A 57,671-nucleotide genomic window follows, 5' to 3' on the forward strand; every position below is an offset into this window, starting at 1 on the left:
CGACAGCAACAAATCTTTACTGTGCGAAAGCCCAGCGACAGCAACAAATCTTTACTGTGCGAAAGCCCAGCGACAGCAACAAATCTTTACTGTGCGAAAGCCCAGCGACAGCACCAAATGTTTTTGTACCAAAAATGAAACATTAGGTACAGAATACATTCATCTCTATAGGTGGCGAGATGAATGCGATTTTTTCCCTATTTAGGTGTACAAAAGACCGACTGATTCAAGTTAAAGCCCCTAGCCAATAGCAAGCTCAAAAAAATCGTGATGCATTTTCTCAGGGGCGTAATTGATTTCCACTACTTAGTATAAGGAAATTTTCGCATGTATGCTACTTTTTCTTAGCTCTCAGCTTGGATGAGCTATAGCGGTGGGTGCGCATGACACTTTCTGCAAACTGGATAGTAGGAATCATTTCCACCAATTTGAATTTGATCACCTGTATACACAGGCTTTCCACTTTCATCAACACGTAAATTCATCGTTGCTTTTTTATGGCAGAACCAGCAAATGGTTTTCATTTCTTCAATTTTATCTGCATATGTAAGCATGTACTGACTTCCTTCAAATAACTCATTTTGAAAATCATTTTTCAAACCAAAGCCCATAACAGGGATGCCTAGTTTATCCACAATATTTGCTAACTGTAAAACATGTGCCCTTTTTAAAAATTGTACTTCATCAACAAGTACACAGTATGGCTTTACTGTATTATTTTCCACGAGCTCAAATATATTTGTATCATCATAAACAGGTATAGCTTCTTGACGTAAGCCCACTCTACTGGAAACAAAGCCTACTTCATCACGTGTATCTAAGCCTGATGTAAATATCATGACAGGTTTTTGTTGTTCTTCATAGTTATGCGCAACTTTCAAAATTTCGATGGATTTCCCACTATTCATTGCGCCATGCTTAAAATATAGCTGTGCCATGTTGTCTTCTCCCTTTCTTCTAGTCAATCTGGATTCTTGAAAAGACTGCATCAACGTGTTCATCATATACTGAAAAAAATACCTGCCAAGCACATGCTTGGCAGGTATTAAACTAACATTAGTTTTTAAGACCGTATTTTTTGTTGAAACGATCCACGCGACCATCAGCAGACGCGAATTTTTGACGGCCAGTATAGAATGGGTGACATTCGTTGCAGAACTCGACAACGATGTTTTCTTTTACTGAACCAGTTTTGAAAGTATTCCCACAAGAGCAAGTTACTGTTGCTTCTTTGTAGTTTGGATGAATTCCTTGTTTCATATTCGTTTTCTCCTCTCGCCCTGAACCATCTGGAACAGAGTATTATCGAACTGTACCTTACATAGCCCGAATATGAGTGAAACTATCAGCTATATATGTACACGTTGCATACTTTTGAAGTATAGCATATTATTTAAAAATATTTCAAGTAAAAAAATTACCTTTATTTAATTATCCTCTTACTTCACGATAATCATTATCCACTAAACCTATTTTTTTATTACGTTCTTTAAAACGAATATTGTGAGATGAAACATACGCGACTTTAGGTGCATCTGGTTCTAAATACAGCTTTGCGCTATTTAATGCTAATATACCATCTGTAAATGCACCCGCTATATATCGAACCTTACTAGGATGATCTACAAAATCGCCTGCTCCATAAATACCTTCAATGTTCGTTTCACGTTTTTCATTGACAATCGCAACGCCATCTTCAATGTTTAATCCCCATTTTTCAAGTGCACCATAATCGCATTTTAAGCCATGATTCACAATGATTGCATCTAATTCAATACGTTCAATTTTGCCAGTATCTTTATTTTCTATCGAAACAGATTGAATTAATTCACCATCTCCATGTAGCTGAACTACCTCATATGGTGTTTTTAAACATACTGAGGAATCACGCATTTTTAAGACACTTTTTTCATGGCCGCCAAATTCATCACGTCGATGAACAACTGTTACACTGGCAGCAATCGGTTCTAATTCATTTGCCCAATCCACAGCAGAATTACCGCCGCCAGAAATTAAAACATGCTTATCGCGGAATATCTCTAATTCCTGCACAGTATAATGTAAATTCGTTACTTCATATTTATCAGCACCCTCTATTTCAAGCTTTTGCATGGAAAGGACACCATATCCAACAGCTAAAATAACTGTTTTCGAATAATGCTTTTCACCTGTCGATGAAGTCAAAATAAATGTACCATTACTTTGTCTTTCTAAATGCTCGACTTTCTGATTGAACACAATTGTTGGATCAAATGTTTTCGCCTGTTCTATTAATTGCTCAATTAGCTGGCCACCTAAAATTGGCGGTACGCCTCCGACATCCCATATCATTTTCTCAGGATAGATTAACATACGCCCCCCAAGCTGAGAGCTATATTCAATAATCTTCGTCTTTAAATCCCGCATTCCACTATAAAAAGCCGTATAGAGCCCTGCTGGACCACCACCAACAATCGTCACATCATACAGTTCTTCCTTCATTTCTCTATAATCCTCCATTCCAATTTACTCTTATTTTTATCTAGTTAACTAGCTTCTATATATTTATTGTTTTAATCGAGCTAATAAGTATAAGAAGTATGGTGCGCCTAAAACAGCAACAACTATCCCTGCTGGTATTTCAGAAGGTTCAAGTAAGGAACGACCAATCGTGTCTGCCATTAGTACAAGTAGACCGCCAACTAATGCTGAAGCAGGAAGTAAAAATTGATGTTTTGCTCCTACAAGTTGCCGTGCTAAATGTGGAGCAATTAACCCAACAAAGCCAATTCCTCCACTGACCGAAACGCTTGCACCTGCTAAACCGACAGATGCTGCTAATAGCCAGCGACGTTCTTTTTCAATTGAAGCACCTAAACCAACAGCGGTTAATTCACCTAAATTCAAGATATTTAATACACGTGATTTTGTATAAACAAAAGGAAGCAATACAACGAGCCAAGGCAATAATGATAAAACAAATTTCCAATTCGAGCCCCAAATACTACCTGCAAGCCAAGTTGCTACAAATTGATAATTTTCAGGTGAAAGGCGAAGCGTCAGTACAATCATTGCTGAACTAATACCTGCTGCTACAGCAATCCCTGTAAGAAGTAAGCGCATCGGTGTGATTCCCTCATGACGTTTATAAGAAAGTGCATAGATAAGAATGGCTGTCATACCTGAACCAAAAAAGGCTAAAACAGGGAGTAGATAAACAGGAGCTGCTGCTGTTGCTGGGAAGAAAGAAATAAATAACATCACGGCAAGTCCAGCACCAGCATTGATACCGAGAATACCAGGGTCCGCCAAAGCATTCCTTGAAATTCCTTGTAAAATCGCTCCTGAGATTGCTAAACCCATTCCCACTAACACAGCAATGACAATACGTGGAAGCCTAAATTCAAATAAAATAAGCTGCTGCTGCGCGTCACCCTGACCAAATAGAGTACGTAGAACCTCCATAGGTGTTAATTTAATGACCCCTGTATTCATACTGATAATAAAAGTAATAATAATTAATATCGTTAAGATGCTTAATACGAAAAGATTTTTTTTCCTTGTCTTTTGTTGACTAGCGGTTAAATAACTATTTTGACTCATAATTCTTTTCCTCCTTTACGTGCTAAGTATAGGAAGAATGGTACGCCAATAAAGGCAATTAATGCTCCAATAGGCGACTCATATGGAGGATTAATGATACGAGCAATAAAATCAGCCAGCACAACAAGTAGTGCACCGTACACTACTGAACAGGAAATAATCCAACGATAATCATGTCCTACTATGTATCTTGTTAAATGCGGAACAATTAGTCCTACAAAGCCAACTGCACCGACAACAGAAACAGCCGCACCTGCTAAAACAAGCACGATAATCATACCCCATACTTTAATGACTCCTGTTCGCTGTCCCAAGCCGATTGCAATTTCCTCTCCTAAACTTAATAACGTAATTGAACGTGACAGAATAAGTGCACCAATCATAGCTACAAGTATCCAAGGACCCATGATCTGTAGATGACTCCACTTAGTCCCCGAAACACCACCTGCATACCAAAAGGCTAAATCTTGTCCAATACGAAAATAAAGAGCAATCCCTTCACCTAATGCTCCTAAAAGTGCACTTACAGCTGCCCCTGCAAGTACTAGTCTCATTGGTGTTAAGCCACCTTTAGCAATGGAACCGATTCCGTAAACAATAGCTACCCCTAATCCGGCACCTAAAAATGACCACATAATGATATACATATATGATAAGCCTGGAAAAAATGCAAAGCAGACTGCAAGCATAAATGCTGCACCAGCGTTTAATCCTAACAAGCCTGAATCTGCTAATGGATTGCGTGTCATTCCTTGCATAATAGCACCAGAAACTGCAAAACACGCACCTACTAATGCTGCACCTAATACTCGTGGCAAACGTATTTCATGAATAATTTGATGTTCAGTTAAATCAGATGAAAAATTAAAAACTGCCTTCCATACAGTACTTAGCGAAATATCTGCCGCTCCAAAAGATATTGATAAAGCTATTGCAAATACTAGTCCAACAAGACCTAAAACAAGCGCCACTACAGCACGTATTGGATGAGAACGTTTTTGCAGCGCCTCTAATTTTTCGAGTCCTTCTACTCCTTCAGCTGACGTAGCCATGTGTTTCCTCCTTAAAGATAAATCATCCTACTATTTCTTCCTGCTGGAATTATTCTAAAAACTGAACACTACTCCTCTCTTCCATATAGTTGGTAAGATAGACAAATAGGATGCCCGCTAAAAGGACAAGTAGCCATTTCTGCATCTATACTAAACACCTTTTGTAGATTTTCTTTAGTCATAACCTCATCAGGGCTTCCATTTACAATTAATTGTCCACTTCTCATCGCTATCATAAAGTGAGAAAAACGGGACGCATGGTTTAAATCATGTAATACCATCACAATGGTACGCCCCTCTTCTCTATTGAGCTTTTGTAATAGCAGCAGAATATCTAGTTGATGTGCTAAATCCAAATAGGTAGTTGGCTCATCCAATACAAGGATATCGGTCCCTTGTGCCAATGCCATGGCAATCCAAACACGTTGACGCTGTCCTCCAGACAAGGCTTCAATTGGACGATCACTGAATTCACGTAAACCTGTAACATCTATTGCCCAATGAATATATTCATAATCCTCTTTGCGTAGAGTACCAAAACCTGTTTGATGCGGGAAACGACCATAGGATACTAATTCAAAAACAGTTAATCCTCCTGGTGCTGTTGCTGTTTGAGGCAAAATTGCCATCCTTTTCGCAACTTCCTTAGTTTTTAACTGATGAATTGCCTTCCCATCCAAATAAACTGCGCCGTTTTGCGTTCTGAGCATACGTGCTACAGCCTTTAATAAGGTAGATTTCCCACATCCATTTGGGCCTATAATTGTTGAAATTTGCCCTTTTGGAATTTCTACACTTAAATCATCTACGATTAAAGTAGAAGAATAACCAATAGCAACGTGTTCTATTTCAAGGACTGCCATATAACATTTTCTCTCCTTTAGGTATTAAGTTTTAAACATACTGTTTTTTCAAGATTAAACGTGAATATTGAAGAAATGATAAATAAGTCATTTCTTCAATATGAATCCTATATTTGTAGACCGAATTGTGCTGTATACAGTCCATAATATGCTTTTTTGCTATCCATCAATTCATCATGTGTGCCTTCCTCAATAATGCCCTTCTTCGAAACAACGACGATACGGTCAGCATCCTTAATGGTCGCTAAACGATGGGCAATCACTAGGGTTGTACGTCCAACTGAAAGCTCATTTAATGCTTGTTGAATCGCTTGCTCAGTTTCTGTATCCAAGGCTGATGTTGCCTCATCTAAAATCAATATTTTAGGATTTTTTAGGAAGATTCGTGCTATTGATAATCTTTGCTTCTGTCCACCTGATAATTTCACACCACGTTCACCTATCAATGTATCCATTCCTTCTGGTAAAGCTTTGATAACATCTTCTAGTTGTGCTCGTCGTGCTGCATACCATATATCTTCTTCACTTGCATTTAAATCACCATAAGCAATGTTCTCTCTTATTGTGCCATCAAATAAAAATACATCCTGCTGGACAATCCCAATGTGAGAGCGGAGAGAGTGAAGCTTGAAATCCCTTATATCTATTCCATCAACTTTAATAGATCCTTCACTCACCTCGTAAAAACGTGGTAGTAGACTACAGATTGTTGATTTCCCAGCGCCTGATGGACCAACAAGTGCAACCGTTTCGCCAGGATGAACCTTTAAATTAATTTGGTTTAAAGCTCGCTTGTCCTCGGTATAGCCAAAAGATACATTGTTAAATGTAATTTCTCCTTCAATGTCCTTAATTGCCTTTGCTTGTGGACTATCAGCAATTTCAGGGTCTGTTTCAAGGAAATCAACATAGCGCTTAAAGCCTGCCATGCCTTTTGGATAGCTTTCAATAAACATATTAATTTTATTAATAGGACCTAATAGAATATTAGATAACAATATAAATGCGATAAATTCACCATTTGTTAAATTGCCATTTAACACAAAATACGCACCTATGAATAACGTAAACAATGATAAAACCTTCGTTAAAATTCCTGAGATTGCTTCATTCCAGGCCATTACTTTATACGAAAATAGCTTCGTCATACGGAATCTTTCATTATTCACCTTAAAGCGATTGATTTCATGTTCTTCATTTGTGAAGGCTTGTACAACTCGAATACCACTAACATTATTTTCAACCCGTGCATTAAAGTCAGCAATATCTCCAAACATTTGGCGAAATGCCTTTGACATAAGCTTTCCAAAAACAATTGTTAGGATTAAAATAATTGGCACAAGCAGGAATATAAGAATAGTGAAGGTTGGGTCTATATAAAACATAACCCCGAACGTCCCAATAATTGTCATGAAAGCAATGAAAATATCTTCTGGTCCGTGATGGGCTAGCTCTCCGATATCCATTAAATCATTAGTTAGACGAGAAACGAGATGCCCTGTTTTGTTATTATCAAAATATCGGAATGATAGCTTCTGTACATGGCTGAAAGCTTCCCTACGCATGTCCGTTTCAATATTAATGCCTAGCATATGTCCCCAATAAGAGACAATAAAGTGCAGAATAGAATTTAAAATATAGAGCCCAAACAGCAATGAACTTGCCATAATAATCCACTTTAATTCTCCATCCGGAAGAATATCATCGATTACCTTGTTTAGCACAATTGGAAAAGCTAATTCTATGAGCGCCACCAAAATTGCGCAGGAAAAGTCCAGTATAAATAATCCCTTGTATGGTTTGTAATAAGAAAAGAAACGCTGTAATAACATGGATGCATCCTCCTATTTTTAATGTCCGCAAGCTCTAAAGGATCATTAAGTAATAATAATTGTAACTCAAATGATAATGATTATCAATTTCATTTATTATAAAATCTAGTAAATAAGCTACCTGATTACAACAGGTAGCTCACCTCCCTAATTATTTGTCATCAAATCATTCCGCATAAATGATATATATAATTTCTAACAATCAGTGATAGATCTGTAACCCTAATGATTATTCAGCTAGTGTAAACTCTATAATTTTGTCAGCTATGTCTTCAGCTTGATGTAATCCAGAAAGTGGATCAGAGGCAAAATAATACTCTGGCGCTAACTGAATTGTTTGCTTCTTCTTTACAACATCTAAATTGGTCCAAGTTGATGGAAACTCTCCTTCTTTATTGAAGAAATTTATTACAAAAACATAATCTCCAACGTAGTCTCCTGCGACTTCATAAGAGATTTCATAACGTCCACGACTGGGATCTTTAGTATCGAAAAGATTTTGTACCTTTTCCTGAGGTTTTACTCCAAGAATTTGATATAATGCCCTTCCGCCTGACACACTATTATTTCCCACAACTGTGGCTTTCTTTGCGAATAAATCAAATATAGTAAACGTGGATTCTTCTGATACAACAGCATTTATTTTCTCTTGTGCCTTAGCTATCCGACCCTCGAAATCTTTGATAAAGGCATCAGCTTGTTGCTGTCTTCCTAAATATTCACCCATTGCCTTAATTTCATCAGCGGCTGTTTTATGGGCTGTCTCAGAAAATACTATAGTTGGTGAAATTTTTTCATATTTTCCTACATATTCTGGATTCCACGTAACGATTAAATCAGGTTTTAATTCAACCATCTTTTCAATTGACACATTACTATCTGCTCCAATATTTAAAATATCTTCATCTTTGTAATATGGTTTCAAAAATGCTGCATAATCTAAGTTTGCTGTTACAGCTCCTACTGGCACAGCATCTAACGCTAGAATTTGACCAAGGTACCAGTCTGTAACGATACGTTCTGCCTTCACTGGTATAACTACCTCACGTCCACTATCATCGATGACTGTTCTTGTAATCGCTTCTTTTGTTGTAAGTCCACTGGTCTGGTGTTTACTATCCTCACCACTTGCCGCCGAAAATAAAACGAATAATTTAAGCAAAAAAGGCAGCTTTAGTTGTTGAATCCTATTTGTTATCATTACTTCATTTTTGAACCGATTTGCTTGCGCTAGCTGATTCTCATTGTATTGAAAACTATTCTCAATTGTAATGGTGATTTCGGACATATAGGATGGATAATTCAGCCTATAGCTACTTGGAGCCATATTTGTCACCTTTTTAAAAGCTCGACTAAAATAATATTCATCCTCAAATCCTAATGAAATAGCGATTTCTTTAATACTAAATTGATTAGTAAGAAGGTATTTTTTTGCTTGTTCTATTCTTAATTTCTGTAAATAAACTTGTGGACCAACTTCATAACGAGCCTTAAAAATTCGTAATAAATGTCGTGTACTAATATCCAGTAAATCAGCTAGCTTTTGAATTGATAATGGTTCCTCAATATGTTGCTCAATATATCGACGAGCTGCTTCTGCTTTATCAATTTCGTGTGGCTTCCCATGTCCCTCCACAAGTTCTTGAAAAACACGATAAATGAGCCAATAAAAGGATGCCTTTACTGATAAATGCTCTTGAATAGAACCCGACTGCCATTTGATATACATATCTTGCAATACAGTTTGAATAGCAATAGGATTTGCTGGTATACAGGAAAAAATCGTTTGGAATGGTTGATATTGCATTTGTAAATGCTGCATAAATGTATCTGAGTAAACAATATCCCCTCTGTAGGGGATGAGATAATAACTCAATTTATCTGCTGAGATATGTAGGGATTGAGATTTTCCAATATGAAAAATAGTAAAGCGCTGTACAAAATAAGGTTGATCATCAATCATTATTTCTGCAGCACCCTCAGTAATTATTAATAATGTGCTATATTTCAATACTTTTGTCATTTGTACAGGAGTATTCTGTACATAGTCAATTTGCTTTAACTTGATATATGCATTTTGCCATAGAAGCAAATAGGCCTCATAATTCATATCGTTCTCCTCAAATTTAGAATTATATGCTATCATTATATTGATAACGATTATCAATTTCAATAAATATATAATACATAAAAAATACACATTTCTCATTATCTGTTTGAAAAAAAAAAATCACCATCAACTATTTCTAGTTAATGATGATTTATATTTAATATTAACGGTATAACTAACAATCTATGAAGGATGCCCAACAGGTTGCAGTTTTTCTTTAAAGTAACCCTTTACCTTTAGTAGCCTTTTTCATATCTTCATTTAATTTTTCAAAGAATTCTTCATTTGATTTGGTTGTTCGTAATTTCTTTAAGAAGCGCTCCGCAAAATCAGGTGCGTCTGAAAATGTTTTACGAATTGCCCATAGCTTTTCAAGTTGCTCAGGCGCAAGAAGAAGCTCTTCTTTTCGAGTTCCTGAACGACGTATATCTAGCGCAGGGAAAATGCGTCGCTCTGCTAATTGACGATCTAAATGAAGCTCTAAATTACCTGTCCCTTTAAATTCCTCGTAGATTACCTCATCCATTCGAGATCCAGTATCCACTAAAGCTGTTGCTAAAATTGTTAAGCTACCGCCTTCTTCAATGTTACGTGCAGAACCAAAGAAGCGCTTTGGTCTATGAAAGGCAGCAGGATCAATCCCCCCTGATAACGTACGACCACTAGGCGGAATGACTAAGTTAAAGGCACGTGCTAAACGAGTAATGGAGTCCATTAAAATAATAACATCACGCTTATGTTCAACTAAACGACGTGCTCGTTCTAATACTATTTCAGCTACTTTCACATGATTTTCTGGAACCTCATCAAAAGTAGAGCTTACGACATCTGCATTCACAGAACGTTCAATATCTGTCACTTCCTCAGGACGTTCATCAATAAGTAATACAATTAACTCTGCCTCTGGATGATTGGTTGTAATGGCATTGGCTATTTCTTTTAATAATGATGTTTTCCCTGCTTTTGGTGGTGCTACGATTAATCCACGCTGACCAAAACCTACAGGTGCCACTAAATCCATAATACGTGTCGATAAATTACGTTGTGTTGTCTCAAGCTTAATTTGTCGATTAGGATATAATGGTGTGAGTGCAGGGAAATGTACACGTTCTTTCGCTACTTCAGGATCTTCACCGTTCACCGCATCCACTTGTAATAGCCCGTAATAGCGTTCATTTTCTTTAGGAGGACGTACCTTCCCCGACACCTTGTCCCCATTACGTAGGTCAAAGCGACGAATTTGGGATGCCGAAATATAAATATCCTCTTTACTTGGAGAGTAGTTAATTGGTCGAAGGAAGCCAAAGCCTTCTTGCGAAACAATTTCAAGTACGCCTTCCATAAAGAAGTAGCCCTCTTGCTCTGAACGCGTTTTCAAAATAGCAAATATCAATTCTTTTTTCGTTAGCTTGCTATAATATGAAATTTTGTATTGGCGTGCAAGGGCGTAAAGCTCTTTTAACGTCATGTTTTCTAATTGAGCGATTGTCAATGCAGACATATGCACAACTCCAGTCTTTTTCAAAATATAATACTTTAATGGGGTTATCATGGAAGTTATTTTTACGAAAGGCTTTGTTATAAAGTTAAATCCATAGCTATCAGAGTCTTTTACTAAAATCAAAACTACGGATATTACTTCAAGTGATAGACACTAAAGTATAACATAGCCTTATGAAACTAAGGGATGGTTTAAATTTAGAAGAAGGTACCTAGCGCAAAAGATGCACTAGGTATATTTTAGAAGATAATTTTATTTATAGCTAGGTTTTTTATCAAGTGCGTGACGACCTTCTACAAAACGCACAGTTCCCGATTTAGCTCGCATAACAACTGAATGCGTTAAAGCGTAGGCCCCTTTATATTGAACACCCTTTAACAGCTCACAATCTGTTACTGCTGTTGCCGCAAAAATAGCATCGTCGCCTTTAACTAGGTCATCTAAGTATAACACTTTATCTACGTCAACACCCATTTGTTTGCAACGCTCTAGCTGCTCCTCGTCCTCTGGTACTAGCTTCGCTTGGAAGTCTCCACCTAGACATTTTAAAGCAACAGCCGAAATAACGCCCTCAGGGGCACCGCCTGTACCAAACATGATATCAATACCTGTTTCATCAAAAGCAGTATTAATTGCAGCGCCAACATCACCATCTTGAATAAATTTAATACGTGCACCTGCTTCTCGAATCTCGTCTACTATTGCTTGGTGGCGAGGTCGATCTAAAAGCGTAGCTACTACGTCTGAAATATCTTTATTTTTAGCTTTAGCTACTTGTAATAAATTATAAGTAACAGAAGCGTTAATATCGACTTTACCAGCTGCTTCTGGTCCTACAGCAATTTTCTCCATATACATATCAGGTGCATTTAACAAATTACCTTTATCAGCAATGGCTAGTACTGTCATGGCACCATTTGTACCTTTAGCCACAATATTTGTACCTTCTAATGGGTCAACCGCAATATCTACTTGAGGACCTCCATTACGTAAGCCAAGTTCCTCACCAATATAAAGCATTGGTGCTTCGTCCATTTCGCCTTCACCTATTACTACTGTAGCATGCATTGGAATTGTATCGAACATGGCGCGCATCGCAGTTGTTGCTGCATCATCTGCCTCAATTTTCAAACCGCGTCCCATCCATTTGCCGGATGCTATTGCTGCTGCCTCAGTTACTCGTACTACTTCCATCGATAAACTACGTTCCATGATTGTTTTGCCTCCCGTTATCGGCATAAATCTATCGCCGAAACATTCAAATTATCTCTATTGTAACATATTTGGTTCAAAACTTTTAGCTCTCATTAGTCCTTTGCCTCTGCTACGCGTGCTATTATCGTTTCACGTCGAATATCAGCGCCTAAATCACGTAATTTTTCAATAAGTGAGCTATAACCACGTTCAATATGATAGATTTCTTGAATTTCCGTCTCACCTTCAGCTAAAAGACCCGCTAATACAAGCGCAGCACCTGCACGAAGATCTGTGGCAGTTACAGTTGATCCATGTAGTTTACTAGGACCTGTAATAATAGCTGTATTGCCCTCAACACGAGCATTAGCATTCATACGTCGAAGTTCATCGATATGCTTAAATCGAGCTGTATAGATAGTATCTGTCACCTTTGAGGACCCGAATGCCTGAGACATTAAAACTGCAAGCGGCTGCTGAATATCTGTTGGGAATCCAGGATACACCAATGTTTTTACATCAACTGCCTGTAATGTATTGAGGTCAGTTTTCGGCACATAAATACTTTCCTCTCCGATGTCAATCTTGATACCCATCTCACGTAGCTTGGCAATAATTGCCTCTAAATGCAACGGGATTACATTATCGATGGTAATGCCCTCACCAACAGCAGCTGCCATAATCATGAAAGTAGCCGCTTCAATTCGATCTGGAATAATTGTATGTTCCGTACCATGAAGTTCCTCAACACCATCAATCCGAATAACACTTGTACCTGCACCTTTAATATTGGCGCCCATATTCGTTAGCAGTGTCGCCACATCAATAATTTCAGGTTCTTTTGCTGCATTTTCAATAACTGTACGCCCTTTTGCAAGGACAGCAGCCAGCATAATATTTATCGTTGCGCCAACACTTGCAACATCTAGATAAATTTTTGCGCCGATTAATTCATCTGCGCGTAAATAGATAGCTCCATGCTCATTTGTAATCCTTGCTCCTAATGCCTCAAAGCCTTTTATATGTTGGTCTATAGGTCGTGGTCCTAAGAAGCAACCACCAGGTAAACCAATGACAGCTTTTTTAAAGCGTCCAAGCATTGCTCCCATTAAGTAATAAGAAGCACGAAGCTTTTTTACATTGCCATTTGGTAATGGAAGGGCAATCATATCAGTTGGATCAATGGTCATTTTACCATCCTCAAATGTAACTTCCCCACCAATTTCCTCTAATAACGCCTTCAATGTCCATGCATCTGAAATTTCTGGTATCCCTCCAATTGTCACTGGAGAGTTCGCCAAAATTGATGCTGGAATTAAGGCGACTGCACTATTTTTTGCACCACTAACTTTAATTGTACCTTTTAGACGATTTTCGCCTGTAATTTTATAAACATCCATTTTGCGTTCTCCCTCATGATTGGAAAGTAATTTTTGCGATTGGCTCACTCTATAATCTTATTATTCGCCTTTTCTCTTATTCCAATCCGCTAAAAATCCTTCAATTCCTTTTTCCGTTAATGGATGGTGAAAAAGTTGCTTTAATACTTTATAAGGAGTAGTGGAAATATGTGCACCTGCAAGTGCTGCTGCTGTTACATGCTGAGGATGGCGAACAGATGCAGCAATAATTTGTGTTTCGATATTATGAATAGTGAAAATATCGGCAATTGTTTCGATTAGTTCTACACCATTTTGTCCAATATCATCAAGGCGACCGATGAATGGTGATACATATGTAGCACCTGCACGAGCAGCCATTAATGCTTGATTTGCACTAAAAATTAATGTTACGTTCGTTTTAATACCTTTGTCAGCAAAATAGCGACATGCTTCTAATCCAGCGGGCGTCATTGGAAGCTTAACTGTAATATTTGGTGCAATAGCAGCCAACTCTAAGCCTTCTCTGATCATTCCTTCTGCATCTAGTGCAATGACCTCCCCACTTACCGAGCCGTCTACAAGCTCTGCAATTTCACGAAGTCGATCATGGAAAGAAACATTCTCTTCTTTAGCCACTAATGATGGATTTGTTGTAACACCAGATAAAATCCCCCATGCATGTGCTTCTTTAATCTCTTCAAAGTTTGCTGTATCGATGAAAAATTTCATAATTATTTCCTCCTGATCACTGTTTAGGCTCGACCCAAAAATGTAGTAATTTCTAAAGCTTATTTTGTCATAGTGAGCCATCTAATTGAATTTTTACCAAAAAATCATGATTTCAAAAACAAGAGAAGGTCGATAGTTGCATCAACACTTCTCTTATATTATGTGTATTCATCTATGTTTTTGTAACATATTAGATGCAAAAATTATGCTTTTTGTGCACTACCAAATTCACGAATTTTCCCAATAACAGTTGCTTTAATAGCTTCACGAGCTGGACCAAGGAATTTACGAGGATCATAAACAACTTTATCATTATCAAGAATTTCGCGGATTATTTTTGTTGCAGCAATTTGATTTTCAGTATTAACGTTAATTTTTGCTGTACCTAATGAAATGGAGCGTTGAATATCTTTTGTAGGGATACCTGTACCACCATGTAAAACTAATGGAAGGTCAGCTAGTTTTGAGATTTCTTCCATTTCCTTGAAGCCTAAGTTTGGTTCACCTTTGTAAGGACCATGTACGGAGCCAAGTGCTGGTGCTAGACAATCAATATCTGTTAACTCAACCATTTTACGGCATTCCTCTGGATCAGCATACATGATTCCACCGATGACACCATCCTCATCACCACCAACTGTTCCAAGTTCGGCTTCAACAGAAACACCTTTTGAATGTGCATATTCAACCACTTTCGAAGTAATCTCAATATTTTCTTCAAATGGATGATGTGAAGCATCGATCATAACGGAAGTAAATCCAGCATCAATAGCTTCCTTACACTTTTCAAAGCTTGAACCATGATCAAGATGAATGGCTACTGGAACAGTTGTACCATAAGATTCCATTAATCCCTTTACCATGTGTACAACGGAGATAAATCCACCCATATATTTACCTGCGCCTTCAGAAACGCCTAGAATAACTGGAGATTTTTCTTCTTCTGCTGCTTGTAAAATTGCTTGAGTCCACTCAAGGTTGTTAATGTTGAATTGACCAACCGCATAACCTTCTGCTTTTGCTTTAATTAACATCTCTTTCATAGATACTAATGCCATACTAAAAATCCTCCTCTTAGGACTATTCTTTCTACATAAATATGCTATTTAATCATAGCAAAAATAACAGCCCCTGAAAAGCAGGGGCTGTTATTTTCTACGCGATAGCGCAGTGCAACGTAGCGGCAGCGTCTGTTTTCTGCACGAAAGTGGAGTGCAACGTAGCAGCAGTGCCTCCGCAGTGTAGTGCAACGTAACGAAGGTTCTCTCCCCTGAAAAGCAGGGGCTGTTATTTTCTACGCGAAAGCGCAGTGCAACGTAGCGGCAGTGTTTGTTTTCTGCACGAAAGCGGAGTGCAACGTAGCAGCAGTGCCTCCGCAGTGTAGTGCAACGTAACGAAGGGGCTCTCCCCTGTAAAGCAGGGGCTGTTATTTTCTACGCGAAAGTGCAGTGCTACGTAACGAAGGGGCTCTCCCTGTAAAGCAGGAGCTTTTATTTTCTACGCGATAGCACAGTGCATAGACAGCGTTTGTTTTCTACACGAAAGCGTAGTGCAATACAAAAATGGCTACTTTAATCTTCTCTATACAAGCTATCTTTACAGAGATAGTTGATAATTAAATATTTTAGGAAGTAATGAGAATAAGAAATGCAATATTACTACTAAAAACAGGCCGTGTTAACCACTGCCTGTTTCTAAGACTTTAAAACTTTATTTACCTCGTCACGCACTTCAAAAATATCAAAAGGTTTTGTGAAATATCGAATAGCTCCTAAATCTAATGCTTCCTGAACGACATCCAGTTCACCATAGGCAGTCATCATAAATACAGGAAGTTGTGGCCATTTCTCTTTTAAACACTTTAATATTTCTATACCATCCATCCCTGGTATTTTCATGTCTAATAGGACACAATCCATTTCCTCTTCTGCATATTTTAGTGCCTCCACGCCATTAGCAGCCAAATATGTAACATAACCTTCCTTTTTCAATACTTCATTCAAAAGCAAACGAATTCCTTGTTGATCATCGACAATTAGTAATCGTTTCACATTTCATTCCGCCCTTTTTGAGTTATTATTCTTGCACAAAAACTTCCCTTAGTATGTATTATTCTCCTTTATTATCTTAATACCTTCTAGTATTATAAATTATCTGCTTTTGATTTATGGGCTCTTCAAACATATAATATTGATTGAGGTGGGATTATGTCAAAAATTCTAACAACACAACTAAGTGGATTATTACAAAGAATAATACAAAGTGAAGAGGACGCTATTGAAGAAACAGCTCGATTACTTGCACAAGCGGGGATCGGAGAAGGCAATGTCTATTTCGCTTGCTTTGGCGAGATGCAAGTGGTTGAACTAAATGCATGCCACGCTGTAGAACGTTTTACCAAGCTAGTACCTTGGACAAAGGATACTGTGCTTACAGAAGCTGATCGAGTATGTATTTTTACCCGTAGTGCAGAAGATAAGGACGCTATTGCTTTAGCACAACAGCTAAATGATTATTTTATTCCATTCGCAGCTGTTGCTTGTGAAGTAGCAGACTCTCAAAATTCATTGGCAGAATTAGCCTATACGTATATTTCAACACGTGTACGAGGTGGTTTATTACCAAATGATTTAGGTGAGCGTATCGTAATTCCACATGCTATGGCTGCCCTTTTTATCTATGAAGCAATAAAAATAGCTTATGATGAAATGCTTAATCTGGATGACGAAGAATTATAAAGAAGTAGTTATAAAATAGCCTTCAAAAAAAGAGTTGCCTCAGCATTTGAGACAACTCTTTTTGCGTTATTTAAAAGTTGCACCGATAAAATCTCGGAACAATGGTTGTGGACGATTTGGACGTGAAACAAGTTCAGGATGGAATTGACAAGCTACAAAGAAATTATGATCTGGTAACTCAATTATTTCCACTAACTTACCATCAGGACTTGTACCTGAGAAGACAAGACCTGCCGCTTCCATAGCTTCACGATACTCATTGTTAAATTCATAGCGGTGACGATGACGTTCATAAACAAGCTCTTTCCCATATGCATTCTTTGCTTTTGAGCCATCTTTTAACTTACATGGATATAAGCCTAAACGTAATGTACCACCAATATCAACATTATCATTTTGTTCTGGTAAGAAATCAATAATAGGATAATCTGTTTTTGCATCAAGCTCTGTAGAATGTGCACCCTTTAAGCCAAGTACGTTACGAGCAAATTCCACTGTTGCCAGTTGCATACCTAAGCAAATACCTAAAAACGGAATATTATTTTCTCGAGCATATTGTGTCGCTAAAATTTTACCTTCTACACCACGATCACCAAAGCCACCAGGCACTAAAATAGCGTCCGCTCCGTTTAATAGTGAAGCAACATTGTCAGCATCTACATGCTCAGCATTAATCCAGTCAATATCAATATCTGAATTAAATGCGTAGCCAGCGTGTTTTAATGCTTCTACAACAGAAATGTAAGCATCTTGTAGTTCAACATATTTACCTACTAATGCTACTTTACGTTTATTTGGTAAGCTTTTCACTTTCGTTACAAGCTCACGCCATTCCTCCATATCTGCCTCTGGTGCCTCGATGCCAAAATGGTCAAGAACGATATCATCGAAATCTTGCGCATGAAGATTCAATGGTACTTCATATAAATGTTCAGCATCACGAGATTCAATAATTTCATGTGGCTGTACATCACAGAATAAAGCCAATTTCTCTTTCATATCTTGAGGTACCTCTTGCTCTGTGCGCACAACGATAATGTTTGGTTGAATACCTAAAGAACGTAATTCTTTTACAGAATGTTGAGTTGGCTTTGTTTTTAGCTCACCTGCTGCTTTAATATAAGGAATAAGCGTACAATGTACATACAAGACATTGTTATGACCTAGGTTCGTTTTCATTTGGCGAATTGCCTCAAGGAATGGCAATGATTCGATATCCCCTACTGTTCCACCTACCTCTGTAATAACTACATCGGCATTTGTTTCGCGTCCAGCACGTTGAATACGATCTTTGATTTCATTTGTTATATGAGGAATTACTTGTACTGTACCACCATTGTAATCTCCGCGGCGTTCTTTTTGTAAAACAGACTGATAAACACGACCTGACGTTACAGTAGAATGTTTGCCAAGGTTAATATCAATGAATCGTTCATAGTGACCTAAGTCAAGGTCAGCCTCTGCGCCATCATCTGTTACGAAAACCTCACCATGTTGATAAGGACTCATTGTACCTGGGTCAATATTGATATAAGGGTCAAATTTTTGAATGGTTACTTCTAACCCACGATTTTTTAATAAACGACCTAAAGATGCCGCTACAATCCCTTTTCCAAGCGATGACACAACCCCACCTGTTACAAAAATATACTTTGTCATGAAAAAATTCCTCCTTATGATGTTCTAAAAATTGCAAGTAAGAAAAGTGCATATACGCCGTGTTAACAACTAAGTATCTTAGCGTAAATGTCTCGGTTAAGAAATACTTATACCTAAAAATAAGAAAAGCCGAGAATGCCTACAAAAAAGTGTAGTCAATTCGAAGCTTAATCGTTTCTATCTCTTTTCTACTTTCCTTTTAAAAATTAATTGCTAACATTTATTCAGTCACCGATTACTATACATCATGAAGTATTTGAAACATTTATATTCATGTCAGTAGTAATTTGGGAGTGTTTAACTGAATCAATTTCGCCTTGGCGTAATTGCGTCCGGCTTTTGAATTGTGCCGCACAATTCATTCCTTTGAAAATCCGTGACATCTGCCAGAGGCTTTGGGCCAACATGATGTTGGTCACTCAGGCGTTTTCACAGGAAGTGAAGTTCTTAGCCTGAGTTCCTCTATTTCAGTAGGTGTTTGGACACCCACTGAAAAGGAACCAATACCGCATTCATCTCACCACATGTAGAGGTGGGAGTCTTCTGTATCTGCCGCTATGCTTTCGATACAAAAATATTTGCTGAATGAAGATAAAGTTAACAACAAAAAAACGCTCCTCCTGCATAGGTTTGCAGGGGGAGCGTATTACATACACGGTCTTTCTCCTTTTTTAAGGAGCCCAAGTAAAAGATTAAACGTAACCGAGATAGAAGTCAAGAATTATTACCAAGGGCATAAAAGATAGAAAAATTAAATTTCTTCCTCTTCTTCGTCGAATTCCTCATCGTCATCTTCTTCGATAAAGTCCTCATCGATTTCTTCATCGATGTCCTCTATATCTTCATCGTCAAAATCAATGTCTTCTTTCGCTTCGTCTTCCTCAACATCGTCTTCCTCAACAAATTCCTCATAATCTTCATCAAAGTCAATGTCTTCTTCTTCTAAATCTAAATCTTCATCTAGATCTTCATCATCAAGGGTAGCTTTAGATTTTTTCTTATGAGTTTTCACAGAAGGAGCCGTTTCTTCCTCAATTTGCTCAACTTTAAACCATTCTCGTAGACCCCAACCTGTCTCTTGATTGTATAAGAAGCGACCATCTACATTCAGATCTGTGTAAAATTGTAGTAGGCGTGCTTTAATTTCTTCATTACTATAGCCTACAAGCTCCTGAATGATTGTTAGTAAGTCATTAAAAGACACTGAGGCACGTTTTTCATTTAAAATTACATAAGCTAAATTAATTAACGATTCTTCCGCTAATTGTTCCTTTGTCATTTCACGAAAATTCAATTCGTGCACTTCCTTTCTCTCATCACAATGGACGTTTTTATTGCTTTATTTTCGGAGCGCAGCAAAAAAAGACCGCACAAAAGTAACTTTCCATATCATAAGCATAATACCCATTATATACAAAGTTTTATCCTCTTTGCTAGCTTCAATTACTGTTTTTTATACCACGTATTTTTTTTATACCAAGGTAAAACAAATATACAGATAGAATTAGTAAAGGAACAGCGCCAATTTGCTTATTATACAGGAAAATAACTCCTAACACTAAAGCTAAAATAATGATGTAGTGAAAAGCTGATTTCATCCTCTACTGCGCCTCCCCTTTTTTTACAGTTCTATTATAACGAAAATAAAAAAAAGTGCCTAATCCTAAGACTAGACACCTAAAACTACAAAAGCATTTTGTATTAATATAGAATAAATGCTAATAAGTAAGAAGATATGCACATTTACAAATTACATATTACGGCGATATTGTCCGCCTACCTCATATAAAGCCTTCGTAATTTGTCCTAAACTTGCTACTTTTACTGTTTCCATTAGCTCTGCAAAAATATTACCGTTGTTAACAGCCACTTCCTGTAAGCGTGTAATTGCTGCTTCTGATTCACTTTCGTGCTGCTTCCAGAATCCCTGTAAATTATGGATTTGCGTCTCTTTTTCATCTTTCGACGCACGAGCAATCTCCATATTATCTATATCCGCATCAGAAGGTGGATTCGGATTCAAATATGTGTTAACACCGATAATCGGTAGCTCACCAGAATGTTTCAACATTTCATAGTACATGGATTCCTCTTGAATTTTACCACGTTGATATTGTGTTTCCATTGCACCTAGCACGCCACCACGATCATTTATGCGATCAAACTCTTCTAGAACAGCTTCTTCTACAAGATCTGTTAGCTCTTCCACGATAAATGCCCCTTGTAATGGGTTTTCATTTTTCGCTAAACCATGTTCTTTTGTAATAATCATCTGAATAGCCATCGCACGACGAACTGACTCTTCCGTAGGCGTTGTGATGGCCTCATCATAGGCATTTGTATGCAATGAATTACAGTTATCCTGTAATGCCATTAGTGCCTGTAACGTTGTACGAATATCATTAAAATCAATCTCCTGTGCATGCAAGCTACGTCCAGATGTTTGAATATGGTACTTTAATTTTTGTGCACGTTCATTAGCGTTATACTTATCACGCATTATAACTGCCCAAATGCGACGAGCAACACGTCCAATAACCGTGTACTCTGGATCAAGTCCATTCGAGAAGAAGAATGATAGGTTTGGTGCAAAATCATTAATATTCATACCACGACTTAAATAATACTCTACATACGTAAAGCCATTTGCCAATGTAAAGGCCAATTGCGAAATTGGATTTGCGCCAGCTTCAGCAATATGATATCCAGAAATTGATACTGAATAATAATTACGAACTTTATGGTCAATAAAGTATTGTTGAATATCTCCCATCATACGTAAGGCAAACTCTGTTGAGAAAATACATGTATTTTGCCCTTGATCTTCTTTTAAAATATCCGCTTGAACGGTTCCACGCACAACCTGTAATGTTTGCTCTCGTGTCTCTGTAAATTCTTCAACTGTCAAAGGTCGACTAAGTTCTTTCTCACGTAGTTTCACTTGTTGATCAATAGCCGTATTCATAAACATCGCTAAAATAATTGGTGCAGGACCATTAATTGTCATGGATACTGATGTTGACGGAGCACATAAATCAAAGCCCGCATAAAGCTTTTTCATATCCTCTAACGTACATATAGAGACACCTGATTCTCCAACCTTCCCATAAATATCTGGTCGATAATCTGGATCCTCACCATAGAGTGTTACTGAGTCAAATGCTGTAGATAAACGTTTTGCATCATCATCCTTCGATAGATAATGGAATCGTCTATTTGTTCGTTCTGGTGTTCCCTCACCCGCGAATTGTCGCTTCGGATCTTCCCCTTCACGTTTAAATTGGAATACCCCTGCTGTATATGGGAATTCCCCAGGTACATTTTCTTTATAAACCCAGCGTAGAATTTCACCATAGTCCTCAAATTTCGGCAAGGCAACCTTTGGAATTTTTGTTCCAGAAAGACTCGTCGTTTTTAATATTGTTCGAATTTCCTTATCTCGAACCTTCGTGACAAATTCATCTCCTGCATATGCTTCCTTTAGAGCCTGCCAATTATCTAAAATCCGTTTGGATTCTGCTGTTAATTCGTCTCTGACACCTTCTGCTAAAGAAGTGAGAGATGCGACAAGTGCATCATCAGGAGCCTTTTCTTTCACAGCAGCAATTGCACCCTCTAGCTGGAATAGCTGACGTGCAAACGCTACCTGCTGCTCTGATTTTTTATGATAGCCACGCACTGTATCTGTAATTTCTCTTAAATAATAGCGACGGTCATTCGGAATAATGACATCCTGCTTTTGCGTTTTCGCAAATTGCTCATACCCTGTTTCCCAATTGTAGCCTGTCTTTTCATTAATAATGTTAACAAGTGCAGCAAATAAAGCATTCGTACCTTTATCATTGAATTGGCTAGCAATCGTACCATAAACTGGCATTGTATCTAGTGATTCATGCCAAAGCTCTCGAGAACGTTGATATTGCTTCTGTACCTGACGTAGCGCATCCTCAGAGCCCTTACGTTCAAATTTATTGATAGCGATAACATCCGCAAAATCAATCATATCAATTTTCTCAAGCTGTGTTGGAGCACCAAACTCGCTTGTCATCACATACATGGATAGGTCCGTATATTTTGTAATTTCAGCATCCCCTTGACCGATACCGCTTGTTTCTACAATGATTAAATCATAGCCAGCTACACGAGCGACATCTAGCACATCTCCAATTGAAGCGGAAAGCTCCGTACGAGATCCACGAGTTGCTAAACTACGCATATATACTCGATTGTTAAAGATCGCATTCATACGTATTCGGTCACCTAGCAATGCGCCACCTGTTTTTTGCTTAGTTGGATCGACTGAAAGAATTGCTACACGTTTATCTGGGAATTCTTTTAAAAATCGACGAATTAACTCATCTGTCAGGGACGATTTCCCAGCACCACCAGTACCAGTAATACCTAAAACAGGTGTCCCTTTCGTGCGCTTACGAGCCTCTTCTATCATTTTTTTCGTTTCATCATCATCATTCGACTCAGCGGCAGTGATCAAATTCGCTAAAATCTCTGGTGTCTCTGTCGTTAACATTTCTAACTTTTCTAGATAGCTACCTGTTGCTGTAGGGAAATCAGTACCTTTAATTTGTTCATTGATCATCCCTTGCAAACCTAAAACACGTCCATCCTCTGGCGAGAAAATACCTGAAATCCCATAAGCATGTAGCTCCTTAATTTCACGCGGCAAAATAACACCGCCGCCACCACCATAAATTTTAATATGTGGGGCACCTTTTTCACGCAGTAAATCATACATATATTTAAAGTATTCCATATGGCCGCCTTGATAAGACGAGATGGCAACACCTTGCGCATCTTCTTGAATCGCAGCATTGACGACTTCTTCTACAGAGCGATTATGTCCTAAATGAATAACCTCTACCCCGCTAGATTGCAAAATACGTCGCATAATGTTGACCGAAGCATCATGCCCATCAAATAGACTCGATGCTGTAACAAAACGTACGTGATTTTTTGGACGATATACTTCTACCTTTGTCATATGAAACCCCTACTTTCTCCCCTTAATCAAATACACCTTTGTATTATGGGCACTCCTAGCCTGGAGCTGCCCTTTTGCAGTTCATAAAAAAGTCGGTAATTGCAATGTCGCTCTATGCAATTACCGACAACCCCTTAACAGAACCCCTTTATACCTGAAATAAACAATGTGATTTGCATGTCAATAAATTCATCAATCGAATGCTGACGATGCAGCGCCCATTTTCGGAACGCCCAGCTTTGCCCTGAGACAACTAAATTATTGGCTGCCAAATGGATTTGCTTATCGGTCATTGTTATTTCACCTGATTGAACACATCGCTTTAGTAATCGCTCAAACGTGGCAACCATCTCAAACTCCTTACTAAATACATAGCGCTGTGCTTCTTTTGATAATGATTTTGTTTCCTGATACATGATTGTCAGCTCATCAACCATGTGATCAATTTGCAAGAAATATTCTCGGATCATCTCTTTTAATTCTTCTATCGTCCCTGCTTTTATCTCATAACTTGAAAGTCGCTCCATAGCGTGATGATAAATACTATCACATACTAGGTAAAGAACATCCTCTTTAGTTCGGATATACTCATATAAAGTACCGATACTAAAGCCAGCAGCTTTTGCGATTTCTCTCGTCGTGGCACGATGAAAACCTTTTTCTTTAAATAATTTAATGGCTCCTTGTATCATTTGTTCCCGACGAATGGCGATGAGATTTTCATCTTTAACTGTTGACTGTACCTGGGGCCTTTTCTCTTTTTCTGTCATGTATTATTTTGTTAGCATACGCGAGATAACAAGACGTTGAATCTCTTGCGTGCCTTCATAGATTTGTGTAATTTTAGCATCACGCATAAAGCGCTCAACTGGGTAATCTTTCGTATAACCATATCCGCCAAAAATTTGAACAGCCTCAGTCGTTACACTCATCGCCGTATCGCCAGCCATTAATTTCGCCATTGCAGATGCTTTACCATATGGTAGACTATTTGATTCTAACCAAGCCGCTTGGTATGTAAGCAGTCGAGATGCTTCGATTTGAGTAGCCATATCTGCTAGTTTGAAAGACACACCTTGATTGGCTGTTATCGGTTTACCAAATTGCACACGCTCTTTTGCATACTCAACCGCTGCATCCAATGCTCCTTGTGCAATCCCTACAGCCTGAGCTGCAATACCGTTACGTCCACCATCAAGTGTTGTCATTGCCACTTTAAAGCCTTCTCCCTCAGCCCCAAGCAAATTTTCTTTTGGAACACGACAGTTATCAAAAATAATTTCAGTTGTCGGAGATGAACGAATCCCTAATTTTTTCTCCTTTTTCCCTACTGAGAAGCCTTCAAATCCAGCCTCAACGATAAAAGCGGATGTGCTATTCTTAGCTTCAGGATCTGTGACAGCAAATACAACATATGTATCTGCTACTCCACCATTTGTAATGAAAATTTTCGAGCCGTTTAATATATAATCATCACCATCACGTTTTGCATAGGTTTTCATGCCACCAGCATCTGAACCTGACCCTGGCTCTGTTAAGCCATATGCCCCAATATGTTTACCTTCAGCCATTGGACGAAGATACTTTTGCTTTTGTTCTTCATTACCAAATTTATAAATTGGCCAGCCTGCCAGTGACGTATGGGCTGATAACGTTACCCCTGTTGAAGCACAGACACGTGATAATTCTTCTACAGCAATAACATACGCAAGATAATCGAAGCCTGCCCCACCATATTCCTCCGGCCATGGAATACCAGTTAAACCAAGCTCCGCCATTTTATCAAAAATTGCGCGATCAAACTCTTCGTTCTCGTCACGCTCCGCTGCTGTTGGTGCCACTTCATTAATAGCAAAATCACGAATCATTTCGCGTAATTGTTCATGCTCTTCTGTTAATTGAAAGTTCATTGTCCATTTCCCCTTTTTAGTTAGACTCTATTATTGCTAAACTATTGATTTCTAAGTGGTTACGCTTCTTTGATGATTGCTCTTTGACTTTGTGCATTCTAGTAGCGATTGGAATCTCGGCACGACATGGGTTATTAGCTTATTGGGCTGAGCAGTTTCCTTGGCTGCCCGAGCAGTTTTCGGGTTCATCTGAGCAATTTCTTTGGCTACCCGAGCGGTTCTCTGCCTCAGCCGAGCATTTCCTATGGCTACCCGAGCGTTTCCATGCCTTACCCGAGCAATTTCCTTGGCTACCTGAGTGGTTCTCCTCCCAACCTGAGCGGTTCCCCACATCACCTGAGCCAAATATCAACTTTGCAACATAAAATAGGACTTTATTTCAGTAAATGTTTACTAATAACTAACCGTTGAATTTCACTTGTACCTTCATAGATTTCTGTTACCTTTGCATCCCGGAAATAACGCTCTACTGGATAATCTTCCGTGTAGCCATAGCCACCAAAAATTTGGACAGCCTCTATTGCGGTTTGGACAGCTGTGCGTGAGGCAAATAGTTTCGCCATCGACGCTTCTGCTCCACACGGTAAACCCTTCGAACGCAAATCAGCAGCTCGATAGACTAATAATTTTGCTGATTCTACAGTTGTGGCCATATCCGCTAGCTTAAAGCCAACTCCTTGCTGTGCAACAATCGGTTTACCAAATTGAACACGCTCTTTTGCATATGCCGTAGCTGCCTCAAGAGCTGCTTCCGCAATCCCTAAAGCCTGTGCTGCAATTCCAATTCTTCCAACATCTAAGTTAGCCATTGCAATTTTAAAGCCTTCTCCCTCTTTCCCAAGTAGGTTTTCGGCTGGTACACGGCAATTATCGAATGTGAGCTGAACTGTACGTGAGCCATGTAAGCCCATTTTCTGTTCATCTTTACCGATAATTAAGCCTGGCGTTCCCTTCTCAACTATAAACGCAGAAATGCCGCGTGTTTTTTCAGCAGGGTTCGTCGATGCGAATACAATATACACATCAGCCTCTCCACCATTTGTTATAAATACTTTGGAGCCGTTAATGACATACTCATCGCCATCTTGCACTGCCTTTGATTGTAACGAGCCAGCGTCTGAGCCAGCACTTGGTTCTGTTAAACAGAATGCTCCTAAATATTCACCTGCTGCAAGCTTTGGAACATAGCGTTTCTTTTGCTCTTCATTTCCAAAATAAATAATTGGATTGGTGCCTACTGAAGTATGAACGGATAAAATAACGCCCATTACTGCACTCACCTTCGATAGTTCGTTAATAGCAATTATGTACGATGTAAAATCCATCGCTGCCCCGCCCAACTCTTCTGGCGTTGTGATTCCCATTAATCCAAGTTCACCCATTTGTGCAAGAAGCTCACGTGGAAACTCTCCTGCTTCCATGCGCTCTACCCATGGTTCAATTTTTTCCTGTGCAAAATCTCGAACCATATCTCGCATCATTATTTGTTCATCTGTAAACTGTAAATGCATCTATATTGTCACCCCTCTAAGTTGTCCCGCAACATTACATTTTCTTGAAATGGTCCCATCCCCATAGGATTATTCATAAACGTAAAAGCCTCTTCCTGATTTCTTTCCTAGCCAGCCCGCTGCCACATATTTACGAAGCAGTGGACAAGGTCTATACTTACTATCACCTAAGCCCTCATGTAAAATCTCCATGATGTAGAGACATGTATCAAGGCCAATAAAGTCTGCCAGCGTTAATGGTCCCATCGGATGATTCATACCAAGCTTCATCACATCATCGATTGCTTCCTTAGTTGCTACACCCTCATACAATGCATAAATTGCTTCGTTAATCATAGGGAGTAAAATACGATTTGAAATAAAGCCTGGGAAATCATTTACTTCCACTGGTGTTTTGGATACTTTTACTGTCATGTCTTCCACTGCTTTATAGACTTCATCACTCGTTGCTAATCCTCTAATGATTTCCACTAGCTTCATAACAGGAACAGGATTCATAAAATGCATCCCAATTACTTGCTCTGGACGATTAGTAACAGCTGCGATTTCTGTAATTGGAAGTGAAGATGTATTCGTAGCTAAAATAGCATGTGCTGGTGCAATTTGATCAATTTGCTTAAAAATAGATTGCTTCACTTCCATATTTTCTACAGCAGCCTCGATGATAATATCTACATCACTAGCATCCTGTAAATCTAGTGACATCACGATACGACCTAATATAGCCGCTTTCTCTTCTTCTGTTTTACGACCTTTTTCTACATCGCGTGATAAATTTTTCGTAATAACTCCTAGACCACGTTCGAAAAACTCTTGCTTCATATCATTCAATTTGACCTCATAGCCTGCCTGTGCACAAACTTGTGCAATGCCAGAGCCCATTTGTCCTGCACCAATGACCATTACCTTTTGGATACCCATCATTCATGTCCCCCTGTTTTCGGTACTTCAATCATAATTGCATCTCCTTGCCCACCACCTGAACAAATCGCTGCAATTCCGATGCCACCGCCACGACGCTTTAATTCCTGCGCAAGCGTTAAAATAATACGTGCTCCAGATGCACCTATTGGATGACCTAGCGCTACTGCTCCACCATTCACATTGACCTTTTCAGCATCTAAATCCGCTAGCTGTTTGCTAACTAACGCTACTGCAGCAAAGGCCTCATTGATTTCAATTAAATCAATGTCCGTTAATGATTTCCCTGTATTTTCCAGCAATTTATTAATCACCAGACCAGGTGTTTGCGGGAAGTTCGCTGGCTCAATGGCAAGTTCTTCATGACCAATGATTATTGCTAGTGGCTCTCTGCCTTCACGTGCTGCACGTTCTTCGCTCATGACTACTAGTGCACATGCACCATCATTTACCCCAGGTGCGTTACCCGCTGTAATAGTTCCATCCTTATCAAAGGCTGGTCTAAGCTTCGCAAGTACCTCCAAGGACGTACCCGCTCTTGGTGCCTCATCTGTATCAACTAGAAGTGGCTCTCCCTTACGTTGTGGGATTTCTACAGGCACAATTTCTTCAGCAAAATAACCTTTTTCAATTGCTGACAGTGCGCGCTCATGACTGCGAACAGACCAATCATCCTGCTCCTCACGGCTTAATGAAAACTCTTTGGCTGTTGAATTGCCGTAGCTTCCCATATGCGGTCTTGCCTTATCGAAAGCACATGTTAAACCATCATATAACATTCCATCCACCATTGTTGAATCACCCATACGTAACCCTGTTCGACCATTTTGTAGATAGTACGGTGCATTGGACATTGATTCCATACCACCAGCGATAATCACTTCTTCATCCCCTAAACGAATAAGCTGATCTGCTAGTGTGACAGCACGCATTCCTGAAGCACAAACTTTGTTAATCGTTTCTGTTTTTACAGCTTTCGGTAAGTCTGCTTTAATCGCAGCCTGTCTAGAAGGAATTTGGCCCTGTCCCCCTTGTAAAACGGAGCCTAAAATCACTTCATTCACAGCATCTGGTGAAATATTCGCTCTCTCTAGTGCGCCCCTTATGGCAATAGCACCTAAATCACTTGCACTTAATGCTGAAAGTGAACCTCCAAACTTCCCAAATGCCGTCCTTGCTCCTGCTAAAATAACAGCTCTATTCAAGTAAAACACCCCTTTTGTTTTACGTACTCTATGAATTATCAGAGCACCGTTGTTGACTGAACGCTCGCTCGGTTTTTCTCTATGAAAAATGGGAGTTTAAAGCCTCACTCCCATTTCCATTTAATCTTATTCTACAAAACAATTATTTATTGTGCAATTTATATTTTTCAGATAACTAAAATATTTCTACAATAGCCATCATTTCTCTGCGTTAATTTCTACATTCTTGTCTTGTTCGACATTGTCTACAGAAGCCACTACCTCTTCAAGCATCTCATCTGCAGCTTCTTCAGCAGGGTTTTCAACAGCTTTTCCTTTTTCACCAAAGACAGACCGCTCTAATAGTTCTGCAACGTCGAATGTTCCAATTGTATCCTCAACCTCTTTTGCCTTTGTACCATCTTCTAGCATCGTTAAGCAGTATGGACAGCCTGATGAAATAACAGATGCATTCGTTGCTAAAGCCTGCTCTGTACGTGCAACATTAATACGGTTACCAACATGTTCTTCCATCCACATTAAGCCACCACCCGCACCACAGCACATAGCCGTTTCGCGATTACGTTCCATTTCTACAAGCTTCACGCCTGGAATACCTCGTAGTATCTCACGCGGTGCATCATAAACATCGTTATAACGACCTAAGTAACAAGAATCATGGAAGACAATTGTTTCATGAACTTCATAATTCAACGCAAGTCGATTTTCCTCAATCAGCTGATTTAACAGCTCTGTGTGATGATATACTTCACCCTTCCAGCCAAAGTCTTGATATTCGTTTTTGAAGATATTGTAAGCATGAGGATCGATTGTCACAATTTTCTTCACATCGTTTTTCTCAAACTCATCAATATTCGCTGTCGCAAGCTCTTGGAATAAAAATTCATTTCCTAAACGACGAGGTGTATCTCCTGAATTTTTCTCTTTATTTCCTAAAATCGCAAATTTCACGCCTGCCTCATTTAATAGGCGACAGAAGGCTAAGGCAATTTTTTGTGAGCGGTTATCAAATGCCCCCATTGAGCCTACCCATAATAAATATTCCATTTCCTCGCCAGATTTTTTCAGCTCTTTGACTGTTGGAATGTGGATTGTTGGATCAAGGTCACGCCAATTTTCTTTTTCTTTACGGTTTAAGCCCCAAGGATTTCCTTGACGCTCGATATTTGTCATCGCACGTTGTGCATCTGGATTTACTTTCCCTTCTGTCATTGTTAAATAACGACGAAGGTCAATAATTTTATCGACATGTTCATTCATAACTGGACATTGATCCTCACAGTTACGACAAGTCGTACATGCCCATATCTCTTCTTCCGTAATCACTTCACCGATTAAAGATGGACTATAAATATCTTCAATTACCGCACCCTCGGCACCAGACGCCATTGCTAACTGATTTCCTTTGGTATTAGCAAAGAATTGATAAGGTACCCACGGCTTTTGCTTTGTCACCACTGCACCTGTAAATGTTAAATGGTCACGAAGCTTCACGATTAAATCCATCGGTGATAGCATTTTACCTGTTCCTGTTGCAGGACACATATTTGTACAGCGCCCACATTCTACACAGGAATATAAATCTAGCATTTGCTTTTGCGTAAAGTCCTGAATGCGTCCAACCCCAATAGATGGCATCTCATCTTCACTGTCAGCATTTTCTCCAGCTTCCTCTAATGCTTCAAAGTCGATCGGTGTTAGCGTTCCTACACGATCTAGACGATTCATATAAACATTAAGTGGACTAACAATTAAGTGGAAGTGCTTGGATTGCGGTACATACACTAGGAATGTTAATAAAATTAATAAGTGTGCCCACCACATCACATAGAATATAGCTGCAGCTGCTGTTTCTGGTAGGAAACTAAAAATAGCAGCAATACTAGAAGCAACTGGTTCTGTATATGTTAATTCCTCACCATGCCAAATTAACCCCATACCATTAGCGATTAATGTTGATATCATTAAGCCGCCAATGAAAATTAATACAAGACCGTTTTTCCAGCCTCGTTTTAGACGTACTAGCTTTTCTACATAACGACGATAAAACGCCCAGACAACTGCTACTAAAATCATTAAGACCACAAGCTCTTGGAAGAACGTAAAGACACCATAGAAAATGCCCAGCGGCAAATGTGATTCAGGTACTAATCCCTTCCAAATTAAATCAATGGCTCCTAGCTGCACCATTAAAAATCCATAGAAGAACATTACGTGAATTAATCCACTCTTTGGATCTTTCAGAAGTTTATTTTGGCCAAATACATTGACCATAATATAACGAATTCGTTCTTTTACACTTTCATCAAACTCAACCTTTTTCCCCAATTGCACAAACTTATAGCGTGTTTTTAACAGATAGAAAAACAATCCTACTGCATAAAGCACAACCACGACTGTTAAAACAATGTTTGCAATTAATAATGGACTCATGGTTGGTCCCCCCTTTAGTTTGTCGTAATTTTCTCTCTTTGTGGTAAATTTGCTAGCTCATACTTAAATGTACGTCATTCCATCATTATATTCCTATTCTAATAAATGAGTGAGCATTCAGTCAACATAAAACGGAAATATTTCTGATAATTTTATATTCTTACACTTTCCAAGAAAAAAAGCCACCCTGAATTTTTTCAAAGTAGCCATTTTTCATTTTCTTTACAATAATTTTACCTTAGTTTTTAAATACATTACCGCTTCGAATATACTCAATATCAGAAACCTTCAGTCTAAAATTCACAACTCGTGCAGCAGCAAATAAATAATCAGATAGTCGGTTTAAATACTTTTGGACAATTGTCGGTACATCCTGAATCTCCTTCATGAGGGTTACCATTTGGCGTTCTGCTCGACGTGCAACTGTACGGGCAATGTGTAAGGTTGCAGCGGCTGGAGCACCCCCAGGTAAAATAAAACGCTGTAAAGGCGGTGCTTCATCTGATAAAGCATCTATTCGAGATTCCAGGACTTCAATCGGTTGCTCCGTAAGCTTATAATGACGCTCCTTCATAACATTTGCAAGGTCCCCTCCTGCATCAAAAAGCTCATGCTGAATTGCTTCTAAGTCAATAAGAATATCCTTAAAAAGCTCACGATCCAATTCACTCACGGCCTTGCCAATAAATGAATTTAATTCATCAATAGCCCCGTAAGTTTCCACTCGTAAGCTATCCTTGTCAACACGTCCACCAATAAGACTTGTTTTGCCTGTATCCCCTGTTTTCGTGTAAAGCTTCATCTCTCTCATCTCCTATCATCCAGTTTTATAATTTTTAATGGCTTGCACAGTTGTCGCAAAAACACCTTTACCAATGATTTTCCCTACCTCTGTAATCGGTCCACCATATAGCATTTCTTCACCTTTTTGTGTAGCAGCAATCAACAAACTATCTGTAGCAGTCCCTGTTGCAATGGTTCCACTAAGCTCATCGCGAATATCTTCTGACTGAAGTGCCTTGGTTTTTGCCTCATTCGCAGTCATCATTGCTTGGAAAAAAGCTTCCTCCGATAGACTTCCATTGATAATAACCCATGTATTTATAGTACCAATATATGGTTCAATCTGTCGTTCATGTGCCCGAGAAACATCCACAGCATTGCCCACACCAGCAGTAACGGCAACGAGCACACTGCCAAAGGATGCCGTATATTCATTAATCGCTACTAGCCTTGATGGAACAGCTGTTAACATAACAACCGTACTCGTTGAAGAAAAATTCTCCCTTTGTAAAAATGATGCGACCTCTCGCTTTACATCACTTATGACATACTCCCCTGGAACTGAGCGATTTAAAAGACAATCATACCAGCCAATCCCTGGGTTATGAACAGCAGAGGAAACAGTTTTTAAAGGAAAATCAGATTTTAACTGAATATAATGTTCAGTAACCGTAAAATTTTCTCTGCTAATATGTGCACGTTGCAGATGTTCAACCGATGCTGGCATCATTGTTATTTGCGGTTTTGGAATTTCAGGGTGCGCATAGGTCGCTACCCTCGCCTGATAGACATCTTCAATTTGAGAAGCCATCAATACTTCATGGGGTACCCCGAATGCACGCATCTGCCCCGATTCCATTAATAATAATTCGTCGCAATAAAGAGAAGCTAAGTTCATATCATGTAACACCATAATAACGGTTAATCCGCATTCTACCGCTTCTTTCCGTACCATATCTAATATTTGTCGCTGATGTGCAATATCTAAATGATTGGTTGGTTCATCTAGCAATAATATTTCTGCTGTCTGCGCTAAAGCTTGGGCTACAAAAACTCGTTGCTGCTCACCACCCGATAAAAATTCCATGGATGTCTGCTCATAGCGTGTCACACCTGTTTGTGCCATTGCATGTTGTACTGCTTGTTCATCTTTATCCGACCAGCTGGAAAAGAACCCTGATTGATGTGGATATCTTCCAAGTGATACAGCCTCTCGTACACTGTTTGAGAAAGCATTCGCATGTAATTGTGGAAGAACGGCCATTTTTTTTGCCAAAGCACGAGCATTGTAAGAACTAATATTTTTGCCATCTACTTTTATAGTACCTGCCTTAGCTGGTAATATGCCGCTAATTACTTTTAACAGTGTAGATTTCCCACTACCATTTGGACCTAAAATCCCTAATATTTTTCCCTTTTCCACTGAAAAACTGATATCTTTGACGATTGGTACGTCATCATAGCCACCTGATAGATGTTCAACGACAATCATGCCCGTACCCCCTTGCTTCTTCGCTGCTTATAAAAAATATAGGAAAAGACAGGTGCCCCAATAAATGCAGTAATCACACCAATCGGCAGCTCTCTCGGCATAATAATTATTCTTGCAATTAAGTCACAAATAATAAGCAATGTCGCACCATTTAAAAAGGATAATGGTAATAAATGACGGTGGTCTGAGCCCCAAATCATTCTTGTCATATGGGGTACGACTAATCCAACGAAACCAATCGTTCCTGAAACAGCTACTGCTGCTCCTGTCAGCATGGATCCACCTACTAAAATTAAATACTTACTACGTTTCACATTAACACCTAAGTGCTTTGCACGTTCCTCCCCATATAACAGCACATTTAATTCCCTTCTTTGGGTCCAAAGCATCAATGAACCTACAATCACAAATGGGATAATCATTTGCACAAAAGGCCAGCCCCTCATCGATACAGAACCAAGTAGCCATCCTATCACTTGCCTCAACTCCTCGCCAGATAAGGCAATCATCAAGGAAATAAGTGAGCCTAAAAATGAGCTAAAGATGACCCCAGTTAAAATTAGCGTTTCCATTTTCAATGAACGATCTACTATTCTTGCAAAGCTCATGACTGCTATCATCGTTAATACTGCTCCAAGCATACTGAAGGTTGGCAATGCATAAAGGCCAACTACTGGAATTGAAATACCAAAAAATATTGTCATTACAGCACCAACTGATGCACCTGAAGAAACACCTAACGTATAAGGATCTGCTAAAGGGTTTTTTAACAAGCCCTGAAAAGCAGCCCCTGCAATGGCAAGTGATGCGCCCACAAGCCCTGCTAGGAGAACTCGTGGTAGGCGTATTTTCCAAAAAATATTGGCAGCCGTTTCATCAGCTGCTTTATTCCACAATACTTCTAGCGGAATATGAACGGAGCCTATTGTTACACCACACCAGATGCTAATGATAAGAAGTGTAACGGCGGTTACATAGGCTACGACTATTTTACTCACTCAAATGCCTCAGGGTAGATAGCTTTCGCTAATTCTTCAAGTCCCTCTCCTAAACGAGGTCCTTGACGACTTGTTGTATTCTCATCTACCTGAACAATGGCTTTATTTTTCACAGCAGTAATTGTGTCAAAACCAGCACGCTGTGGAATTTTTGTTAAAATATCTGGTACATAATGATATTTCACCACGATGACATCTGGATTTTTTGCAATAATTTGTTCGGAACTGATTTCATACCAGCCTGCTGTATCTGCCGCAACATTTTCGGCATGAATCATATTTAACATTTCATTCATAAATGTATCTTTACCAGCTGTAAATATATGTGGTTCATCAGATGTTTCTACAAAAACTTTCTTTGGCTTTACATCCTCAAGTTTTGCAAGAACCTCGTCTACTTTTACCTTCATATCTTTAATGATTTTTTCGGCCTCAGGTAATTTCCCAGTTGCACGACCTAGTTGTTCAATTGTTGTGTAAGTTTCGTTAAAGTCCTTCGCATCTGTTACCACAAAAACCTTTAAACCGGCAGACTCAAGCTGTTCAATAGCTCCCGCTGAAAGTGTCATACTCGATTTGTGAGCAAACACAATATCTGGCTTTAAGGCAATAATTTGCTCATTATTATATTCCATGCCGCCAACTTTTTGCTTTTCAGCTGCCTCTGCAGGATAATCATCATTATCGGTAACACCAATTATTTCATTGTTTAAGCCAAGAGCAAATAAAATCTCTGTGTTACTTGGAATAAGAGAAACTATTTTCTCAGGTGGTGCTTCCAGCGTAATATCCTTGCCAACAGCATCCGTTATCGTCATTGGGAATGTTGCTTTGTCTACCTGTGATGTTTCTTGTTGCTCAGAAGATGTCGGCTTTTCATTTTTTGCCCCTTCCCCACAGGCAGCAAGCAAGCCAATTGCCAAAAATGCGGACAATCCTAATTTCCAAAATTTCTTCATGTAAATCCTCCTAGTTTATCGATGCATATATTGTAACAACTTGTTTTGCTGATGGATTAGTAACCGACGAATTTTGTAAGTTTATCGCACTTTTTTTCAAATTTATCGCTATCTCCTATACAAAACAAATACCCCTCATCCAAAGTGAGGGGTAATAATGCACAAATATACGCAAAATCCACCACCCTATCCTCGTAGGTTGAAATGTGTTTCTATAAAGGCAGGTCTCCTGGCTCGTGCTCCATACGTTTCTTCAAGCCTTCCCGAAAGAAATTTCAGTGGCGTACATTGAAAAAACTAGCACATACAGTGGCGGGACCGCATCGGAATTTCACCGATTTCCCTTTTCACTTTACATAAGTAAAGAACCTTTATAATATTCAGTTGATTTTATTATACATGAAAACAAAAGAAGTCGCCTACCAATCTAGACGACTTCCCCTTTATTATTTATTAAATGATATCTGTAAAATACTGGACTGTTTTCATTGGTGCACCTAGTTCTCTTAATGCCCAAGTATGCTCTAAAAATATATCTGCCAGCTTTTCATATTTACCACCGAATTTGTGTGCCCATTCAACTGCTACAACACTTTCATACATATGCGCCATTTTTTCTGCTACTGCTTTTGCTTCGAATGTTTTTGTTGCTTCATCCAAAGAGCTAAATGAATGCAATGTCGATTTCAAATGAACTAATTGTTCCACTACTAATTGGACTAGAGTACTATCAGCCAACTTAGCTAAGCGTTCCTCCATAACACGTACAAACAACTCATGTGCTTGGAATTTATCTACTAAACGAATCAGCTCTAATGCCAATATATTAGCAGTTCCTTCCCACACCGTAAGCACCTGTGCATCTCTTAGTAAGCGAGGTGTCACAAAGTCTTCAATATAGCCATTTCCGCCATGTAATTCAATCACTTCACTCGCATATTTCACCGCTTGCTCAGCTGTTTCCTTTTTCATAATAGCAATATTTAAACGGTTCATGATCATATCCTCATGACTGCCCTGACCACTTGTCACTTTATCATATAGCTGAATAAGATCAAAAACTGTTGCTACTTCTACATGAAGCTTTGACGCTAATTTTCCTAGTGTGTCCTGAATCATTGGGTATTGCGTTAAAGGCTTACCAAAGGCATAACGATTTGTTACATAATGCTTTGCCTCTAAAAAGCCGCGTCGCGTAATACCTATAGAAGCCACGGCATTACATATCCTTGATAGATTAAGTGCCTCTAGCATATAATAAATTCCTTTATTCGGCTCACCTACAATATAGGCAAGTGCACCTTCAAATTCTACTTCACCAGAGGGTACTGCCTTCACACCGAGCTTATCCTTTAAACGGCGAATATGAAGGTTATTCACAGTACCATCCTCCGCTCGCCAAGGAACTGCAAATAATGTTAGCCCTTTAGAGCCAGCAGAAGCCCCCTCGAGTCGAGCCAATACCATCGCTACACCGCACATTCCTACATTGGATGCAAAATATTTCTCACCATATAAACGGAATTGCTCGTCTTCCTGTCTTGCCTCTACAACATTTGCCCCAACATCTGAGCCACCTTGTCGTTCTGTTAAAAAGGTTGCTCCCTCATAGAGCTCAGTATCGCCTGTTGCACAAACATGTGGTAAAAAGCGTTCCCTCACCTCATCATTCGCATAATGATCGAGTAAATAAGCTGTAGCCATTGTTAATGTAACAGGACAATAAAAGCCAGGCTCAGCATGGGATAATAAATACCCTTGGGCAAAGCTATAAACATAGTTCCCCTTTCTTCCTAGCTGTGGAATATTCTTGTGCACGTAGCCCACAATCCCGGTATTGTACGTCTCTTCAATCGTTTTTTTATAACCATCATTGACCCAAATCTCTGAAACCTCTTCACCATAGGCATTATAACGCTGTAATCGAGGCTCACCCTCTCTATCCGTATGCTTCGCTCTTCTATCAATATCTCCAGCACAAAGCTCTCCAAAATCTGTTAGCTCGCGCGTGGCATATTCTGCAAATTCTTTATCAAGCATCATTTCTAAAATACTATGGAGCGTATCATTATCTTTAAAAAAATTCGTTGTTTTCACTTCTTCCTGCTGTAACACTTTCATCATTATCTCACCTCTTGTCCCTTCAAGGATTGCTTTAATATTTTGCCCGATGCATTTCGAGGAAGCGCTTCCACTTGCTCGAAAATCCGTGGAATTTTAAATTTAGCAAGATGCTGTTCTAAATAATGTTGAAGAGCCTTGTCATCAATTTCCGTTTTGGCAGCATAAACAGCCTTTACTGTTTCACCCCACTGTGGATGGGGTACACCGATAACAGCCACCTCAAAAATCCCCTCAAAGTTTACAATACAATCTTCAATTTCCTTTGGATAAATATTGACACCACCGGAAATGATTACATCCTTCTTGCGATCAACAATCCATATATACCCATCTTCATCCACACGAGCTAAATCACCTGTTTTTAACCAACCGTTTATAAATGCTGCCTTGGTCGCAATATCGTCCTTATAGTAACCTCGCATATTGCCTTCTCCAAATAGCACAATTTCACCTACCTCACCAGCACTTACATCCTCTCCATCATCGTTAATAATACGCAGCTCCGTTCCAAGAGGTGCACGCTGACCAATACTTCCTGCCTTTGTCTTATGTTCCTCACCAAACAATAATGATCCGCTTGGACCAGCCTCTGTTAATCCATAAACACATGTTAAATGATCTGTACGGAAAGCTTTTTGTATAAAACCAATTTCATTCTGTGATAATGGTGCGCCACCATATACCCACCACTTCATGGAGGATAAATCAGCAGTTTGCAATCTCGGCATTTGAGCTGTTAATAAATAGGCAACTGGCGCGCCAAAAAAATGCGTTGTCTTCTCCTGCTCAATTGAATCCAAGAACAAATCAGGTGTAAATGTAGAGGTTAATACATGTGTCGAGCCAACAAGCATTCCCGCCATTAAAAATAAATGCAAAGGAGCTGAATGCGTTAACGGCATCATTAGAAGGATGCGGCTTTCGGGCTTTACCTCCATCTCGACAGCAATCATTTGTGCTACGGTTAAAATATTACGATAGCTAAATAACACGCCTTTTGGTTTTCCTGTTGTCCCTGAAGTATATAAAATTGTCGAAGCGTCATCCTCATTGAGCTGACAATCAATTGTTTGTGAGCTGGCACTTTGAATTATTGTCTCAAAGCTTAACCAATTAGCTTTCTCTTGACCCGTTTTAATTTTCAATGTAATGGCAGAAATATTTTCAACTGCTTTAAAAATAGCTTCATGTACAAGAATTGCTGTAGCCTCCGCATGCTGTGCCACATACTCTACCTCTTCTAAAGTAAACTTTGCATTGACTGGAACAACAATTGCACCAATCCGTTGAATCGCAAAATAGCTAACAACAAACTCTACAACATTTGGCATAAAGATGATGACCTTATCTCCTTGCTGTATACCCCTCTCAAGCAGAGCATGACTAAGTCTTGTCGCTTGCTCATCTAAATCGCGATAGGTCACACGTCGACCATGACAAATCACTGCTTCAGTTGTTGGATACTTTCGGGCATTCCGTGCTAATAAATTTGAACTATTCATCGTGCATCTCTCCCTTTAAAATCGCTAATTTTTCACTAAACATGTCATGTAATTGCTGTAATTCCATCTTCATTTGTGTAAGCTCTGTTATTTTACTATCAATCTCTTGAATTTTATGTTCCCCATATTCGACTGAACGCTCTAATTGCTGAATCCCTGTGCGATCAAAATCAAATAGCAGTACCATCTCCTTAATCTCCTCAAGAGAAAATCCATACCGCTTTCCTCGAAAAATAAGCTTAAGCTTGGCTAACTCTTGTTTTGAAAAGGTTCGCTGATTAGTAGATGAACGACTAGGATGAAGAAGCCCAAGCTCCTCATAATAGCGTATGGTTCGTGTAGAGACATTAAACTCCTTCGCCACTTCTTGAATCGTCTTCATCTTCTCCCCCCTCACAATTTCCATCAGTATACCATTGACGTTAACGTAAACTTCAACAAAATTTTCTAAATTTACAGATAAAACAACACTCAAAGCAGTTAAATGAAACTCTTTTGATTCTATCCATCACTTCGCTGTATTCATCCGTCTGTTTCTACTTTCTATCTGTCCCTTTGGTCCATCCATCCTTCATACCAACTTTCCTATCCGCCTGAGCCACAAAAAACCCCCAGCACAATATCGTGCCAGGGGCTAAAAACTTTATTACATTTTTTCTGGAGCGGATACACCGATTAAGCGCAATGCGTTTGCAATTGTTGTGCGCACAGCAGTAATAAGGGCTAAACGTGCTTCTGTTAGTTCTTTATTCGAAGCATCTAACACTTTTTCAGCGTTATAGAAGCTGTGGAAGGCTGCTGCAGTGTCTTGAATATAGTTTGCGATACGGTGTGGTGTACGGTGCTTTGCAGCTTCAGCCACCACTTGTGGGAAATCGCCTACTTTTTTCAATAAATCAATTTCTTTTTCAGCTGTTAACAGCGCTAAATTTTCTGTTGTTGCAGCGAAGCCTTGCTCATTAGCTGAGCGTAAAATCGATGAAATACGTGCATGCGCGTATTGTGCATAATACACTGGGTTTTCATTTGATTGAGAAACAGCAAGGTCAAGGTCAAAGTCCATATGAGAATCGCCTGCAGTTTTTACAAAGAAATAACGGACTGCATCTAAGCCAACCTCTTCAACTAGTTCACGCATTGTCACAGCGTTCCCTGTACGTTTTGACATTTTAAATTTCTCGCCATTTTTGTAAAGCTGAACCATCTGGATAACTTCAACCTCAAGGGTATCACGGTCATAGCCAAGTGCTTGAATCGCTGCTTTCATACGTGGAATATAGCCGTGATGGTCAGCACCCCAAATATTGATCAGTTTATCAAAGCCACGAACAATTTTGTCCTCATGGTACGCGATGTCTGGCGTTAAATATGTGAACGAGCCATCATTTTTAATTAATACACGGTCCTTATCGTCACCAAATGTTGTAGAGCGGAACCATGTAGCACCGTCTTCTTCAAATACATGACCATTAGCCTTTAATTTATCTAACGCTACTTCAATTTTACCGTTTTCATATAGCGAAGTTTCTGAATACCAAACATCAAAGTTTACACGGAAGTTGGCAAGGTCTGTTTTTAATTTATCTAATTCTAACGCTAAACCATGCTGGCGGAAGAAGGCAAATCGTTCTTCATCCGATTTGGATAAAATAGTATCACCATGCTCACCAACTAGTTTACCAGCGATTTCAATAATATCTGCACCGTGGTAGCCATCCTCAGGCATCTCAGCATTTAGCCCTAAAGCTTGCTTATAACGAGCTTCTAGTGAATAGGCTAAATTATTAATTTGGTTACCCGCATCATTTATATAATACTCACGAGATACATCATAGCCTGCCATATCTAACACATTACATAATGAGTCCCCTACAGAAGCTCCACGTGCATGTCCTAAATGAAGATCTCCTGTTGGATTTGCAGATACAAACTCAACTTGGATCTTTTCTCCTGCACCAGCATTTGAACGACCATAATCAGCACCTTGCTCAAGCACTGCCTTCACAACACCCGTTAAGAAATCCTTACGCACTGTAATATTAATAAAGCCTGGACCAGCGATATCAATTTTCTCAATATCTGTCCCTGCAGTTTCAAGATTTTCTAAAATGGCTTCAGCAATCGCACGAGGTGGTTTTTTTGCTAATTTCGTTAATTGCATTGCAATATTAGTTGCATAATCCCCATTTGTCTTATCTTTCGGTGTTTCAAGGTGAATATTTAATTCTGTGCCAGCCTCAACTAAGCCAGCTTTTTCAACAGCCTGCGCAATTGCAGCCTTAATGGCCTGTTGTACTTGTTCTACTGCGTTCATCATTGTACCTCCGTAAATGTAATATCTAATGTATAGTTGCCAACGGATTGCCCACCCATTAGTAATTCATACTGTACATGGAAATCTCCGCTTATTACCTGTTTTGAAAACATCATTTTTTTCGTTTGGATGACAAGTGGCATTGAACCAAATTCACTATCATAATGACCTGTCTGTTGCTCCATTATGTTAAGTGGTAGCCGCATATTTACTGCTCCCGCTCGCATAATAAGTGCCCGTTCATTGCCTAGTTTCATTGTCGTGCGGATAATTTTATCCTCCAGCACTTCTTCATATTTTAAGTACAAGCTTCCTGCCTTTTCCAGTAGCTGTCCTGTCAGCCACATTTCCTGACTTTCGGATTCTCCATCAATTGGACGAATCGTCGAAATGAGCTTAATGTTCACCTGCGATCTTGCTTCATTCGCCATTATGGATGCTCCCTTATATTTTTTCCTATAACCTTTTTATTATAGGATGAATACTGATATTTTTTCAAGATAGAAGTCATATATCCCAATTCATGCTATGGAATGGAAAAATCGCATTAAAGAAAACTAATGCCTATGTAATAGAAGAATTTGCTCGACTTTTTTACACTGTGATGTGTTTTTGATAAACAGATGGGTTGACCGTATAAAGTTATGAGGGGTAAAACGTTGTAAAACCATCTTCAATAGTTAGTAGATAACTTATTACAAAAAGCAGCCCCTCAAATAAATGAGTAGATGCCTTTAAGTTAGTAATTAAAGTTATTTTGCCCAGAAACACCAATCTAAATAAACGCAGCCCAGGCTATAAACAAGCCAAAAGACACGCTGAAAATTATGATAATCGGTACAAAGAAAAGACCTGCATATTTTAATTTCTTATTTCCTTCATTCTTCCTAAAACCTAATATTCCTACTATAAAGCTAATGATGAAACAAAGTATTCCTGAAGCAAAAAGTACATAAAAAATAGTTAACTGCAAAGAGGAATAACCCTCCATTCCTCTTTGTATAGAAGCAATGCCTGAAAGAATAAAAAATAGTATGCCAATAACCCCAAGAATTATTGCATACATAGAAAATCTATTCATAAAAACACTCCCCCTATAGTTGTAAGAGAAATTACTTAATTTCAAAAATTTACCTTTAACACCATCATAATCCAAAGGTCAATAATATGGAACCATACTCTACAATATCCGCTTTCAAAGCATAATAAAAAACCTTACCTCGCTAGGGATAAGGCTCGTCTATAACTACATTTTAATGTTTAGTGAGAGTTTAAAAACAAGTGGGGCTAGCTCATAGCTAAACCCCACTCAAACAGCTTTATATCAACATTTAAAAAGCTCGTATTATTTTACCCAGCCCAAAATCATTTCTCTTAACAATTTACTTGCTGTGTTTGCTGTCATTTCTGATGAATCGTAGATGGGTGCCACTTCAACAAGATCAAAGCCAACTACATTCACACCACTTGCAGCAATCGCATGAATTGATGCTAGTAATTCTCTTGATGTAATACCTCCGCAATCTACAGTGCCCGTGCCAGGTGCATGTGCTGGATCTAGAACATCAATATCAATCGTTACGTAAACATTACGTCCTGCTAAAGATGGTAATACCCCTTTTAATGGCTCTAACACTTCAAATTTTGAAATATGCATACCATTTTCCTTTGCCCATTCAAACTCTTCCTTCATACCAGAACGAATACCAAATGAATAGACATTTTTTGGACCAATATGCTCAGCTATTTTACGAATAGGTGTTGAGTGAGATAGTGGCTCTCCTTCATATTCTACACGTAAATCAGTGTGTGCATCGAAATGGATAATAGCTAGGTCATCATATTTTGCAGAAACAGCTTTCATTACAGGCCAAGACACTAAATGTTCCCCACCCATGCCAACTGGAATCTTACCGTCTGCTAATAATTTTTCAATAAACTTTTCAATTTCATCTAATGAACGCTGTGCATTGCCGAATGGAAGCGGAATATCGCCTGCATCAAAATATTTTACTTCATCTAGCTCACGGTCTAAATATGGACTGTATTCCTCTAAACCAATCGATACTTCGCGAATACGCTGTGGACCAAAACGTGATCCTGGACGGTAACTAACTGTCCAATCCATTGGCATCCCATAAATGACTGCCTGAGCATCCTCATAGGTAGGATGACTTTTTATAAAAACATTTCCTGAATAAGCCTCATCAAATCTCATCTACTTACCCTCCACTTTTATTAAATATTATCTGTAATTCGGTCATTTTATCTTCATTCAGAAACTTTTTGTGGGTGTCCAAACACCTATTGAATGAAAATAAGCTCCTAGGATCAACATCGTGTCAGCCCGCGTACAGATCTAAGCACAACTCATAATCCGAAACTTTGTTTATCTGCGCGACAGCTACAATTACGCCAAGGCGAAATGATTTGTCACTGCTCTTAAAGGGCTTACAGGATTGTAATGAAACCTCTATCCCGCAATCCTCGTATACATTATTGGAACGTCTAGCAAAATTCGATTAAAATCTACAAAGTGTACTTCTCTTGTCGAATGCTAGCATTTCAAACAGTACAAAAAAAGTATAGATGTTTTTGAATAAAGTGCAATAGTTTTTACCTAGAATTTCGATTAAAGATAAATGTTCAGACACATACTATGGCTAAGTGTGAGAAAACGAGGTGAAGTCGGATGAAGAGAAAAAGCTATCAACGTAAACAAAAACGTGCGAAGCGTACACGTAAAACATTGACCCTTTTTATCGCCTTTACATCTGCAATTGTCGTAGCATTCGTAGCTCTACGCATTTATGTGCAAGTAGCTGGAGCTCCCCCTTTAACCGTACCAAAGGCCTCTATTTTCCTAGATGAAAATGAGAACCAAATTGGGGATCACTTTACGAATGAACGACGCTACTGGGTTAGTCTTGATGAAATGTCACCTTACTTAAAAAAAGCAGTCGTTTCTGTTGAGGATAAAGATTTTTATGAACATAGCGGTTTTGACTTTTCACGTATCGCTGGTGCTGTGTTAATCGATCTTAAAGCTGGAAGTAAGGTTCAAGGAGCTAGTACAATTACACAACAATATGCTCGAAATCTATATCTTTCACATGAAAAGTCTTGGACACGAAAATTAAACGAGGCACTTTATGCTTATAGATTAGAAGTTTTTTATGATAAGGATGAAATATTAGAGGGCTACTTAAATACTGTCTATTACGGACATGGTATGTACGGTGTAGAAGCTGCAAGTCGATTTTATTTTGGTAAATCTGCTAGCAATTTAACATTAGCAGAGGCAGCAATGTTAACAGGTGTACCGAAAGGACCAAGTATCTATTCTCCTATTGCTAATATAGAAAAAGCAACAAATCGCCAGCATGTTATTTTAAAACTAATGGCAGATCAAGGCGCTATTACACAAGATGAAAAAACACGTGCGGAAAGTGAACAGCTTGTTCTAAAAAATGATAGCTGGGTAGCAACAAAATCAGTCGCACCATATTTTCTTGATGTAGCATGGCAAGAGGCTAGTGAAATTCTGAAATCAAAAAATCTCGATATTAGTGAAGGCGGTTGGACCATTCAAACAACTTTAGATCCTGGACACCAAAAGGCCGCAGAGGAAGCTGTAGCTAAAAATCTACCAGCAAATGATTTGCAAGCCTCATTTGTCAGCATGGAATCTAAAACTGGAGCTGTTACGGCACTAGTTGGAGGGCGTGACTATGCAACAAGCTCATTTAACAGGGTTACACAGGCAAAACGTCAGCCAGGCTCAACTATTAAACCTATTTTATATGCAGCTGCTTTAGAGAATGGCTATAACCCATTAACGTTTTTGGATGTTGGTGAGACAACCTTCACTTATGATAATGGACGAGCAACCTATGCTCCCAAAAATGTAAATGGTGAGTTTGCAACACATGATATGACTATGGCCCAGGCTATCGCAATCTCTGATAATATTTATGCTGTGAAAACATTAGAGGAAATAGGGTTTAAAACATTTCACGATATGGCTGGCCGCTTCAACGTCAACATCGGTGCAAAGGACAATTTATCGATTGCACTTGGAACAGTTGAAACAACTTTATATGAGATGACAAATGCCTATAATATTTTGGCATCACAGGGACAAAAAACATTACCAACTACTATTATTTCAATTAAAAATGCACATGGTGACGTCATCTATGAAAATAAAGAGGTAAGTGCTAAATCTGAAACAGTGCTCTCAAAGGAAAATACGTATATTTTAACAGAAATGATGACAGGTATTTTTGATCCTGTCTTTAGTGACTACTCTCCTGCTACTGGAATAAGTATTCGCTCTCGTATGACACATACGTATGCTGCAAAATCAGGCTCTACAAACAGCGATCAATGGCTCATTGGATTTACACCTAGCTTAACTGCTGGAGTCTGGAATGGCTATGATCAGGGCAAAAATCTAACGGCAAAAGAAGATACTGCTGCTACAAAGAAAATATGGATTGATTTTATGGAGACTGTTAATAAAGGTACAAAGAACGAGGATTTCGTAAAACCTAAAAACGTTAAAGGTGTAGTGGTCGATATTGAGACTGGTAAGCTCGCAACTGATGCATGTCCTAAACAGCGTCTTGTATATTTAGATGCAAAGGATGTACCTACTGAAAAATGCACAAATTTCGATATTCTCGATACTGACACATGGGGAGAATTCTGGAATATGCTCCCATTCTCCATTTTTAAAAATTAGCGCAGCAATGGGAACCTTCCATATCCCTAGACGTTCTAATTCAATGAAGGCTCTCGACAAAGAAATATAGACATATACGAAAAAGAAAAGCTTTCTCTTCCCCGGAGACATGTCCGTGGGAACAGAAAGCCTTTCTTATTTATGGTTCGCGAAATGGATGAGCATCATGGGGCATTTGGCTTGGGTTTGGGTTGTTCAAATGCCGCATAGCGCTCATCACTATTCGCGGAACCAAGTGTCCTAGCTTACTAAAATGTAAGCTCTGCATCAAGTTTACTTTGTTTCAAACTCACTTTCAACCTTATATCGAAAGCGATTGCAAAATGTCACAGATTGTTCAATCATTATAGGTCTATTATGCAAATAAGTCTTGACGCAATTGCTCCATACTGCGTGCCCAAAGGTCCGGATTAAGCCCTTCTAGGAAGGAAGCTAACACTTTTTTGGAAGGTGCATCCATATGATCCACAATAATATGGCGCTTCATCGATTTATCCATTTTATTAACATGATCAGCTAAAATTTTATAGCCGCGACGTTTTTCTCGGTTAATCACCATTTCACATGCAGTTACACCTGCATAGTAAGGTCCATCCTCTTTATGATCGATTGTCACCCATACTAGCCAATACGGTTTACCACCTTCGGAATCAGCACGATTTGTCGTAAATTTAATGCCTCGTTCCACATCACTACGTGCATGCATAGCCCCAATTTCAACGGAGGCTGTCCCCTCTTCTATGTCAAGAATCACTGGCGATACGTTTTCTAGCGAAAGCGAGCCAATACCAAATCCTTTATGTCCGTCTGTTGGATCATTTTTGATAATTGTAAAGCCCATTTTTTGTTTTGCTTTTTCTTCATTTGCCATACTTTAATACCCTCCATTCTGCTATTATAAAGTAAAGCATATTTTGCGCATGGATGTTGCAGTGAAAGCAACACTAGTGCAGCACAAATGCCTAAAATTAAGTAAGAAGTTATTACTTTCTTATAACCTAACTATACAACATTATTCTATAAAGGAGGCAATATTATGCCATACGTAACAGTGAAAATGCTAGAAGGCCGCACAGAGGAGCAAAAGCGTGCCCTAGTAAAAGAAGTAACAGAAGCTGTTTCTCGTACAGTAAACGCACCCGCAGAAAACGTAACTGTTTTTATCGAAGAAATGTCTAAAAACCATTACGGCGTTGCAGGCGTTCGTTTCAGCGATAAATAAAAAATATGATGGGTAGAGCAGCCTAGCGCTCTACTCATTTTTAAAATGATCATAAATTAATCTTCTTTAGCTGGAGCAAAACCCTCTATTTCAAGACAAGGATGTGATCTATGAAATGAATAAACTAAAACTAACATTACTCATCTCTATGCTCATCGTTGGCCTTTTACTTATTTTTATCAACCCCATTCAAAATGCAATCATTGCCCATTTAAGCCAACAATTAAATACTACTGAAATTAGTGCAGAAGAAATTGAAAAAAACAATCAGGTTGATGCAGATTATATATTTGAGGACGTACAATCGCTGTCCATAGCGGAAGTGTTAAAGGCTCAAACAAAGGCAAATAAAATGCCTGTTGTCGGTAGTATTGCTGTACCAAGTGTTGATATGCAGCTTCCTATCGTCAAAGGAGTTGGAAATGCGGCCCTTGCGGTAGGAGCAGGTACCATGAAGCCAAACCAAAGCCTAGGGCAGGGAAATTATGCCCTAGCAGGTCATTATTTCGAAGAAAAGGATATTTTATTCAGTCCGCTATATAAAGCAAGCATAGGAGATTCAGTCTATATAACGGATTTAACCAATATCTATGAATATCAATTAGCAACTAAGAAGGTTATTGCTGCTACAGATGTTTATGTAATTGATGATATTCCAAATAAAACCGTTTTAACGCTCATTACATGCGCTGATAATGGAACAAAGCGCCTTGCTATACAAGCTGATTTTGTTCAGCAATATCCATTTGATGAAGCACCTGAAAAGCTATCAGAGACATTTTAAAAATAGGCGAAGCCCCCAAGATTAAATAATCCTGGGGGCTTCTTTTAAATAATTATTTAATATCAGCGTTGCGGCGACGTAAGAAGAATAATGCACCAAGAATAAGTGCTACACCAATCAGTGTAAGTGCAGTTTGGTCTGCACCATCTGTCTGTGGTAGTTTACCTTGTGCTTTTAATTGATCTTCTAGTCGTTTTGCATCCGTTTTAATTTTGTTAATATCAAGAGATTCTGCAACATCTTCCTGTTCCTCTTTTGTTAATAGACTATATTTATTGAGGAAATCCTTATACGCATCTAGCGTGTCTTTTGATGCTTTAGTTGGATTATATGGCGGTAAGTTTTTCCCTTGATCAATGACATTTTGAACAGAAGGTTTAGATGCTTCTGTTTTTCCAGGAGTCGCTGAATTATTTGAATTTGTTGGTTCACCTGGCTTGCCTGGGTTTGTTGTTGGATCCGTTGGTTCACCCGGCTTACCTGGGTTTGTTGTTGGATCTGTTGGTTCACCTGGTTTACCTGGATTTGTCGTTGGATCTGTTGGTTCACCTGGTTTACCTGGGTTTGTCGTTGGATCTGTTGGTTCACCCGGCTTACCTGGGTTTGTCGTTGGATCTGTTGGTTCACCCGGCTTACCTGGGTTTGTCGTTGGATCTGTTGGTTCACCTGGTTTACCTGGGTTTGTCGTTGGATCTGTTGGTTCACCTGGTTTACCTGGGTTTGTTGTTGGATCCGTTGGTTCACCCGGTTTGCCTGGGTTTGTTGTTGGATCTGTTGGTTTACCCGGTTTACCTGGGTTTGTTGTTGGATCTGTTGGTTCACCCGGTTTACCTGGGTTCGGTGTTGGATCAACTGGCTTGCCTGGACCTGGTTCTGGATTAGGCGGTATCCAGCCACCACCACCTGTATAAGATGGTTTTACTAATCCTGAGCATACATCAGTTACAGTAATTGTACCTAATAACACATTACCTTCATACACATTGTAAATTCCTGGTTGAACTGTATAAGGAATAGTTCCTACACCTTGTTCATTCGTCTTACCAGAGGCAATCGTGTTATGATATAAATCTTTAATCGTGAATGCTACATTTGAACGACCATTACCATATAAATCTTGTACTGTAAGTGTGAAAATTGGACATGCATTATATGGAATTTGCACGGTTGCTCCACAAATATTGTCCATATAGCTTACTGTAATATCACCCAATTTAATACCAGCTTCATTATATACTACGTAATTTTGTCCTTGTTGTAGTTTCGTCTTATCTTCAAATACAATTTTACCTGCTGCATCTGTTTTACCAGATGTCACTACTTCTCCAGCTTGGTTTTTAATCACGATTAAAACATTTGCACCAACAGGTTTAAGGTTTTTATCATTAACTGTTAATGTGTAAACTGGACAAGAATTTTTCTGAACTTCACCTTTACAGCCATCTGTATAAGTGACTTTCACTTCTCCAATTTTATCACCTTTTGCACCGCTATCAGTTTCCTCATAGACTGTGTACATACCTGGTTCTTGGTTTTGTGGTAACTGAATTTCACCGTTAGCATCTGTTTGACCAGTTGCTGTTGTCACAACATTTCCAGTGCTATCTTCAATGATAACTTTCGTATTTCCTTTCAAGCTACCATCTGTATCTTTTACTGTAATTGTGAAAATATCACATGCACGAGGTTTTTCAGCAGTATCCTTACAGTTACCTGAATACGTTACATCAAACTCATCAAGTACCTTCCCTGATGCTGTAATGCTTACTTCATATTTACCAGAAGGCGATGTTGCTGACGGGAATATCACTTCACCGTTTTTGCCAACCGTTGCAGTAAACGAACTATTCGTTCCTTTGTTGGTAATTGTAACTTCTGTACCTTCAGCTAAAATACCATCCTCATCTTTCACTGTTAGCGTGAATACTGGGCAGGCTGGGTTTGGTTGAACAGTTGCTTCACAGTCCGTATCAACTGTAAATCCGTTAATTTTCTCACCATTTTCAAATACTTCATATTCACCTGGAGGAAGATTTGTAATTGTTACTTTGCCAGTTACATCAGTGACACCATTCGGTTGTGGAACGATAGCATTTGGATTGTTTTTATCCTTAATTTCCACCGTTACACCTTGACGTGGTTTACCGTCTACATCGTTTACAGTTAATGTAAACGTTTCACATGTTGGTGCCTGTGTGATTACAGCACCACAATTGCCATTTTGATAGCTTACCGTTACATTTCCTAGGAAAACAGTACCTTCATAAAGTTTATACGTTCCTGACGGTGTTGTGGATGGAACAGTAAATTGACCATTGCCATCTGTCGTTGTAGTCGTAATAACTGTATTAATTGCATTTTTTAATGTTACTGTTACATTTGGACGTGGATTATTCTGCTCATCATTTACAGTAATTGTGAATACTGGACATGAATTTGTTGGTTGTACCTCTCCCTGACATCCCCCAGCACCAAATTTCACAATAACCTTACCATAGTCAATACCATCAGTATCTTTTACTGTATATTCACCAGCTTGAACTGTTGATGGAATTGCCACTTTGCCATCATTGCCTGTAGTTACTGTTGATTTTACTGTGCCATTACTGTCTATTAATTCAATTTGCTTATTGGCTACAGGTGCTCCATCCATATTTTTCACTGTTAAGTTAAACGTTGGGCAAGAACCACCTGGAAGCGGTGTAACATTTACTAGTTTCGTTACTACTGTAGAACCTGCTTTTGTATCTTTTACTGCATCAAGTGTAAATAATTGAGCTACCATTTTTTGATAGGGAGCCTTCGCTGCTACCTCTTCAATTTTATAATTTCCATAGTTGATGTTTGTAAAGCTAAACAAGCCATCAACACCTGATGTTGCAGTTTGAATCAAGTAATTATTTGTACCAATAACTTTGTATAATTGGAATTGTACACCTGATAGAGGCTCTTCAGCACCAGTTTCTGAGTTAACTCCAACTTTTTTAAACTGTGCATCACCTTTTACCATAGAAAATGACGTATCTGAACTACTAAAAGTAAAATTAGCGTTAACCTTTGCATCATCTTTTTGATTGCTAGCCTTTTCAACACCAAATGTTAATTTTGCATCATTGCTGAAGCCTTGACCTATTTTACCTAAACCAATTGTTTGATATTGCACCTGATAGCCTTCGTTTAAATTAGCAAAATGAAGGATAAAGCCACCATCCGCTTTCTTATCAACAGTTATTCCATAAGTACTTGGGTCTACATATGCACCCGTACCATTTTGAGAAATACTTGTTGCGGTAACATTGTATTTTCTCACCTTGATTGAACCTTCAATTAACATTAAATTACCAGATGGTGTGTCTTCCAATGTCACATTTGCTCCTAACTTTGAATGAGATTGATTCACATCCAATGTCCAAGAAACAGTTTGTTTAGAATTATCTTGAGTAGCTGACTTTTTAATCAAGTTATTTGCTACATGTGTTGGAAGCGTCACTGGCGTGGCTTCTAGTGTATAATTTTTAGAGCCTAATGTTTGGAATGTTGCTGTATTGCTATAAACATTCCCTGTTGTATATCCAGCCTCATCACTACCAATCCCAAGAATTTCATCAGAATCCTTTGTATGATATTCCACTAAATAGGCTTTCCCGTTTATAGTGCTATCTAACGAATTATTAAATGTTAATGTATAGCTCTTTTTATCTGACGCAACATCTAATGTGTAGTTTGATGCAGCGATTGGCGTAGTAGCTGGTGTACCGCTCGTATCATCACCAGTAGTTAATGTATATTCATATACCTTTAAAGAATTTGCTTCGAATTCATGTCCTGCACCAATCGTATCTGATAAAATAGCTCCTTGAATATCCTTTTTGTTAATATTCACCTTTACTTTCCATGTGAATAATTGATCAAGATAATTAAATGCCCCAGTTTTACTACCGTTGTTTACCGTTGTAGTAGCAGGTGTATAATGATCTTCCTCTTGTACAGTATAACTATCCCAATTAACTGTTGCAGTATTACCATAACCACTCTGCACTTCACCATCATTACCAATAGCAAATGATGTTTTATAAGTAACCGTTGCTTTTCCACCTGCTGCTATATTAATACCAGTAATTGTAAAGCCATTTGTAGGACCAGTAACTGTCTTAACTGGCGCTGCACCTGTTGTTCCTGTAATTGTAATATTACTTTCATCCCCTACAAGTGTATGCGTCCCCTCTTTGCTTCCAGTAATTTTAAATACATCTGTCAATGTTAAATTATTAATTGCTTCGTTCGGATTATCTGCTTTAATGTCGATAGTCCAAGTAATTTCTTTTGTATCGAAATTAACTATGTGGTCTTTGCTAAGCACACCTTCGGTAATTGTATGTGGTTTCGTATCATTTTTTGTGCCACTAACCACTGTATTTGTTACCGTTGTAGGATTTGTTCCCACATAGTATCCAAGACCAGTTCCATTGTATTTAGCATCATATGTGACTTTATAGGCTTTATCTATTGCACTATTAAACTGGAGCTCAAAGCCATTTGTAACTGCTGTAACATTGTAGTTGCTTGGGTCTACTATTGTTCCTGCTCCAGTACCATTACCCTGATCATTTATTGTCATTACTCGTACTTCAATAGTATTCGTGTCGATTTCATGAATTCCTGGAAGTGTATCCGTGATTATCGCACTCGCTTGTGGAATACTTGCTTGATTGTAATTGTAGCGAATTTCCCATTTTGACGTATAGTTGTTAGTGCCTGCGTCTACTTTCACTTTTTCTAATGCTTTTCCATAAGTGATATCCTTTGGAACATTATTTACAGACTCAGGTGTACCACCATTAGTGAAGGTTACGCTATTGTTAAACGTTTTTTTCCCTTCTCTTTGCTCAACAGGTAAATTCACTTCTGTTTTGTAAACAATTTTATAGGCATGTTTATCTTGAAAAACTATATTACTGAAATCACCATCCCATACAACTTGGTTTTCAGTCCCCATCTTCACGCCCGTTAAATCTACTTCATATTCATACACATTAACCGAACCAGATACAACAGCATGCCCACCAGTTGGATTATCAACTAAACTTGGGTTGTCAAAATTCTTACCTGCTTGGTTGAGCCAAATTGTCCATTCCATCTGATGATTACCATCCACTACTGGAGGGATACCGTCAGTAGCTGTCTTTGTAGCCTTTTCATTAGATGTTGATGGTAAAAATGTGAATTTTGTTTTAGCTTCTCCACCACCAACCTTTGGAATCTCTAATTCTTGTTCGATATCATTAGAACTAAGATTAAATCCTGCTTGAAAGTTCATAGTCAATTCGGCTGGAGTTGTAGTACTAACATCGTCAATTTCTACATTATTTGTCAGTTCAACTTTGACTTTATTACCTACAGTCGTATATGAATAAGCAATATTACCAACTTGTTTGCTTCCATGGAAAGCACTATTAAAGTCTATTAAAGAAGGTGGTAAATCAAATTCAAAATAACTCCCTGCACAGTATAAATCGTCTAATAATACATTAAATTTTACATCAAAGTTAGCCTTTTGATCTTTCGGTAATGGCGTTGTATAAACACCTTCAGTAATTGCATTTCCTCCAATATTCATATCAAACTGAGTTAATGTCACACCCGCTAGTTCTTGTGGACCTACACAAGCATTTAAAGGCGTAACATTTAGTGGAGCTGCAGCAGGTTCATCCTCCGGAGTCGTCACTTCAGCGGTATCTCCACTTGTTACATTTGGGTCGTCTCCCTCGCCACCAGAACCAGCCCCAGCATCTTCGCTAGATTCAGTTGGAGGTGTCACAGGAGGTTGACCCTCGTCTGCAAACACTGAAATTGGTGAAAGCACTGTTTGAAAGACTAGCAGCAATATAATTATTGCTATATTAAATTTCTTCATGTTTCTCTCCTTTTCTAAGTTCAGAGAGATACCTGTTGGTGTTTGCTGACGACGTTGCATCCTTTCATTATGTTGGAAAGGAATGCCACAAACATTAGGCTGGTCTCTCTTTCCTTCATTTAAGTTGTCGTCAAGGGTAAATACATCCTACACTTCATGGTAATCATGATGACCAATGTGTCCTTGTACAGCTACTTATATCCATTTTACTAACACTGTGATGCCTTTTAAAATGGGCCTCACCCCCTTTAGGGTTTTAGTCTCATTATAAAAAGCGCTACTGAACAAATTCTAAACAATTCCATATTTTTCATTTACATAATTCTAAATAAATCAATATTTTCCCAAATTTATTGATTTTTATGCAAAAATAAAAACAGTAAACAATCACCCAAGTTGAGTTTGTTTACTGTTCTTCTTATAAATATTGGTAAACACAAAAATAGATATACAAAATTTATACATTTTAAATATATTCTAGGATTTATTTTTCCCTTTTCCTTTTAACAACATTAAGATTTCTTTCTTTACCGTAGCATGTGTCAGATTATCCTCTAAAAAATCTAAAGGGAAATATATTTTATGATCTCGTTTCATACGACCAGAAATGGAATCGACGATAATCGATTCACGTGACAGCTCTCGTAACTCTCCGTTTTTCATTTCTAAAAAAATCGGAACTCGCACTTCTTCCTCACCTGGTCGATAAAAATCGTATGGTAAATCTGCTGTCGTATCGTGGACAAGATAATATTCTGGTTCTAACTCCGCTTGTTTGAAAAGCTTTTGTAGTTTTTGATATTTGTCTAGCTCTACCCCTGGATCTAAATCAATGTACTGGAATAGCTTACGATTCACAAAACGGCGACTTAAATCACTTAAGATAGCATCATCTTCTTGCATCCAAAGTTGAAAATATGTAAAAAGAATGCTTTCATCTAACGCAAGATAGTCCTCAAGCGTAATAGAATTGCGGAAAAATGCTTTAAAATGTGTAGGCTCATTCTTAAAATGATAGCCTTCTAAACTTAATTGCTTGGCTCGTTTTAAAATATTATTTAAAATAACCTCTGCACTACGAGAAACTGGATGAAAATAAATTTGCAGGTACATTTGATAGCGGCTCATAATATAATCTTCCACTGCATGCATGCCAGTTGCCTTAATCACCACTTGATTTTTTCGTGGGCGCATCACTCTTAAGATTCGCTCCATATCAAAATGGCCGTAGCTGACGCCAGTGAAATAGGCATCACGCTGTAGGTAATCCATACGGTCAGCGTCAATTTGACTGGATATCAGGCTGATGACTTGCTTATTTGGATAGGTTTTTTCAATGACTTGAGATACTTTCTCTGGGAAATCAGCAGCAACTTTCTTTAAGACTGCATTCACTTCTGTATTACCCAGTAAAATTTGTCTTGTATAAAATTCATGGTCTAGCTCAAAGACATTTTCAAATGCATGTGAAAATGGTCCATGTCCTAAATCATGTAATAGGGCTGCACAAAGCACAAGAAGTCGTTCATCTTCATCCCATTCAGGACGGCCAGCAAATATATCATCTACTATACGGCGTACAATCTCATAAACACCAAGTGAATGACTAAAGCGGCTATGCTCCGCCCCGTGAAATACCAAAAATGTTGTACCCAGCTGACGAATTCTACGTAATCGTTGAAATTCCCTCGTTCCCACTAAATCCCAAATCACCTGATCCCGTACATGCACATAGCGATGCACCGGGTCCTTAAATACTTTTTCCTCTTGTAATTTAGCTTTTGCATAATGTGTCATTTGTACAGCACCCCCGTTTCGTATTTGTTCTATTATATGCGATAAATATTGGACTAGCATACATATTTCTCTTACATTATAGAGACTATCAACCTAAATCATTGGATATTCACTAAAAATTAGATTTCTATTGACCTAATAAAAATGCTTATTTATATTTAATGGCTCTTTCAAGATTATAAATACCTAAACATCTTAAAGAAAACAAAAACTATCCTCAGCAAGTGAAGATAGCATGTTTGTTTTACTTATTTCTTTAATTTTGCCAATACCTTTTCCATAAGCTCTTCTTCCGTTAAGGCTGCAACAGGGCGGCTATTCACAAAGGTAAATGTTTTTTTACGTCCTGGGCCACAATAGGAATGACAGCCGATTTCGATGGTTGCATCAGGATCGATTTCCTTTAATTTTGGAATTAACGTTTTTAAGTTAACGGCCTGACATTCATCGCAAACTTTAAATTCGTTTGCCATTTTGTCAACAACCCTTTCTATATAGTATTTTTTCATTTAAAACATCACTTTTATTGAACGCATGACCTTCACATATTTAAGTATGCAGCATGCGTACAAACCTACATCGGGTATTGTATCGCACTTTTCACCTTGTATTCAAGCATAATTCCTTCCACATAGATGAATAAAAGGTTAAAAGATTGGTCATGCTAGTCTTAAATAAAGAAGTTCCAAATAAAGGTGGGAGGATTTTATATGAGTAAAGTAAGACAAGATGCTTGGTTACAAGAAAATGATGAATTATTAGCAGAGGCGGTTATTCGCCATGTAACAGAGGGTAGTACACAGCTAAATGCTTTTGAAGAAGCTGGTGATGCGTTAAATCGTACTGCTGCTGCCTGTGGTTTTCGTTGGAATGCTGTTGTTCGCAAGGAATATGAAGAACAATTAGCTGAAGCAAAAAAAGAAAGAAAAGAGAGAATGCGAGTGTTGGGTGCTCCTGCAAGACGACGTGCCTCTAGTATGTTTACAGTCAATAGCAGTGCCGCAGAGGGTAAATCCATCCCGTTATCTGCACTATCTCTTGATATTGTCATAGCCTACTTACTACGTTTACAGCATTCTGGTGAGCTAGGTAATGAGTCTACAAAATGGAGACAGCTAGTACACGTAACATCTGAGAAAAATAAAAAACTAGAAAAAACCATTACTCAGCTAGAAGAAGAGAATAGAGCAATTCGCAAAGATTACGAGCAATTTGTACAAATTATGAACCGTGCTAGACGACTTGTAACACTAGATGAAGAGGAAGAACGAATTGCACCTGTTTTCAAAATGGAGAAAAACGGAAATCTTGTTGTAAGTAGCTCTACTTATCAAGAAAATGGCGATGCGCTTAGTTAGCAGCATCGCTTTTTCCTTTGTTGCTTCTATTATTTAGGTGCGAGCATTTTCGTATT

General features: G+C 38.6%; 45 protein-coding genes and 1 riboswitch (1 of these 46 only partly in view). Of the genes, 6 read left to right on the forward strand and 39 right to left on the reverse strand.

Annotated elements, in window-relative coordinates:
- Positions 1 to 365 precede the first annotated feature (365 nt).
- The 14 genes from AC1RNS_RS11480 to AC1RNS_RS11545 all read right to left on the reverse strand — a co-directional run bounded on the left by AC1RNS_RS11480 (position 366) and on the right by AC1RNS_RS11545 (position 16,296).
- Positions 366 to 938: a thymidine kinase gene (locus AC1RNS_RS11480; RefSeq protein ID WP_492992731.1), complete on the reverse strand. Its 573-nt coding sequence runs from the start codon at positions 936 to 938 to the stop codon at positions 366 to 368.
- A 118-nt stretch (positions 939 to 1,056) separates the two neighbouring features.
- Positions 1,057 to 1,260, reverse strand: a complete 204-nt coding sequence (gene rpmE, locus AC1RNS_RS11485; RefSeq protein ID WP_054611246.1) for a 50S ribosomal protein L31 — start codon at positions 1,258 to 1,260, stop codon at positions 1,057 to 1,059.
- 171 nt (positions 1,261 to 1,431) lie between these two features.
- On the reverse strand, positions 1,432 to 2,481 hold the full coding sequence (locus AC1RNS_RS11490; RefSeq protein WP_492992816.1) for an NAD(P)/FAD-dependent oxidoreductase: 1,050 nt from the start codon (positions 2,479 to 2,481) through the stop codon (positions 1,432 to 1,434).
- Positions 2,482 to 2,544: 63 nt separating this feature from the next.
- Positions 2,545 to 3,582 carry a FecCD family ABC transporter permease gene (locus AC1RNS_RS11495; protein ID WP_492992733.1) on the reverse strand — a complete coding sequence of 346 codons (1,038 nt, stop codon included), beginning with the start codon at positions 3,580 to 3,582 and terminating at the stop codon, positions 2,545 to 2,547.
- Complete coding sequence (locus AC1RNS_RS11500; protein WP_492992734.1) at positions 3,579 to 4,634, reverse strand: FecCD family ABC transporter permease; 1,056 nt, start codon at positions 4,632 to 4,634, stop codon at positions 3,579 to 3,581. The genes AC1RNS_RS11495 and AC1RNS_RS11500 overlap by 4 nt, the downstream gene beginning before the upstream one ends.
- Before the next feature lie 68 nt (positions 4,635 to 4,702).
- Positions 4,703 to 5,497, reverse strand: coding sequence for an ABC transporter ATP-binding protein (locus tag AC1RNS_RS11505; protein ID WP_492992735.1), 795 nt, complete (start codon positions 5,495 to 5,497; stop codon positions 4,703 to 4,705).
- 107 nt (positions 5,498 to 5,604) lie between these two features.
- Entirely contained in the window at positions 5,605 to 7,329 is a 1,725-nt protein-coding gene (locus tag AC1RNS_RS11510) for an ABC transporter ATP-binding protein (RefSeq protein WP_492992737.1), read from the reverse strand.
- 229 nt (positions 7,330 to 7,558) lie between these two features.
- Complete coding sequence (locus tag AC1RNS_RS11515) at positions 7,559 to 9,439, reverse strand: AraC family transcriptional regulator (protein ID WP_492992738.1); 1,881 nt, start codon at positions 9,437 to 9,439, stop codon at positions 7,559 to 7,561.
- Between the two features lie 217 nt (positions 9,440 to 9,656).
- Positions 9,657 to 10,940, reverse strand: coding sequence for a transcription termination factor Rho (gene rho / locus AC1RNS_RS11520; protein ID WP_492992740.1), 1,284 nt, complete (start codon positions 10,938 to 10,940; stop codon positions 9,657 to 9,659).
- 252 nt (positions 10,941 to 11,192) lie between these two features.
- Positions 11,193 to 12,152 (reverse strand): class II fructose-bisphosphatase, encoded by a 960-nt coding sequence (gene glpX, locus AC1RNS_RS11525; protein WP_492992741.1) that lies wholly within the window; start codon positions 12,150 to 12,152, stop codon positions 11,193 to 11,195.
- Positions 12,153 to 12,247: 95 nt separating this feature from the next.
- Entirely contained in the window at positions 12,248 to 13,534 is a 1,287-nt protein-coding gene (gene murA, locus AC1RNS_RS11530) for a UDP-N-acetylglucosamine 1-carboxyvinyltransferase (RefSeq protein WP_492992743.1), read from the reverse strand.
- Positions 13,535 to 13,594: 60 nt separating this feature from the next.
- Complete coding sequence (gene fsa / locus AC1RNS_RS11535) at positions 13,595 to 14,245, reverse strand: fructose-6-phosphate aldolase (protein ID WP_492992744.1); 651 nt, start codon at positions 14,243 to 14,245, stop codon at positions 13,595 to 13,597.
- Positions 14,246 to 14,448: 203 nt separating this feature from the next.
- Positions 14,449 to 15,303, reverse strand: coding sequence for a class II fructose-bisphosphate aldolase (locus AC1RNS_RS11540; protein WP_492992746.1), 855 nt, complete (start codon positions 15,301 to 15,303; stop codon positions 14,449 to 14,451).
- 636 nt (positions 15,304 to 15,939) lie between these two features.
- Entirely contained in the window at positions 15,940 to 16,296 is a 357-nt protein-coding gene (locus tag AC1RNS_RS11545) for a response regulator (RefSeq protein ID WP_492992748.1), read from the reverse strand.
- A gap of 156 nt (positions 16,297 to 16,452) precedes the next feature.
- On the opposite strand from AC1RNS_RS11545, the gene AC1RNS_RS11550 reads away from it, so the two are divergent.
- Positions 16,453 to 16,983 carry a DUF2529 family protein gene (locus AC1RNS_RS11550; RefSeq protein WP_492992750.1) on the forward strand — a complete coding sequence of 177 codons (531 nt, stop codon included), beginning with the start codon at positions 16,453 to 16,455 and terminating at the stop codon, positions 16,981 to 16,983.
- Between the two features lie 66 nt (positions 16,984 to 17,049).
- Here the strand turns inward: AC1RNS_RS11550 and pyrG are convergent, their stop codons facing one another.
- From pyrG to AC1RNS_RS11575, 5 genes are all read right to left on the reverse strand, one after another.
- On the reverse strand, positions 17,050 to 18,642 hold the full coding sequence (gene pyrG, locus AC1RNS_RS11555) for a CTP synthase (protein WP_492992752.1): 1,593 nt from the start codon (positions 18,640 to 18,642) through the stop codon (positions 17,050 to 17,052).
- A 751-nt stretch (positions 18,643 to 19,393) separates the two neighbouring features.
- A complete protein-coding gene (gene rpoE, locus AC1RNS_RS11560) occupies positions 19,394 to 19,936 on the reverse strand; it encodes a DNA-directed RNA polymerase subunit delta (protein WP_492992754.1) in 543 nt (180 codons plus the stop codon).
- 456 nt (positions 19,937 to 20,392) lie between these two features.
- Positions 20,393 to 23,641 (reverse strand): fused isobutyryl-CoA mutase/GTPase IcmF, encoded by a 3,249-nt coding sequence (gene icmF / locus AC1RNS_RS11565; protein ID WP_492992756.1) that lies wholly within the window; start codon positions 23,639 to 23,641, stop codon positions 20,393 to 20,395.
- Between the two features lie 134 nt (positions 23,642 to 23,775).
- Positions 23,776 to 24,411: a TetR/AcrR family transcriptional regulator gene (locus AC1RNS_RS11570; RefSeq protein ID WP_054770255.1), complete on the reverse strand. Its 636-nt coding sequence runs from the start codon at positions 24,409 to 24,411 to the stop codon at positions 23,776 to 23,778.
- Positions 24,412 to 24,414: 3 nt separating this feature from the next.
- On the reverse strand, positions 24,415 to 25,551 hold the full coding sequence (locus AC1RNS_RS11575) for an acyl-CoA dehydrogenase (RefSeq protein WP_492992758.1): 1,137 nt from the start codon (positions 25,549 to 25,551) through the stop codon (positions 24,415 to 24,417).
- A gap of 83 nt (positions 25,552 to 25,634) precedes the next feature.
- Here AC1RNS_RS11575 and AC1RNS_RS11580 point away from each other — a divergent pair, with 83 nt between their 5' ends.
- On the forward strand, positions 25,635 to 25,916 hold the full coding sequence (locus AC1RNS_RS11580; protein WP_492992760.1) for a hypothetical protein: 282 nt from the start codon (positions 25,635 to 25,637) through the stop codon (positions 25,914 to 25,916).
- A gap of 9 nt (positions 25,917 to 25,925) precedes the next feature.
- Here the strand turns inward: AC1RNS_RS11580 and AC1RNS_RS11585 are convergent, their stop codons facing one another.
- The 15 genes from AC1RNS_RS11585 to speB form a co-directional block, all read right to left on the reverse strand.
- Complete coding sequence (locus AC1RNS_RS11585; protein WP_492992761.1) at positions 25,926 to 27,062, reverse strand: acyl-CoA dehydrogenase; 1,137 nt, start codon at positions 27,060 to 27,062, stop codon at positions 25,926 to 25,928.
- A 69-nt stretch (positions 27,063 to 27,131) separates the two neighbouring features.
- Entirely contained in the window at positions 27,132 to 27,983 is an 852-nt protein-coding gene (locus AC1RNS_RS11590) for a 3-hydroxybutyryl-CoA dehydrogenase (RefSeq protein WP_427539835.1), read from the reverse strand.
- The gene (locus AC1RNS_RS11595) at positions 27,983 to 29,188 is read right to left on the reverse strand and encodes an acetyl-CoA C-acetyltransferase (protein WP_492992763.1); all 1,206 of its coding nucleotides are present in this window, start codon (positions 29,186 to 29,188) and stop codon (positions 27,983 to 27,985) included. Before AC1RNS_RS11595 ends, AC1RNS_RS11590 begins: the two co-directional genes overlap by 1 nt.
- Positions 29,189 to 29,386: 198 nt before the next feature.
- Positions 29,387 to 31,621, reverse strand: coding sequence for a (Fe-S)-binding protein (locus AC1RNS_RS11600; RefSeq protein ID WP_492992764.1), 2,235 nt, complete (start codon positions 31,619 to 31,621; stop codon positions 29,387 to 29,389).
- Positions 31,622 to 31,859: 238 nt separating this feature from the next.
- Positions 31,860 to 32,423, reverse strand: a complete 564-nt coding sequence (locus tag AC1RNS_RS11605; RefSeq protein ID WP_492992766.1) for a cob(I)yrinic acid a,c-diamide adenosyltransferase — start codon at positions 32,421 to 32,423, stop codon at positions 31,860 to 31,862.
- 15 nt (positions 32,424 to 32,438) lie between these two features.
- Positions 32,439 to 33,896: an adenosylcobinamide amidohydrolase gene (locus AC1RNS_RS11610; RefSeq protein ID WP_492992768.1), complete on the reverse strand. Its 1,458-nt coding sequence runs from the start codon at positions 33,894 to 33,896 to the stop codon at positions 32,439 to 32,441.
- On the reverse strand, positions 33,893 to 34,894 hold the full coding sequence (locus AC1RNS_RS11615; protein ID WP_492992770.1) for a FecCD family ABC transporter permease: 1,002 nt from the start codon (positions 34,892 to 34,894) through the stop codon (positions 33,893 to 33,895). The genes AC1RNS_RS11610 and AC1RNS_RS11615 overlap by 4 nt, the downstream gene beginning before the upstream one ends.
- Positions 34,891 to 35,853, reverse strand: a complete 963-nt coding sequence (locus AC1RNS_RS11620; RefSeq protein WP_492992772.1) for an ABC transporter substrate-binding protein — start codon at positions 35,851 to 35,853, stop codon at positions 34,891 to 34,893. Before AC1RNS_RS11620 ends, AC1RNS_RS11615 begins: the two co-directional genes overlap by 4 nt.
- Before the next feature lie 202 nt (positions 35,854 to 36,055).
- Positions 36,056 to 36,241: riboswitch (cobalamin riboswitch) on the reverse strand.
- A 65-nt stretch (positions 36,242 to 36,306) separates the two neighbouring features.
- Positions 36,307 to 37,974 (reverse strand): acyl-CoA dehydrogenase family protein, encoded by a 1,668-nt coding sequence (locus AC1RNS_RS11625; protein WP_492992817.1) that lies wholly within the window; start codon positions 37,972 to 37,974, stop codon positions 36,307 to 36,309.
- Positions 37,975 to 37,976: 2 nt separating this feature from the next.
- Positions 37,977 to 39,479 (reverse strand): class I adenylate-forming enzyme family protein, encoded by a 1,503-nt coding sequence (locus AC1RNS_RS11630; protein ID WP_492992774.1) that lies wholly within the window; start codon positions 39,477 to 39,479, stop codon positions 37,977 to 37,979.
- On the reverse strand, positions 39,472 to 39,861 hold the full coding sequence (locus AC1RNS_RS11635; RefSeq protein WP_492992775.1) for a MerR family transcriptional regulator: 390 nt from the start codon (positions 39,859 to 39,861) through the stop codon (positions 39,472 to 39,474). Before AC1RNS_RS11635 ends, AC1RNS_RS11630 begins: the two co-directional genes overlap by 8 nt.
- Positions 39,862 to 40,125: 264 nt before the next feature.
- On the reverse strand, positions 40,126 to 41,793 hold the full coding sequence (gene argS / locus AC1RNS_RS11640; protein WP_492992778.1) for an arginine--tRNA ligase: 1,668 nt from the start codon (positions 41,791 to 41,793) through the stop codon (positions 40,126 to 40,128).
- Positions 41,793 to 42,224 (reverse strand): YwiB family protein, encoded by a 432-nt coding sequence (locus AC1RNS_RS11645; RefSeq protein WP_492992779.1) that lies wholly within the window; start codon positions 42,222 to 42,224, stop codon positions 41,793 to 41,795. The genes argS and AC1RNS_RS11645 overlap by 1 nt, the downstream gene beginning before the upstream one ends.
- A gap of 344 nt (positions 42,225 to 42,568) precedes the next feature.
- Positions 42,569 to 42,874: a hypothetical protein gene (locus AC1RNS_RS11650; RefSeq protein WP_492992781.1), complete on the reverse strand. Its 306-nt coding sequence runs from the start codon at positions 42,872 to 42,874 to the stop codon at positions 42,569 to 42,571.
- A gap of 264 nt (positions 42,875 to 43,138) precedes the next feature.
- Positions 43,139 to 44,011 (reverse strand): agmatinase, encoded by an 873-nt coding sequence (gene speB / locus AC1RNS_RS11655; protein WP_492992783.1) that lies wholly within the window; start codon positions 44,009 to 44,011, stop codon positions 43,139 to 43,141.
- A gap of 474 nt (positions 44,012 to 44,485) precedes the next feature.
- Here speB and mtgA point away from each other — a divergent pair, with 474 nt between their 5' ends.
- A complete protein-coding gene (gene mtgA, locus AC1RNS_RS11660; RefSeq protein ID WP_492992785.1) occupies positions 44,486 to 46,540 on the forward strand; it encodes a monofunctional biosynthetic peptidoglycan transglycosylase in 2,055 nt (684 codons plus the stop codon).
- A gap of 355 nt (positions 46,541 to 46,895) precedes the next feature.
- Here mtgA and AC1RNS_RS11665 read toward each other — a convergent pair whose 3' ends face one another.
- The gene (locus AC1RNS_RS11665) at positions 46,896 to 47,411 is read right to left on the reverse strand and encodes a YwhD family protein (protein ID WP_492992787.1); all 516 of its coding nucleotides are present in this window, start codon (positions 47,409 to 47,411) and stop codon (positions 46,896 to 46,898) included.
- A gap of 165 nt (positions 47,412 to 47,576) precedes the next feature.
- Here AC1RNS_RS11665 and thmT point away from each other — a divergent pair, with 165 nt between their 5' ends.
- Both thmT and AC1RNS_RS11675 read left to right on the forward strand, forming a co-directional pair.
- Complete coding sequence (gene thmT, locus AC1RNS_RS11670) at positions 47,577 to 47,762, forward strand: 2-hydroxymuconate tautomerase (protein ID WP_004231516.1); 186 nt, start codon at positions 47,577 to 47,579, stop codon at positions 47,760 to 47,762.
- Between the two features lie 115 nt (positions 47,763 to 47,877).
- The gene (locus tag AC1RNS_RS11675; RefSeq protein ID WP_492992789.1) at positions 47,878 to 48,546 is read left to right on the forward strand and encodes a class A sortase; all 669 of its coding nucleotides are present in this window, start codon (positions 47,878 to 47,880) and stop codon (positions 48,544 to 48,546) included.
- A 52-nt stretch (positions 48,547 to 48,598) separates the two neighbouring features.
- On the opposite strand, the gene AC1RNS_RS11680 is transcribed toward AC1RNS_RS11675, so the two are convergent.
- The 3 genes from AC1RNS_RS11680 to AC1RNS_RS11690 form a co-directional block, all read right to left on the reverse strand.
- A complete protein-coding gene (locus AC1RNS_RS11680) occupies positions 48,599 to 54,460 on the reverse strand; it encodes a collagen binding domain-containing protein (protein ID WP_492992790.1) in 5,862 nt (1,953 codons plus the stop codon).
- A gap of 477 nt (positions 54,461 to 54,937) precedes the next feature.
- Entirely contained in the window at positions 54,938 to 56,257 is a 1,320-nt protein-coding gene (locus AC1RNS_RS11685) for an HD domain-containing protein (RefSeq protein ID WP_492992819.1), read from the reverse strand.
- 248 nt (positions 56,258 to 56,505) lie between these two features.
- Entirely contained in the window at positions 56,506 to 56,730 is a 225-nt protein-coding gene (locus AC1RNS_RS11690) for a YuzB family protein (RefSeq protein ID WP_049667962.1), read from the reverse strand.
- 237 nt (positions 56,731 to 56,967) lie between these two features.
- Here AC1RNS_RS11690 and AC1RNS_RS11695 point away from each other — a divergent pair, with 237 nt between their 5' ends.
- A complete protein-coding gene (locus AC1RNS_RS11695) occupies positions 56,968 to 57,615 on the forward strand; it encodes an RsfA family transcriptional regulator (protein WP_492992791.1) in 648 nt (215 codons plus the stop codon).
- 29 nt (positions 57,616 to 57,644) lie between these two features.
- Here AC1RNS_RS11695 and lipL read toward each other — a convergent pair whose 3' ends face one another.
- Positions 57,645 to 57,671 carry the end of an octanoyl-[GcvH]:protein N-octanoyltransferase gene (gene lipL, locus AC1RNS_RS11700; RefSeq protein ID WP_492992792.1) on the reverse strand. It continues 807 nt past the right edge of the window, so only the last 27 of its 834 coding nucleotides appear in the window; its start codon lies off the right edge, out of view; the stop codon is at positions 57,645 to 57,647.

The organism is Lysinibacillus sp. GW821-FHT14F06 (assembly GCF_058803665.1).

What these genes read in the sequence shown, in the direction of transcription:
- AC1RNS_RS11680 (WP_492992790.1), bottom strand. Translation starts at nt 54,460, where the DNA reads ATGAAGAAATTTAATATAGCAATAATTATATTGCTGCTAGTCTTTCAA.
- rpmE (WP_054611246.1), bottom strand. Translation starts at nt 1,260, where the DNA reads ATGAAACAAGGAATTCATCCAAACTACAAAGAAGCAACAGTAACTTGC.
- AC1RNS_RS11685 (WP_492992819.1), bottom strand. Translation starts at nt 56,257, where the DNA reads ATGACACATTATGCAAAAGCTAAATTACAAGAGGAAAAAGTATTTAAG.
- pyrG (WP_492992752.1), bottom strand. Translation starts at nt 18,642, where the DNA reads ATGACAAAGTATATTTTTGTAACAGGTGGGGTTGTGTCATCGCTTGGA.
- AC1RNS_RS11650 (WP_492992781.1), bottom strand. Translation starts at nt 42,874, where the DNA reads ATGAATAGATTTTCTATGTATGCAATAATTCTTGGGGTTATTGGCATA.
- AC1RNS_RS11610 (WP_492992768.1), bottom strand. Translation starts at nt 33,896, where the DNA reads ATGATTGTCGTTGAACATCTATCAGGTGGCTATGATGACGTACCAATC.
- rho (WP_492992740.1), bottom strand. Translation starts at nt 10,940, where the DNA reads ATGTCTGCATTGACAATCGCTCAATTAGAAAACATGACGTTAAAAGAG.
- AC1RNS_RS11600 (WP_492992764.1), bottom strand. Translation starts at nt 31,621, where the DNA reads ATGAGTCCATTATTAATTGCAAACATTGTTTTAACAGTCGTGGTTGTG.
- AC1RNS_RS11590 (WP_427539835.1), bottom strand. Translation starts at nt 27,983, where the DNA reads ATGGGTATCCAAAAGGTAATGGTCATTGGTGCAGGACAAATGGGCTCT.
- fsa (WP_492992744.1), bottom strand. Translation starts at nt 14,245, where the DNA reads ATGAAATTTTTCATCGATACAGCAAACTTTGAAGAGATTAAAGAAGCA.
- AC1RNS_RS11480 (WP_492992731.1), bottom strand. Translation starts at nt 938, where the DNA reads ATGGCACAGCTATATTTTAAGCATGGCGCAATGAATAGTGGGAAATCC.
- AC1RNS_RS11570 (WP_054770255.1), bottom strand. Translation starts at nt 24,411, where the DNA reads ATGACAGAAAAAGAGAAAAGGCCCCAGGTACAGTCAACAGTTAAAGAT.
- AC1RNS_RS11540 (WP_492992746.1), bottom strand. Translation starts at nt 15,303, where the DNA reads ATGGCATTAGTATCTATGAAAGAGATGTTAATTAAAGCAAAAGCAGAA.
- AC1RNS_RS11505 (WP_492992735.1), bottom strand. Translation starts at nt 5,497, where the DNA reads ATGGCAGTCCTTGAAATAGAACACGTTGCTATTGGTTATTCTTCTACT.
- AC1RNS_RS11585 (WP_492992761.1), bottom strand. Translation starts at nt 27,062, where the DNA reads ATGCATTTACAGTTTACAGATGAACAAATAATGATGCGAGATATGGTT.
- argS (WP_492992778.1), bottom strand. Translation starts at nt 41,793, where the DNA reads ATGAACGCAGTAGAACAAGTACAACAGGCCATTAAGGCTGCAATTGCG.
- AC1RNS_RS11620 (WP_492992772.1), bottom strand. Translation starts at nt 35,853, where the DNA reads ATGAAGAAATTTTGGAAATTAGGATTGTCCGCATTTTTGGCAATTGGC.
- AC1RNS_RS11630 (WP_492992774.1), bottom strand. Translation starts at nt 39,479, where the DNA reads ATGAATAGTTCAAATTTATTAGCACGGAATGCCCGAAAGTATCCAACA.
- AC1RNS_RS11635 (WP_492992775.1), bottom strand. Translation starts at nt 39,861, where the DNA reads ATGAAGACGATTCAAGAAGTGGCGAAGGAGTTTAATGTCTCTACACGA.
- AC1RNS_RS11575 (WP_492992758.1), bottom strand. Translation starts at nt 25,551, where the DNA reads ATGAACTTTCAATTAACAGAAGAGCATGAACAATTACGCGAAATGATT.
- AC1RNS_RS11695 (WP_492992791.1), top strand. Translation starts at nt 56,968, where the DNA reads ATGAGTAAAGTAAGACAAGATGCTTGGTTACAAGAAAATGATGAATTA.
- glpX (WP_492992741.1), bottom strand. Translation starts at nt 12,152, where the DNA reads ATGGAACGTAGTTTATCGATGGAAGTAGTACGAGTAACTGAGGCAGCA.
- AC1RNS_RS11515 (WP_492992738.1), bottom strand. Translation starts at nt 9,439, where the DNA reads ATGAATTATGAGGCCTATTTGCTTCTATGGCAAAATGCATATATCAAG.
- thmT (WP_004231516.1), top strand. Translation starts at nt 47,577, where the DNA reads ATGCCATACGTAACAGTGAAAATGCTAGAAGGCCGCACAGAGGAGCAA.
- speB (WP_492992783.1), bottom strand. Translation starts at nt 44,011, where the DNA reads ATGAGATTTGATGAGGCTTATTCAGGAAATGTTTTTATAAAAAGTCAT.
- murA (WP_492992743.1), bottom strand. Translation starts at nt 13,534, where the DNA reads ATGGATGTTTATAAAATTACAGGCGAAAATCGTCTAAAAGGTACAATT.
- AC1RNS_RS11605 (WP_492992766.1), bottom strand. Translation starts at nt 32,423, where the DNA reads ATGAAGCTTTACACGAAAACAGGGGATACAGGCAAAACAAGTCTTATT.
- AC1RNS_RS11675 (WP_492992789.1), top strand. Translation starts at nt 47,878, where the DNA reads ATGAATAAACTAAAACTAACATTACTCATCTCTATGCTCATCGTTGGC.
- AC1RNS_RS11500 (WP_492992734.1), bottom strand. Translation starts at nt 4,634, where the DNA reads ATGGCTACGTCAGCTGAAGGAGTAGAAGGACTCGAAAAATTAGAGGCG.
- mtgA (WP_492992785.1), top strand. Translation starts at nt 44,486, where the DNA reads ATGAAGAGAAAAAGCTATCAACGTAAACAAAAACGTGCGAAGCGTACA.
- AC1RNS_RS11550 (WP_492992750.1), top strand. Translation starts at nt 16,453, where the DNA reads ATGTCAAAAATTCTAACAACACAACTAAGTGGATTATTACAAAGAATA.
- AC1RNS_RS11690 (WP_049667962.1), bottom strand. Translation starts at nt 56,730, where the DNA reads ATGGCAAACGAATTTAAAGTTTGCGATGAATGTCAGGCCGTTAACTTA.
- AC1RNS_RS11495 (WP_492992733.1), bottom strand. Translation starts at nt 3,582, where the DNA reads ATGAGTCAAAATAGTTATTTAACCGCTAGTCAACAAAAGACAAGGAAA.
- icmF (WP_492992756.1), bottom strand. Translation starts at nt 23,641, where the DNA reads ATGACAAAGGTAGAAGTATATCGTCCAAAAAATCACGTACGTTTTGTT.
- AC1RNS_RS11645 (WP_492992779.1), bottom strand. Translation starts at nt 42,224, where the DNA reads ATGGCGAATGAAGCAAGATCGCAGGTGAACATTAAGCTCATTTCGACG.
- AC1RNS_RS11665 (WP_492992787.1), bottom strand. Translation starts at nt 47,411, where the DNA reads ATGGCAAATGAAGAAAAAGCAAAACAAAAAATGGGCTTTACAATTATC.
- AC1RNS_RS11625 (WP_492992817.1), bottom strand. Translation starts at nt 37,974, where the DNA reads ATGAAAGTGTTACAGCAGGAAGAAGTGAAAACAACGAATTTTTTTAAA.
- AC1RNS_RS11490 (WP_492992816.1), bottom strand. Translation starts at nt 2,481, where the DNA reads ATGAAGGAAGAACTGTATGATGTGACGATTGTTGGTGGTGGTCCAGCA.
- AC1RNS_RS11510 (WP_492992737.1), bottom strand. Translation starts at nt 7,329, where the DNA reads ATGTTATTACAGCGTTTCTTTTCTTATTACAAACCATACAAGGGATTA.